The organism is Erwinia persicina NBRC 102418 (assembly GCF_001571305.1).
GTDB classification, from domain to species: domain Bacteria; phylum Pseudomonadota; class Gammaproteobacteria; order Enterobacterales; family Enterobacteriaceae; genus Erwinia; species Erwinia persicina.
In genome coordinates this window covers 1-47,540 of sequence record NZ_BCTN01000026.1, presented here as the reverse complement: position 1 = coordinate 47,540, position 47,540 = coordinate 1, and the positions used below count along the sequence as shown (strand labels likewise).

At 55.4% G+C, this 47,540-nt stretch carries 45 protein-coding genes and 2 pseudogenes; 12 read left to right on the top strand and 35 right to left on the bottom strand.

Annotated elements, in window-relative coordinates:
- Positions 1-237 precede the first annotated feature (237 nt).
- A pseudogene (locus EPE01S_RS20480) lies at positions 238-510 on the top strand (IS6 family transposase); the annotation flags it as partial.
- Positions 511-532: 22 nt separating this feature from the next.
- On the opposite strand, the pseudogene EPE01S_RS20475 reads toward EPE01S_RS20480, so the two are convergent.
- Positions 533-3,038, bottom strand: a pseudogene (locus tag EPE01S_RS20475) (Tn3 family transposase).
- A gap of 168 nt (positions 3,039-3,206) precedes the next feature.
- Here EPE01S_RS20475 and EPE01S_RS20470 point away from each other — a divergent pair.
- The gene (locus EPE01S_RS20470) at positions 3,207-3,812 is read left to right on the top strand and encodes a recombinase family protein (protein ID WP_062748872.1); all 606 of its coding nucleotides are present in this window, start codon (positions 3,207-3,209) and stop codon (positions 3,810-3,812) included.
- A 349-nt stretch (positions 3,813-4,161) separates the two neighbouring features.
- Here the strand turns inward: EPE01S_RS20470 and EPE01S_RS24240 are convergent, their stop codons facing one another.
- The 9 genes from EPE01S_RS24240 to EPE01S_RS20430 all read right to left on the bottom strand — a co-directional run bounded on the left by EPE01S_RS24240 (position 4,162) and on the right by EPE01S_RS20430 (position 12,285).
- Positions 4,162-4,857, bottom strand: coding sequence for an MrpH family fimbial adhesin (locus EPE01S_RS24240; RefSeq protein ID WP_500796412.1), 696 nt, complete (start codon positions 4,855-4,857; stop codon positions 4,162-4,164).
- 571 nt (positions 4,858-5,428) lie between these two features.
- A complete protein-coding gene (locus EPE01S_RS20465) occupies positions 5,429-5,953 on the bottom strand; it encodes a fimbrial protein (RefSeq protein WP_062748870.1) in 525 nt (174 codons plus the stop codon).
- Entirely contained in the window at positions 5,950-6,399 is a 450-nt protein-coding gene (locus EPE01S_RS20460) for a fimbrial protein (protein ID WP_240043837.1), read from the bottom strand. Before EPE01S_RS20460 ends, EPE01S_RS20465 begins: the two co-directional genes overlap by 4 nt.
- Before the next feature lie 38 nt (positions 6,400-6,437).
- Positions 6,438-6,860: a fimbrial protein gene (locus EPE01S_RS20455; protein ID WP_255210169.1), complete on the bottom strand. Its 423-nt coding sequence runs from the start codon at positions 6,858-6,860 to the stop codon at positions 6,438-6,440.
- Positions 6,861-6,957: 97 nt separating this feature from the next.
- Positions 6,958-7,584 (bottom strand): fimbrial protein, encoded by a 627-nt coding sequence (locus EPE01S_RS20450; protein ID WP_373279693.1) that lies wholly within the window; start codon positions 7,582-7,584, stop codon positions 6,958-6,960.
- 27 nt (positions 7,585-7,611) lie between these two features.
- Positions 7,612-8,355, bottom strand: coding sequence for a fimbria/pilus periplasmic chaperone (locus EPE01S_RS20445; RefSeq protein WP_162901036.1), 744 nt, complete (start codon positions 8,353-8,355; stop codon positions 7,612-7,614).
- Positions 8,356-8,479: 124 nt separating this feature from the next.
- Positions 8,480-11,014, bottom strand: coding sequence for an outer membrane usher protein (locus tag EPE01S_RS20440; RefSeq protein WP_062748863.1), 2,535 nt, complete (start codon positions 11,012-11,014; stop codon positions 8,480-8,482).
- Between the two features lie 123 nt (positions 11,015-11,137).
- A complete protein-coding gene (locus tag EPE01S_RS20435) occupies positions 11,138-11,671 on the bottom strand; it encodes a fimbrial protein (protein WP_062748861.1) in 534 nt (177 codons plus the stop codon).
- An 86-nt stretch (positions 11,672-11,757) separates the two neighbouring features.
- Positions 11,758-12,285 carry a fimbrial protein gene (locus EPE01S_RS20430; protein WP_062748859.1) on the bottom strand — a complete coding sequence of 176 codons (528 nt, stop codon included), beginning with the start codon at positions 12,283-12,285 and terminating at the stop codon, positions 11,758-11,760.
- A 453-nt stretch (positions 12,286-12,738) separates the two neighbouring features.
- Here EPE01S_RS20430 and EPE01S_RS20425 point away from each other — a divergent pair, with 453 nt between their 5' ends.
- The 3 genes from EPE01S_RS20425 (at position 12,739) to EPE01S_RS20415 (ending at position 16,472) form a co-directional block, all read left to right on the top strand.
- Positions 12,739-13,539, top strand: coding sequence for a winged helix-turn-helix domain-containing protein (locus EPE01S_RS20425; protein ID WP_062748856.1), 801 nt, complete (start codon positions 12,739-12,741; stop codon positions 13,537-13,539).
- Between the two features lie 6 nt (positions 13,540-13,545).
- On the top strand, positions 13,546-14,031 hold the full coding sequence (locus EPE01S_RS20420) for a FidL-like protein (RefSeq protein WP_084344226.1): 486 nt from the start codon (positions 13,546-13,548) through the stop codon (positions 14,029-14,031).
- Positions 14,032-14,693: 662 nt separating this feature from the next.
- Positions 14,694-16,472 carry a sensor domain-containing diguanylate cyclase gene (locus EPE01S_RS20415; protein ID WP_062748852.1) on the top strand — a complete coding sequence of 593 codons (1,779 nt, stop codon included), beginning with the start codon at positions 14,694-14,696 and terminating at the stop codon, positions 16,470-16,472.
- A 3-nt stretch (positions 16,473-16,475) separates the two neighbouring features.
- Here EPE01S_RS20415 and EPE01S_RS20410 read toward each other — a convergent pair whose 3' ends face one another.
- Positions 16,476-17,861 carry an NAD-dependent succinate-semialdehyde dehydrogenase gene (locus EPE01S_RS20410; RefSeq protein ID WP_062748850.1) on the bottom strand — a complete coding sequence of 462 codons (1,386 nt, stop codon included), beginning with the start codon at positions 17,859-17,861 and terminating at the stop codon, positions 16,476-16,478.
- Positions 17,862-17,963: 102 nt separating this feature from the next.
- Here EPE01S_RS20410 and ptrR point away from each other — a divergent pair, with 102 nt between their 5' ends.
- Positions 17,964-18,824 carry a putrescine utilization regulator PtrR gene (gene ptrR / locus EPE01S_RS20405; RefSeq protein ID WP_062748848.1) on the top strand — a complete coding sequence of 287 codons (861 nt, stop codon included), beginning with the start codon at positions 17,964-17,966 and terminating at the stop codon, positions 18,822-18,824.
- A gap of 4 nt (positions 18,825-18,828) precedes the next feature.
- On the opposite strand, the gene hpaC is transcribed toward ptrR, so the two are convergent.
- Together hpaC and hpaB are read right to left on the bottom strand one after the other, a co-directional pair.
- Positions 18,829-19,335: a 4-hydroxyphenylacetate 3-monooxygenase, reductase component gene (gene hpaC, locus EPE01S_RS20400; protein ID WP_062748845.1), complete on the bottom strand. Its 507-nt coding sequence runs from the start codon at positions 19,333-19,335 to the stop codon at positions 18,829-18,831.
- Positions 19,328-20,908, bottom strand: coding sequence for a 4-hydroxyphenylacetate 3-monooxygenase, oxygenase component (hpaB, locus tag EPE01S_RS20395; RefSeq protein ID WP_062748843.1), 1,581 nt, complete (start codon positions 20,906-20,908; stop codon positions 19,328-19,330). Before hpaB ends, hpaC begins: the two co-directional genes overlap by 8 nt.
- A gap of 222 nt (positions 20,909-21,130) precedes the next feature.
- Between hpaB and EPE01S_RS20390 the strand changes: the two genes are divergently transcribed.
- A complete protein-coding gene (locus tag EPE01S_RS20390) occupies positions 21,131-21,886 on the top strand; it encodes a hypothetical protein (protein ID WP_062748841.1) in 756 nt (251 codons plus the stop codon).
- Between the two features lie 3 nt (positions 21,887-21,889).
- On the opposite strand, the gene hpaA is transcribed toward EPE01S_RS20390, so the two are convergent.
- The 7 genes from hpaA to EPE01S_RS20355 form a co-directional block, all read right to left on the bottom strand.
- Positions 21,890-22,759 (bottom strand): 4-hydroxyphenylacetate catabolism regulatory protein HpaA, encoded by an 870-nt coding sequence (hpaA, locus tag EPE01S_RS20385; RefSeq protein ID WP_062748839.1) that lies wholly within the window; start codon positions 22,757-22,759, stop codon positions 21,890-21,892.
- Between the two features lie 78 nt (positions 22,760-22,837).
- Complete coding sequence (gene hpaI / locus EPE01S_RS20380) at positions 22,838-23,632, bottom strand: 4-hydroxy-2-oxoheptanedioate aldolase (protein WP_062748836.1); 795 nt, start codon at positions 23,630-23,632, stop codon at positions 22,838-22,840.
- A 9-nt stretch (positions 23,633-23,641) separates the two neighbouring features.
- Positions 23,642-24,445 carry a 2-oxo-hept-4-ene-1,7-dioate hydratase gene (gene hpaH, locus EPE01S_RS20375; RefSeq protein WP_062748834.1) on the bottom strand — a complete coding sequence of 268 codons (804 nt, stop codon included), beginning with the start codon at positions 24,443-24,445 and terminating at the stop codon, positions 23,642-23,644.
- Between the two features lie 13 nt (positions 24,446-24,458).
- Complete coding sequence (locus EPE01S_RS20370; protein ID WP_062748832.1) at positions 24,459-24,842, bottom strand: 5-carboxymethyl-2-hydroxymuconate Delta-isomerase; 384 nt, start codon at positions 24,840-24,842, stop codon at positions 24,459-24,461.
- A 15-nt stretch (positions 24,843-24,857) separates the two neighbouring features.
- Positions 24,858-25,709 carry a 3,4-dihydroxyphenylacetate 2,3-dioxygenase gene (gene hpaD, locus EPE01S_RS20365; RefSeq protein WP_062748830.1) on the bottom strand — a complete coding sequence of 284 codons (852 nt, stop codon included), beginning with the start codon at positions 25,707-25,709 and terminating at the stop codon, positions 24,858-24,860.
- Positions 25,710-25,718: 9 nt separating this feature from the next.
- Positions 25,719-27,173 (bottom strand): 5-carboxymethyl-2-hydroxymuconate semialdehyde dehydrogenase, encoded by a 1,455-nt coding sequence (gene hpaE / locus EPE01S_RS20360; protein ID WP_062748828.1) that lies wholly within the window; start codon positions 27,171-27,173, stop codon positions 25,719-25,721.
- Positions 27,170-28,453 carry a fumarylacetoacetate hydrolase family protein gene (locus EPE01S_RS20355; protein WP_062748878.1) on the bottom strand — a complete coding sequence of 428 codons (1,284 nt, stop codon included), beginning with the start codon at positions 28,451-28,453 and terminating at the stop codon, positions 27,170-27,172. Before EPE01S_RS20355 ends, hpaE begins: the two co-directional genes overlap by 4 nt.
- A 252-nt stretch (positions 28,454-28,705) precedes the next feature.
- Here EPE01S_RS20355 and hpaR point away from each other — a divergent pair, with 252 nt between their 5' ends.
- A complete protein-coding gene (gene hpaR / locus EPE01S_RS20350; protein ID WP_062748876.1) occupies positions 28,706-29,116 on the top strand; it encodes a homoprotocatechuate degradation operon regulator HpaR in 411 nt (136 codons plus the stop codon).
- Positions 29,117-29,121: 5 nt separating this feature from the next.
- Here the strand turns inward: hpaR and EPE01S_RS20345 are convergent, their stop codons facing one another.
- Positions 29,122-29,667, bottom strand: coding sequence for a DUF3156 family protein (locus EPE01S_RS20345; protein WP_062748826.1), 546 nt, complete (start codon positions 29,665-29,667; stop codon positions 29,122-29,124).
- Entirely contained in the window at positions 29,645-31,135 is a 1,491-nt protein-coding gene (locus tag EPE01S_RS20340) for an APC family permease (RefSeq protein WP_062748824.1), read from the bottom strand. Before EPE01S_RS20340 ends, EPE01S_RS20345 begins: the two co-directional genes overlap by 23 nt.
- A 156-nt stretch (positions 31,136-31,291) precedes the next feature.
- Between EPE01S_RS20340 and EPE01S_RS20335 the strand changes: the two genes are divergently transcribed.
- Positions 31,292-31,960, top strand: a complete 669-nt coding sequence (locus tag EPE01S_RS20335; protein WP_062748822.1) for a helix-turn-helix transcriptional regulator — start codon at positions 31,292-31,294, stop codon at positions 31,958-31,960.
- 36 nt (positions 31,961-31,996) lie between these two features.
- On the opposite strand, the gene EPE01S_RS20330 is transcribed toward EPE01S_RS20335, so the two are convergent.
- The 4 genes from EPE01S_RS20330 to bhsA form a co-directional block, all read right to left on the bottom strand.
- A complete protein-coding gene (locus tag EPE01S_RS20330; protein WP_062748819.1) occupies positions 31,997-33,484 on the bottom strand; it encodes an aldehyde dehydrogenase family protein in 1,488 nt (495 codons plus the stop codon).
- A gap of 93 nt (positions 33,485-33,577) precedes the next feature.
- On the bottom strand, positions 33,578-34,879 hold the full coding sequence (locus EPE01S_RS20325; protein WP_062748817.1) for an NAD(P)/FAD-dependent oxidoreductase: 1,302 nt from the start codon (positions 34,877-34,879) through the stop codon (positions 33,578-33,580).
- 157 nt (positions 34,880-35,036) lie between these two features.
- Complete coding sequence (locus EPE01S_RS20320; RefSeq protein WP_062748815.1) at positions 35,037-35,294, bottom strand: hypothetical protein; 258 nt, start codon at positions 35,292-35,294, stop codon at positions 35,037-35,039.
- A 34-nt stretch (positions 35,295-35,328) separates the two neighbouring features.
- Positions 35,329-35,586 (bottom strand): multiple stress resistance protein BhsA, encoded by a 258-nt coding sequence (gene bhsA / locus EPE01S_RS20315; protein ID WP_062748813.1) that lies wholly within the window; start codon positions 35,584-35,586, stop codon positions 35,329-35,331.
- Between the two features lie 282 nt (positions 35,587-35,868).
- Here bhsA and EPE01S_RS20310 point away from each other — a divergent pair, with 282 nt between their 5' ends.
- Positions 35,869-36,510 (top strand): TetR/AcrR family transcriptional regulator, encoded by a 642-nt coding sequence (locus EPE01S_RS20310; protein WP_062748811.1) that lies wholly within the window; start codon positions 35,869-35,871, stop codon positions 36,508-36,510.
- A 135-nt stretch (positions 36,511-36,645) separates the two neighbouring features.
- On the opposite strand, the gene EPE01S_RS20305 is transcribed toward EPE01S_RS20310, so the two are convergent.
- From EPE01S_RS20305 to EPE01S_RS20295, 3 genes are read right to left on the bottom strand one after another with little or no spacing between them, the layout of a single operon-like run.
- Positions 36,646-37,458 carry a MetQ/NlpA family ABC transporter substrate-binding protein gene (locus tag EPE01S_RS20305; RefSeq protein ID WP_062748809.1) on the bottom strand — a complete coding sequence of 271 codons (813 nt, stop codon included), beginning with the start codon at positions 37,456-37,458 and terminating at the stop codon, positions 36,646-36,648.
- Positions 37,459-37,474: 16 nt separating this feature from the next.
- On the bottom strand, positions 37,475-38,143 hold the full coding sequence (locus EPE01S_RS20300) for a methionine ABC transporter permease (RefSeq protein WP_062748807.1): 669 nt from the start codon (positions 38,141-38,143) through the stop codon (positions 37,475-37,477).
- Positions 38,136-39,161: a methionine ABC transporter ATP-binding protein gene (locus tag EPE01S_RS20295; protein WP_062748805.1), complete on the bottom strand. Its 1,026-nt coding sequence runs from the start codon at positions 39,159-39,161 to the stop codon at positions 38,136-38,138. Before EPE01S_RS20295 ends, EPE01S_RS20300 begins: the two co-directional genes overlap by 8 nt.
- 228 nt (positions 39,162-39,389) lie before the next feature.
- On the opposite strand from EPE01S_RS20295, the gene EPE01S_RS20290 reads away from it, so the two are divergent.
- The gene (locus EPE01S_RS20290) at positions 39,390-40,052 is read left to right on the top strand and encodes a DUF1345 domain-containing protein (RefSeq protein WP_062748803.1); all 663 of its coding nucleotides are present in this window, start codon (positions 39,390-39,392) and stop codon (positions 40,050-40,052) included.
- 57 nt (positions 40,053-40,109) lie between these two features.
- Here the strand turns inward: EPE01S_RS20290 and EPE01S_RS20285 are convergent, their stop codons facing one another.
- From EPE01S_RS20285 to EPE01S_RS20265, 5 genes are read right to left on the bottom strand one after another with little or no spacing between them, the layout of a single operon-like run.
- Positions 40,110-40,871 carry an amino acid ABC transporter ATP-binding protein gene (locus EPE01S_RS20285; RefSeq protein ID WP_062748801.1) on the bottom strand — a complete coding sequence of 254 codons (762 nt, stop codon included), beginning with the start codon at positions 40,869-40,871 and terminating at the stop codon, positions 40,110-40,112.
- Complete coding sequence (locus tag EPE01S_RS20280) at positions 40,868-41,770, bottom strand: amino acid ABC transporter permease (protein WP_062748799.1); 903 nt, start codon at positions 41,768-41,770, stop codon at positions 40,868-40,870. The genes EPE01S_RS20285 and EPE01S_RS20280 overlap by 4 nt, the downstream gene beginning before the upstream one ends.
- Positions 41,767-42,663, bottom strand: coding sequence for an ABC transporter substrate-binding protein (locus EPE01S_RS20275; protein ID WP_062748797.1), 897 nt, complete (start codon positions 42,661-42,663; stop codon positions 41,767-41,769). The genes EPE01S_RS20280 and EPE01S_RS20275 overlap by 4 nt, the downstream gene beginning before the upstream one ends.
- A 3-nt stretch (positions 42,664-42,666) precedes the next feature.
- Complete coding sequence (locus EPE01S_RS20270) at positions 42,667-44,016, bottom strand: LLM class flavin-dependent oxidoreductase (protein WP_062748795.1); 1,350 nt, start codon at positions 44,014-44,016, stop codon at positions 42,667-42,669.
- Between the two features lie 15 nt (positions 44,017-44,031).
- Complete coding sequence (locus tag EPE01S_RS20265) at positions 44,032-45,354, bottom strand: MmgE/PrpD family protein (protein ID WP_062748793.1); 1,323 nt, start codon at positions 45,352-45,354, stop codon at positions 44,032-44,034.
- Between the two features lie 283 nt (positions 45,355-45,637).
- Between EPE01S_RS20265 and msrA the strand changes: the two genes are divergently transcribed.
- On the top strand, positions 45,638-46,174 hold the full coding sequence (gene msrA / locus EPE01S_RS20260; RefSeq protein WP_062748791.1) for a peptide-methionine (S)-S-oxide reductase MsrA: 537 nt from the start codon (positions 45,638-45,640) through the stop codon (positions 46,172-46,174).
- Here the strand turns inward: msrA and EPE01S_RS20255 are convergent, their stop codons facing one another.
- Entirely contained in the window at positions 46,175-47,293 is a 1,119-nt protein-coding gene (locus tag EPE01S_RS20255) for an MFS transporter (RefSeq protein ID WP_157076039.1), read from the bottom strand.
- Between the last annotated feature and the right edge of the window lie 247 nt (positions 47,294-47,540).

Below are 47,540 nucleotides of genomic sequence, written 5' to 3'. Positions count from 1 at the left end.
AATTTCATGAAAATTTGTTTCAGATAAACTAATACATTGGCACAGTATTGTTTTCAACTTTTATTTTTATAAAAACCAGAAAATACTGGCGTTATCTGGCGCTTTTCAGCTTTCTTTATTTCTTATTATTGAAATATATGGTTTTTATTAAATCTTTTCCTGTTAATTAAAAACCGGCACTGTCGCAAAGATCTGGCGATGGTAACTGATGCCACTGTTTAGCTGAAGGAGCAGCACATGAACCCATTCAAAGGTCGGCATTTTGAGCGTCATATTATCCTGTGGGCCGTCTGCTGGTACTGCAAATATGGCATCAGTTACAGTAAGCTGCAGGAAATGCTGGCTGAGCGAGGGGTAAATGTCGACCACACCACAATTTATCGCTGGGTACAGCGTTATCCACCTGAGATGGAAAAGCGTCTGCGCTGGTACTGGCGCCAGCCTTCCGGTTTTGGCTCATGGCATCTCGATGAGACCTGCATGAAGGTCAACGGACGCCGGGCTTATCTGGGGTCAGTTTGGATATCGAAAATTATTGTACGTTAAGGTTGTTTTTTGACCTTTCTACTTTAGCGGGCCTCAGCCGACGAAATTTACCGGAAGCCGGTATCCGGTTGCTTTTCCAGATATAATCGCCTGTCAGATTGATGTGCTCCCAGCCTAACGGCGACAAATGCGACAGCAGTTGTTCGCTGATCTTTAGTCCCTTACGCTTCAGGGCATCGATCGCCCTTTCCATATACACAGTATTCCACAGCGAGATCGCAGCCGTCAGAAGCGTCAGTCCACTGGCGCGATAGCTCTGATTTTCCGGCTTCCTGTCCCTGATTTCTCCCAGCCGGTGCATAAATACCGCCCGCGCCAGTGCGTTACGTGCCTCACCTTTATTCAGCCCCGCCTGTACCCGCCGACGCAGTGCAGGATCGCGGAACCAGTCGAGCATAAACAGCGTTCGCTCAATGCGGCCAATTTCTCTCAGTGCTTTGGCAAGTCCGTTTTGCTTGGGGTAGCTGTGACGTTGTCCCGTCTCCCCAGAATGCCGCCAGTGGTCTTTTCCCCTGCGCGTTTACCAGCTCTGCGAGGGCGGCTGAATAGGTTTCGTCGCGGATGTACCATGCCTGGATATCTTCGAGTGATGATTTGGTGCTTCCGGGGCAGGCTTCCGCCATTTTGGTCAGACCAAGATTGATGCCATCCGCAAGGATGGTGGTGAGGAGCTGGCGGGTATCGGGACGGGTAATGTCATTTTTTATATGCGAAAAATGTTGGGTAAACGTCGTCCAGCTGTTTACCTCATCGAGAATTTCCGTGATTTTAGGGCGCGGTAGCATGCTGTAAACCAACTCTGCCAGCGGTGAAACCTGTACCGGGACGCAGTTATCCAGCGGAGAGACTTTTACTCCCCTGTCAGATATTTCCACATCGGGCAGCTCACCAAGGGCAGCCATGGCATTGACCTCTTCAAGTCTGGACTGAAGCAGGGTCATACGGCTGGTAATGTACTCATGATAATCAGCAGATACGGGCAGGGGCAGCGCCGGTGTGAGTTTGTCAAAGTCCTTTTCGGGAATGAGGTAATCATCAAAGTTTTTGTAGCGGCGTGAGCCTTTAACCCAGATGTCCCCGGAGCGCAATGCACCCTTAAGCTCGCTGAGCGAACAAAATTCATAGTACTACCGGTCAATACCCGCAGGTGTAATCACCACTTTGCGCCAGCTTTCAGGGACAAACTCAAGCGGCGCTGTCGCAGGAACTTTACGCGACTGCTTCCGGTACATATCCTTGATCACAACCAGCGCATCAGCCAGAGGTTGCGCTGCCGGGGTTGCGATTAACTGTAAAGCGGACAACATGCGCGGGGCATATTTCCGTAATGTGCTGTATTTCTCGGTAATAATATGTAGCGGATCAAAATTATTTTTTCTGGCGAGATGGCGTGTTTCCTCCAGACTGGCGACAAATTCAGGCCATGGGAGTATGTTTTCTATTGCGAGCCATGGATCGCCACCGGAATCACGAGCTTCAGATAGTGCCTGGCCGACATCGATGTACTGCCTCAGTTTTGACTGGATTAGCTTTCCGCTCTGCTGAAGGCGCTCAGCCTGTGTTCTTTTGGCTTTGCTGAAAAGGCTGTTCAGCATGCGTTCATGCAGCTCAATCACTTCATCTGTCAGTGTGGCTCTGGCTTCTTCCAGCACGCACACCAGTATCGCATGACGCCGGGCTGCTGAAAATCGGGTCAAATCCCGGCTACTCATCTTTCGGCCTTCCCTCGCCAGTTTCAGCAACCGGTTCTGGTGAATGGTACGATCTATACCTTCAGGTAATGCCAGCGATTCAATGCTACTGAGCCGATCAAGGTGTTGCAGCACGTTCTTACCATTGATTTTACCCGGCGGTTGCAGAAGCCATGTCAGCCTAGAAGACTGATTATCTGAGGACTCAAGTAAACGATCCAGGGCATCCCTGTGAGCCTGAGTTAACGGGGCATTCAGAGTCTGAAATACGATTTTATCGCCGCCAGCCATGGCCTCCGCACAGGTACGCTCCACGACATCAATCGCGGGGATTATCACGTTGTTCTTCCGGAGCCAGACCAGCAGTTCTTCGGCCAGGAGAATACCTTTATCGGTGCGCGTCGCCATCGGCAGCAGGTGTGTAATACAGTCCTGCTGTATTTTTCCGGTAAACGCTTTTACGCCAAGATAGCGGTACAGTTCGGTTAAATGTTCGCGTCGCGTGGTTTCCCTGCCGGAAAGGTAAGCAGGCCAGAGATCCCCGGTAAGTTTTAGCCTGCTGGCGATATGCTTCAGCAGCGCATCAGAGGGTGGGATTTTTTTATCCGGTGCAAAGCCGACATTTTTCAGATAGCAAAGAAGGACGGAAAAACCAAAACGACTGGCGGGTTTACGGTGAGCACTGATAAGCGCCAGATCATGCTCACTAAAATACGCCATTCGTGTCAGCGTTAACTCATCGTCCGGTAATGCCAGTAATGATTCTCTTTCCGACAGAGAAAGAATCTGCCTCCTTGCCATATAGTTTCCCTCATAAATTATTCGATGCGGTATTTTTAAACAAAAATGGTTATCGCATAAGGGTACACCCTGACGCCATAATCAAAACGTGACGGCACACAATGAATGACATAACCTATATGCGATAGAGTAAATGCAATAACCTAAATGCAACAATGCAGTGGAAAAATGTTCATCAGAGCTTATTTGAGGGCATCGACGGAAGATCAGTTCGCCGATCGGGCAAAAGAGATGCTGGAGCAGTTCGTTCAGGAACGAGGGCATAAAATCGCAAGCTATTACCGGGAGAATATCAGCGGGACAAAACTTGACCGCCCGGAGCTGGGACGCTTGCTGATGGATAGTCACCGTAATGATATTTTGCTGGTTGAGCAGATAGACCGCCTGACCCGCCTGAGCAACAGCGACTGGATGACGCTGAAAAAGCAGATAGAACAACACGAGCTGCGAATTGTCAGCCTGGATGTCCCCACTTCATGGCAGGCGCTGTCAGAAAAAGATACCTCGCAGGCTGATCCGATCACCCGCGCTGTGATAACCGCCATCAATAACATGCTTATCGACCTGATGGCCGCGATGTCGCTCAAAGACTGGCTGAGCCGCCGACAGAGGCAAAAACAGGGAATTGAACGAGCGCATAATTTGGGGAAATATCGGGGGAAAGAGGCGGATCAGGAGCGGCACCAGAAAGTGCTGTACTACCATCAGGTGAAAAAGCTGAGTATCCGTGAAACAGCCGATGCCACGGGCTACAGTCCCTCTCAATTATGTTAAATTGCATATCAGATCAGGTACCCGGCTGTGGGCTGTGCTCACGGGTACCTTGCCTTCCTCTCTTTGCCACCGTCCTTCAATCCCTTCTTTGCTTATAGCCATGCAGGATGTGGTGCCTGTGAACTCATCCTTAAAATAGGCCGGTCAGGCATGGGGTCGACTGCGCCTCCGGGATTGTTGGTAAAGCCGCATGCGCCGTGCACGGTGATTCTCTTACGTGCATGGCGCGATGAAGAGCCATAAGAGACTACGCACTTGCCCCCTGGAGATTAGATATATTCACTCGGTTCGGCCGGACCTGGGTTCATAATCCAGTCGAAGGTCAAACTTCCTGTAAGACCCAATCTGGTTAAGGCCATGAGACGGTTATAATGCCCGACCCCTGGTAGCTCCCGGGTTGAGCTGTGGAGGATTTGAGTTTGGACAGGATCGCCACTGGGTGAGGGTAGTTACCGGCGGTTAAGTCCAACGTCGTTACTCCCTCTGCCTCTATATATAATCCGGAATCGATTTTGTCCGACCCGGAGCGTAGTTTCACATCACTCGTTGTCGATAGAGTAACCGTCGACGTGCCAGAGCAACTCACGGTCCAGATGTCATGCACTTTACTCGATATACCGGTTGTTTTTTGGTCAGGATGAGTCAGCACTGAAGGCCCGGTTACACTGCAATGAACGGTCTGAGGAGGTGTGGTGTTGGAGCAACTCGAATCGCGATATCCCCAGCGCCCCCCGCCATTTCCTGTGATTTCTAGGGATACAAACAGATCGCAGCGGCCCGCAGCAATCTCCGGTCCGTTGTAATACAATTCCAGTCGGATCGGTGCTCGTTCGATATTAACTTTTGCCGCATTGAATATCGCGGACTCGGTGGGCGTTTCGACTTCGCCAGAGGCGTAGACCTGGCTGACAAACACACCTCCGCATGTATATTCGCGCCTGTCGATACTCCGACTGCAGGGAAAATCCAGGGTACGGTATGCGGCTTCAACTCCCGAATTGATGGCCGACGGCCGGGTAGTTGAAATTACAACCTGTATACGCATTGTGTCCGGATAGGGTTGCCACGCACTGTACCGCGTGAATTGAAAATTGGAGAGCTTGAGGGGAGGCCATTCATCAATCGGTCGTGAGAGATCGACCTGTGGCGAATAGGAGAATGCGTGGGAAGGGATGGCAGTAAGTTGGAACAATAGAATTAGTGCGATAGAGTTAACGATGCGCATAGACGCCCTCGGGTATTGGTTGTTTTTCCAGAGAAGCGAATTAGCGCCGCAGCATCCCTTTCGCCCATATGTTCCACCGTGCCTCATACGCCTGCACCCGTTCGTCGATGGCTGTCTGTGATAGCCCCCGCCTTCGGGCTTGCTCGTAAAGCCGCATGCGTTGTGCACGATGATTTTCTAACGCGCGTGGCGCGATGGAGGTCCCCGTGGGGGTGAACCACAGGCCCAGCCAGTCAAATCCATGTTCAATCCTTCCCAATTGGGTTTTATCCGGGTGCGTTGCAAAACCACTCAGATTAAAAAATTCATGCATACGCTTTACACTGTGCCGCAGTTGCCAACGCGTACGGGCAAGCAACAAAAATAAGCATTTAACCCGTCGCTTTCAGTCTTATTCATATTCCAGACTAAAGGTGGCAATGGCGCTGAACGGTCCGTGTTCAATGCTGCGTTTGGCAATCGCCTCCGGTTCACCCTGCACATAGGCCTGTACCGTCAGCGTGTTGCTGCCCCCGTCCAGCCGGTAGCCTGGCCCGATTTTATTGAGCGGCAATTTCTGCCCCGCCGGAGTTTCCATACCGATGGCAATACCGGAAGCCTGGCTGCCGCCGTCAATCGCCAGCAGCCCCTTAAGGCTCGGGTTTTCCGTGCCGCTAAAGGTCACCTTTACCGTTTTGCCCAGGCTGAGATCGCACTCCGTCAACCGGATAGCAAACGCCTGGCCACGAGTGCGTTGGTTGGCGTACAGGTATTTGTCGATCACCGTGCCAAATTCCAACTTCACACTCTCATCACCCGGCGCGATCACACAGGGTTCCGCCACCAGTGCACCATGCAGGCGGACATTGTCGGCCTGCACCGCGCCGCTAACTGCCATCAGCAAGGCGATCGGTACCGTATAAATCAGTACTTTCATTGATAGACCGCCTTTAAGGTCGCGGTGGCTTCAAACGGCCCCTCGGTTAACGTTGCCCCCGGCCGCTTTACCGGCACGGCCTCAAGCTGCGGTGGGTTGGTCAGGCTGATGGGGATCGGTTTATTCAGCTCAAAGGGCACGCCGTTTTGCTTAATCTGGATAGCCAGATCGTTAACGCCGGTCACGACTACCGCCGCCCGGTCGTAATCCGCCGGGGTGCCGACGATTTCCAGCGTCATCGCGAAAGCATTGGCGTCAGGATCGCAGCTGATCCGGTAATTCATTGGCCGCAGGTATTGCACTCCATCCACTTTTTTCACCCCCACCCGGTCACCAAAATCGACATCGACCTCGCTGCCATTGCTGCTGATGGTGCAGGCGGGCGGCTCAACCAGGGTACCGTAGAGCCACATATTTTCCGCAGCCAGCCCTGCCGGGCTCAGCATGCTGCCAATCAGCAGCACGAGAGCACGTGAATAGCGCTTCATCGATATTCCACCTTCATCGTGGCACCGGCAGAAAATGGCCCACCGGTCAGGCTGGCGCCTGGGCGTTTAACCGGCACCGCCTCAAGCTTTGGCCAATCCGGATAGGTAAAATTCAGCCAGGTGTTGATCGGCATACGGTTACCGTTATTAAGCAAGGCAATGCCAAGGTCGGTTTTTGCCGTGCCCAGGACGTCACCATCAAACGCCGCGCCATTGCCGTCTATCAACATCCTCACCGCATTTGACGTACCGCCCGGGCACTGCACCGAGTAGACGATCGGCATCTTTTTATAATCCCCCCCTACGCGGGTCGTCATCACGTCGTTACCGAACTTCACTTCGATCAGATCGTTGTGGTTGATCTCGCACGGCGTTGCCACCACCGTCACGTTGACCGTTACCGTGGAGGAATTCTCCATCGCCTGGGATCCCGTGCCCCAACAGGCCATTGCCAGGCCTAGTGCATACAGCGCCGGTCTCCGACCGCATAACATTCCCGTGTCCATGGCACCCGCCTTAGTCATAGTTAAGCCTGAAGTCTACATGGGCCGAATACGCACCCGCCTGTAGCGGTGCACGCGTGCGTTCCGGTGTCACAACGTAGTCCAGCGAGTCTTGGCCTGCGGCCAGCAGCAAAGGTGCCCCACGGCTACCCAGGCGAATATCCCGGCCGAGCGAGTCTTGCATACGTAACGCCACCCCGGAGGCCCCACGCACGCTTATTAGCTCCGGGTTGTTCGCATCCGCCGGGGCAACAAAACTGACAGACACGGCAGGCTGTTGGAGGCTCCACAACAGATTTGCGTTACGGTCATCACGGTTGTTCGCCGGGCTGCGCAGGCAGTCCCGCAGACGCAGCCTGACGGTTACCGGCGTGCCCTGTGCGCCAATTTTCGCCATGCGCCCAGTACCGGTTTCCCCCAGCCACACATCCTGGTAAGCCGAGGCCATTTCCAACCGGCAAGCGCTCTCGGTCAGCGCACCGTGCACACGCAACACGCCATTGGCACCCTCAACATTCCCGTTATCCGCAGCGCGGGCTTCCGGTAGCAGTGCTATCATGCTGCCTAATACCATCAACACCGCTGCAGCCTGCTGTGCAGGGCAAGACCAGCCACCCTTCCCTTGTCTTCGTTGTTGCATGTTCCGCTCCCTGTGTTACACCAGTCATCAGCTTTGTTTGACCGGCCTGGCCTTGCAGTCGGTCCCACCACAACTGAACTGCAACCGCGGGCGGCCGCCGTAGTCGTTAACGTAAGTCAACACCGGCGCATTACCCAAAATGGATACGCCAAGATTCAACATCGCTTTATCTTGTGGCGGCACCATCAGCGGTTCAAACCCCTTAGCGCCAGCTCCGCCTTGCTTGCTGCTGGCCTCGACAATCGTCACGTAATATGGCGTCGGGTTATTGACCTGATACTTGTCACCCTGCCTGGTCAGCGTCAGCTGTTCCTGCCACGGAGCCGCACCTTCGGTATTGCTCAGCGCTTTGGGCCGGTAAAACAGCTTGATGCGCGTTTGCAACGCCAGTTGCAGCGTGTTGGGCTTTTCGCTCTTTGGCGGGATCTCGCGCAGGTTGAAATAAAACAGCGTCTCGCGATCCTGGGCCAAAAGGTTAGCGGCAGGTAAGGCCTGCACCTTGATCTGGCTTTTTGCACCTGGCTCCAGGCGCTGCAAAGGCGGCAACACCGTCAGCGGCGTGGTAATTTTATTGCCCTGCGCATCTTCCACCCAGCCCTGAGCCAGATAGGGCAGTTGTTTGTTCTCGTTGCTGATACTCAGGCTGACCGATTTGTCAGCACCGTTAAACACTACGCGAGTGCGATCCAGCGCAATCGCCGCCTGAGCCTGCTGCATGCACAACACACTTATCAGCAGACCGCCCGTTAGGGATAAGAAAGGTTTATTCATAGAGTTCATCGTTAATTACTCGCTATCTGATTTCTTTAAATTCAGTAAAAATTGGCGGGAGAAAGATGAAGCTATTTCACCCTGCCACAGTGGCTAAAAACTCTCTTACTGTCGTATACATCACTCACTCTGCCTCTGCAGTTACCGGCAGTAGCCGACATGGCAACAGGAGGTCTGTGGTATCGGAGTGCGGTATTTGCGCCGGCAGCTTAAGCGCACATCGCGCCTGCCCGTTCCAGTGCACGGTCATTGCTTCTCCCGGATTAATCCCGCTCAGGTAAACGCTGCCGCCGTCGTTAACGATACCCACGTCCTGCTTTTTGTGGTTTTGCACTGTGGCACCAAACGGTGGCGTAGAACCATCAGCCAGGCGGAGCACCGCCATCGCTTTCTCACCGGCTATCACCTCAAACCTGCGGTAGCCAATGGCACCTTCGGTCAAGGTCGCCTGCACCACGGAGCGCGTCGCCTCAGCGTTTTCAGGCAGTTTATTCAGATCGATGCTGACCTTGTTGCGGTAGTAACTGTTCACGTCGGTGATTACCGCTTTACCGAAGCCGTTGGTACGTGTCACGGCACCATAACCGCCGATCGGAATATCCGCTACGCCGTCGGTATCCAGCAGAATGCGCGTGCCGCCAATCATCCCAGCTCTGTGCAGCGCGGCGCCTTGAAGGGTGGCCGTTGCCCCCCCCTGTAACGATAACCCCGCCGATGAGTAACGCCCTTCCTGGTAACTGGCGTTGGCGTTCACCTGCGCCATATCGCCCTGATGGGTGTAATAACCGCTCGCCGTACCGCCGCTGCGGGTGATACCGCTGGTCAGATGATAACTGTCACCATTTTCAAGTCGGTCGTAATAACCCACCTGATGAGTGTTGTCGCTGCGATCATAGCTACTGCTGTAGCTGAACGATTTGCTGCCACCCAAAGGTACCGACAGCGAGAGGTACATGCCGTCATCGTTGGTGCCGTTATACTTATTGCGGTACCCCGTCAACGACAGGCTCAGGTTTCTGTACTGACCGATGTCGAAATTGCGCGACAATGTCAGGGTATAGCGATCGTTGGCAGCACTGTTCCAGTAAGTCTGGTGGTTATAGTTCAGGTAGGCGCTTAATCCGAGATCGCGGAAGTGCTGGCTGAAACTGATGGTGTACATCTCTTTGCTGCTCTGGTTGCGGGTGCCATAGGTCAGCGCATCCAGGTACTCGCTCATCGACATGTAGTCACGTTCAGAAAAGCGGTAACCGGCAAAAGTCACCTGACTGTCATACTCGTCGAAGTTTTTCGAATAGCTCAACCGGTAAGAGCCGCCGGTCAAGGTGCTATCCTCCCACTGTGGCAAGCTGACACGCGACTGGGTCACGTCAAACGACAGTGCGCCGAACATCATCAGGTCACGCCCCACACCCACCGCCAGCGCGTTATAATCCCCGCCCGCCAAGGCGCCACCGTACAGCGACCACCCGTTGCTAACCCCCCAGGAAAACTCCCCGGTGGCAAACAGGGCTCCGTTAATGTTGTGCTTCCAGTCAGAAGGTCGACCACTCGCGATTTTGTAACGCACGGTCCCCGGCCGTGTAAGGTACGGAATGCTGGCGGTATCGATGCGGAATTCTTGTACGCTACCGTCCTGCTCTTCGATCCGCACATCCAGTTGCCCGGAGACAGCGTCATTGATGTCCTGTATGCGAAACGGGCCCGAGGCGACCTGAGTCTCATACAGCACACGCCCCTGCTGGCTGATCACTACCTTGGCATTAGTGCGCGCCACCCCGGTCACCTCTGGCGCGTAGCCACGCAGGTTCGGCGGCAGCATGCTGTCATCACTGACCAGGCTGGCACCGGTGAAGCGGAAGCTATCAAAGATGTCGGAATACAGGTAATCCTCTCCGACCGACAGCTTCGCCCCCAGACGGGAAATAGCCCGGTAAGCGTAAAAGCGGCTCCAGTCCCAGTTCTGACGCGTCCCTTCAGCGCTGCCGTTTTGATGATCCAGGCGAGTTTGCCAGTCCGCACGCAGCCGCCAGGAACTCAGATTGGCGCCAACCGTGCCGTTGCCACTGACGTTGTAGCTCTGCTGGCCACGTTGCTGCTGGCGCTGGGTCTGTGCATTCACGTAATAATCCAGCAGCAGGCCCGGCACACCCTCATCCCAGCGTGAAGGCGGATCCCAGTTGTCTGCCGCATATTCCAGATAAGCCTGCGGCAGGTTTACGGTGAGGCTGGCGCTGCCCAGATCGGCACGCGCCGACATTCCCTGCAGACTATCCAGAGTCAGGCACTCACCCTGATGCCACCAGGTCAGTTTTTCTTTCATATCCGGCTTTAAGCCGAACTGTTCGACCATTGCAGGGCTGATACAGGCTGCACTGTCTTTGGCATCGCTCTCTGCGGGATAAAAAATTACGGATTGCTCAGGCAACTCCTGCCTGTTAATTCGTACCAGCATCATGTAACTGCCCGGCATGATATAGCCGCCGCGAGAGAACTGTCCCAAATCAATATTCTCTCGATCTTTTAAATCAAGCACATCGGTATTAAACTGCACCTCTTCCGCACTGGCATCCCACACGAAGAACCCCAGTGCACAGGCAATATAAAAACCCAAAGCACGGGGGCGAAAGGGTAATAAATTCCATTTAGGCATTATCATGCTAATAAGTCCCTTTTTATTCTTATGCCAGCACTATCAATGAAAAACCCATGCACCGGAAAAATAGCAGACACACCGATTTAATCGGTCTCTGCTCTTAAACTCCGAACCAGCAAGAACCGATCAGTAATAATCCATTTTAAATCTGATCGTTGAGGTATATTCCCCACTCCGTAATGTCTGTTGATTACTGACCAATCGCAGAAAGTAATTAAGCTCTCTATCGCTCACGACAACATCAGGCAAAGGTGTTGGATTCCCAGGCATGATTATATTGCCGTGACGGTCAGTAAGTTGCAGGGCTATACCTTCAGCTTGCCCATCGACACCGAATAATCCATTATCCACCCGGCCATCAAATGTCACCTGAAAACGTTGCCATTGTGTTAAATTATTGTCAACTCTGTTCAAAACACAGTTAACTAACCGAATAGTAAATGGAAGAGTCAGCCCTTGTCCGTCACGTATTATTTTGGTTAATGGCATCACGGAAATATCAATAGTTTGATCGCGGCTGTCTGTATCAATAGCGCAGGCTGTTTCTATAACAGCGCCTTGCATGTTGACCCGCCCCCAACTCGCCACCGCCTGGCTAGTTGGCAAAGGTAAAAGTATCAACAGGCAAAGCGTCGAATAAGGAATCATTAGATGTTTCATTGCTGACAAACCTTCCGTAGACAATACTCAAAAGAATGCATGCGGGATACACCCGCATGCATAATTAATTATGTCATTGGGACGGATTATTTGTAGTTCAGAATGAAATTGGCCACGCTCTGGAATTTACCAGGAATGATAGTCTCAGCCTCGCCACCGTCACCTTTCAGATAAGCACTGAAGGAAAGTGTGGTTTCAGTAGAGCCGGCACTAATAGTATTTTCAGTCGTTGGCTGGCCCAGCTTTATCACATTGTTGCTGCCGTCGGTAATAGCAATACTGGCACCTTTAGCGTCGCCGGTCATACCCAGCAAGCCATCTTTACCTGGGGCACCATCAAAGGTCGTTGTTACCAACTTGGCCGTTTCCAGGCTGCATTTTTCCAGGTGGATGTCAAAAGGTTTAGGCTCGGAATTACCACCTTTAAGCAGCGAAACGTTAGAAACTGCACCAAGATCTACCGTCTGGTCCACAGAATTTGGATCAATTGAACAAGGAGCATCGATAATAGAACCAGTAAATGTTACTTTACCGTGGCCCTGATCGGCAGCCTGTGCGCCAGAAATGGTACCGAACGCTAATACTGCTGCCATCATAATTTTATTCAATTTCATTTTTTGCTTCGTCCTTAATAAAAAAGTTTATCCTATTTTCTTTTCGTCGCGGCAGTTTAATGCGATATCACACCCTGAGAGGCATAGCGGGTCGTCACCTATTTGCAACGTACCCACTGCCTGACTCCATGAACAGGGCTTCGGCGACTGAATAAATGCTACACAAAAAAATAAAAAAAAGATAAATAATCCAATTAATCGCTCAAAATTAGCATTTAAAACCAAATTAACAAAAATCATGGCAAATGCAGAGCATTAAAACCCAGGTTTTTCTAAAGCATCAACAAGTTATATAGCGATAATTTTTATAAGTTTTTTGCTTAAAAATAATTACTAACTTTAAGGTTGACGAGGAGCGTCTAAAACCTCTAAATTCCGGGCACCAAAAAAAACAAGACTATTCTTATTGTGCAGTAAACAAAAAATTCGAGCTAAGGGACAAGTGAGACACCCATGAAATACATTATAAATTTAACAATAATTTTCGATCCCAAAGGCAGAGAGTTGGTACTGAAAAACGACAGTCAGTTATCATTGGGTTTATCGAAGCCCGCAACTCGCCTGTTAAATGAACTGGTTAACAACAGCAACATTGATTTATCCCGCGACCAGTTGATCAAGCGTGTATGGGAGGATTACGGGTTTTCGCCCTCTAATGCCACTCTGAATAATCACATTAGTGAATTAAGAAAAGCCTTCGAGAGTTTAGGGGCCAACAAGGACATTATCATCACCCTGCCGCGTCTTGGGTTCAGGCTGCAAGCGGAAATCTATCCTATTGTTTTAACAGCATCTAACGTTAACAATCCGGTCGTGCAGACAGAAAATACTCCCCTGTTAAAAGAAGATGCAGCCATGGTGATAGACGCCAGTACTGTAGAATCGTCAACAGATAACGGAAAGAAAATCAGGGGAAAAAACGCACTTTTGATAATCGGTTTGATAGCTGTCGTTACCGTTGCAGGCCTGACACTAGCTAACTTTTTCAAGAAGGAGGCAAGACCATCCAGCGCCATACAGAACAAATGCAACATTTATAATGTTGATGGTAGTCTTCCATCTTCCGGGTTGGCCCTAAAAGCAAGGAAAATGATAATTGCTGAAGGTATAGATTGCTCCCAGGAGGAGACTGATGTTTACTATGCGGAGACTCGCCCTGACAATGAATTCCTTAGGGTTTTCTTTATGGCAGTTTGTGTTAAAAGTGACGATGACAGCTATAATAATTGCATCAACTATAAAATAATTAAGTGATACTTCATGAAAAGAACAATTTTTATAATGTCATTTTCCATTGTGATTATCACTTTAATAATCCTGACATTCCATAGCTATCTAACCAGGGGGAACTTTCGTTGTGATACTCAAGTGAAATCCAGGATCGCTATCGAGGGTCAAGAAGAATTATACCTCAACCTGCATATAGACATCGTTTTTGCCACGCCTGAAAAAGGCGCAATTAAGTTAATAGGGACACTTAAAGGAACGAATCTTGATTATAAAATATCCAGAAACTTGTCACTTAAAGTGAATGAGTCTAAATTAAGCTTTATGAAGAGGGTGACTATAGTAAAACAAACCATTCACCCCATAGATAACGTCCCTGAGGAATTCTGGCAGCGTTACATTACACCAGAAAGAAACGGTGTCGAATTTTATGTTGAAATAAAGGAACCTAAAACAAACACATTTATTTTTAAAGGATTATCCAACCCCTATTTTGTTTGTAACCGATACGGTGATTAGCAATAAAAACCCGCTAAAGAAAAAACAACAGCCTGGCAAAAAAAAGCAAATGTAAATAAATGCAATTATTTTGATTTATTTTTAATCAATCAAATAATATCAGTCGGGATATTTACTCTGCTTAAGACCGGATTTTATGTATCAGAGTGCGGTGCCAGAATCATATCAAACAGAAGAAGGCGCGTTCAGCCATCCACTGACCTCCGGCTTCAGCAGAACAGACGAAATTCATCCCTCACACTGATATTGAACGCAAATAAAAAACGCCTACCGAGATCACCATTCTCAACAAATACCATGATATCCCTGATCAATGATTACAATCCTTGCATATAAGGTTTAATTTTCATCTTAACTACTTTTTCGTCTGGCATGGAATATTATTCTTAACCACAAAAGTCCCCTGCCTGTCATAAAGATAAACAATCATCAGCTGGCACCTCAACTACTCACTCTCCATAAACATGAAGTGTTGGTTTACCTCCTATACGATAAGTGCGCTCAGGCGTTCCGTGATGAGAAAGTTAAATTACACACGTATTAGTGAATTGTTCTGCTGGATGTTGCAAGGTTGTTTATCTAAAGTTTGGCCGTGCGCGGCCGATACCGATCCTAGCCTGGCCCCGCTTTACGGCCGTTGAATCTGGAATGTGAAACTGAATATGAGCGGGACTTTCTGTAGCGACGAAGCAAAACGCCTGGCGGCGCTTGAGATGCTCAAGGCCGATGATGCGGATCGCGATGACATTCTTCAAAAATTTACCCTGCTGGCCAGCGAACTGCTGGGCATTCCCGGCAGCTTTGTCTCGGTTCTTGATGATGAGAACCAGTTTATTAAAGCATCCTGTAATTTTGACCTGAAACAAACGTCGCTGCAGCATGCTTTTTGCCGTCATACGCTGGCGCTGGGCAAAGTGCTGGTGTGCCACGACACCCATCTTGATAGCCGTTTCAGCCAGCATCCGCTGACCCTGGGTGAACCCTTTATCCGCTTTTACGTGGGGGCCCCGTTGCGCAACCGCGACGGCATCACCATCGGCACCCTGTGCGTCACCGATATTAAGCCGCAGGCGTTTTCTGCAGAACAGATCCGCCTGCTGGAGCTGCTGGCCAGCCTGGTCATTGGTTATCTGGATGCCTGGTATATTGCCGGCTATCAGGATGTGGTAACCCGTCTGCCAAACCGTCAGCGCCTGATGAAAGATATTGAACTGCTGCAGCAGGCCGGCAATAACGAACCTCATCATCTGACGCTGATCGACTGCATTGATATGCCGCGCGCCTATGAGATTGCCCGATCGGTTGGTATGAACGCCGTGGAAACACTGCTGAGGGAGCTGACCGCTATTCTGCGCACCCGCCTCAGGCTGCAGAGTGATGACGTTCTGTATACCGTTGCGGTCGGTCGCTTTGCCCTCCTGAGCAACAGCCAGCAACGGGCGGGCGGGCGCGAACTGAGTCAGCAACTGGGAGAGATACGCGCCCATCTGTTCGACAACATTACCATTGATGCGAAACCGCATGTTGGTGAGGTGAACTTTGTACCCACCGACTTGGAGGTACCTGAGGTACTGCGCCGTGCGGTCAGCGCGCTGCACGAAGCCATCAGCCTGAAGCAGAGTTATATGGCTTATAATGCCGACAGCGATGGCCGCAGAAGTCAGCATTTCCGGCTGCTGCACGACCTGGCCGCGGCGGTTCGCGGCGCACCGGGCCTGTATCTGGTTTATCAGCCGCAGATGTCTCTGCGCCTGGGCAAGCCGGTCGGGCTGGAAACACTGCTGCGCTGGGATCATCCCGTGTACGGTAACATTCCCCCCGATGAATTTATCCCGCTGGCGGCACAAACCAGCCTGATGGAGGAACTGACGGAATGGGTGATTGACCATACCATCGCGCAGCTCAGCCTGTGGCGCAGCAAGGGGCTGAATCTGCCGGTCTCAGTCAATATGTGCGTCAGTGATTTTTCGCGTGTGGATTTTGCCGATAAGCTGGAAGCCAGAATACGCAGTGCCGGACTAAAACCGGACGATCTGTGCATAGAGTGTCTGGAGAACGAGCAGGTACTGGAAAATGCCGATGCCCGGCGCGGACTGAGTAAACTGAAGCTGCGTGGATTCCGCATTGCGCTGGATGATTTTGGCTCCGGTTACAGCAATATTAATACCCTGTGCCGCATTCCGGTGGATGTGATCAAGCTTGACCGCTCACTGATCCAGCCGCTCTCCCACGACCCGGCCAGCGAAGTGATCGCCCGCCATATCATCACCATGCTGAAAGAACTGCATTACGTGGTGCTGGCCGAAGGGGTGGAAGATCAAAAAACCCTGGCCTCACTACAGCGTCTGGGCTGTGATGAAATCCAGGGTTTTTATTATTCACGACCACTTATTCCGGAAAGTGTGGAGCGCTGGCTCCGTTCACACTATCCCCTGGCCTGAGGGTCAGGACTCCACCCATACCGTCTGCGCATTGGTGAACTCGCGCAGGCCGAAGTGTGACAGTTCGCGGCCAAAGCCACTTTTTTTCACACCACCAATCGGCACGCGCGGATCGGAGAAACTCGGGGAGTTAATAAACACGCCGCCAGTTTCAATCTGTGACGCCAGACGCTGCGCCCTGTCCAGATCGCGGCTCCACAGGCTGCCGCCGAGGCCAAACTCGGAGTCATTGGCCATTGCCACCGCGTGAGCGGCATCGTCCGCCACAATCAGTGAGGCCACCGGGCCGAACAGCTCCTGGTCGAAGCTGGTCATACCGGGCTTAACGTCGCTCAGCACCGTAGGCGCATAGTAATTACCCTCACCCGGCAGAGCATGGCCGCCCACCAGCAGCGTGGCCCCCTCTTTCAGGGTGGCCTGCACCTGCGCGTCCAGTTCGTCACGCAGATCGTAGCGGGCCATCGGACCAATCCAGGTCCCCGGTTCGCGTGGATCGCCGATTTTCATCGCTTTCACCGCGCTGACAAATTTCTCGCTGAACTGTTCAAAGACGGCGGCCTCCACAATGATACGTTTGGCAGAAATGCAGAGCTGACCGTTATTCATAAACCGTCCGGCGATCGCCCCCTTCACGGCGGCATCAATATCCGCATCGGCCAGGACGATAAAGGCATCCGAACCGCCCAACTCCAGCACGCATTTCTTAATGGCGGCACCGGCCAGGGCAGCAATGGCTCCACCGGCACGCACGCTGCCGGTCACGGTTACAGCCGCAATACGTTTATCATTAATCGCCTGCGCCACACCGTCATTATCAGCATTAACCACCGCAAACAGGCCCTCAGGCACGCCCGCCGCCGTCAGGATCTGCTGCAATAACAGCGCGCAGCCCATCACGTTCGGCGCAGGCTTCAGCAGATAGCTGTTCCCCGCCAGTATGATGGGAACGGCACCGCGCAGCACCTGCCACACCGGAAAATTCCACGGCATCACCGACAGCACCGGCCCCAGCGGCAGGTAATCGACAAAGGCCTTATCGCCCTCCACCCGCGTCGGTTCACGCTTGAGGAAAGCCGGGCCGTGCTCGCCGTACCACTCGCACAATCTGGCGCTTTTCTCGACTTCCGCCAGCCCCTGATCCACGGGTTTTCCCATCTCGCGGGTCATCATCTCCGCCAGGGGCTGCGCCTGCTGACGCAAGCCACCGGCGATGTTTTGCAGCAACCTGACACGATCAGTGATGGCGCTGTGCCGCCATGTCCGGAAGGCCGTGTAGGTTAAGGCCAGCGCCTCATCCACCTCTGTTCCGCTGGCGAAAGGATAGCGGGCAACGACCTCACCTGTGGTGGGGTTACGTGAAATGGCTACCGCTGAAGAAATATGAGTCATGATGGCTCCCTTAAGTGATTCACAATGGGTCCATCCTAGTCTTGTAGTGCATTCTTTAAAAATGAATAATAAAGAAAATAATTTACTCAATAAGAGAATGCTATGGATCTGACCCAGCTGGAAGTTTTTCGCGCCGTCGCAGAAGAAGGCAGCGTGACGGCAGCGGCGGACAAATTACATCGCGTACCGTCCAATATCTCTACCCGGCTGAAACAGCTGGAGGAAGAGCTGGGCTGCGTGCTGTTTCGTCGCGAGAAACTGCGACTGCACATGACCGACAGCGGCAGAACGTTTCTCGATTACACCCGGCGCATTCTGGCGCTCACCGCCGAGGCGAAACAGAGCGTTTCCGGGCAGCAGCCGGGCGGAATTTTCACCTTAGGGGCGATTGAGAGTTTTGCGGCCGTGCGTCTGCCGCCGCTGATTGCACGCTACCACCAGAGCTGGCCACAGGTGGAACTCGATCTGACCACCGGCCCCTCCGGGGATATGATCGACGGTGTTCTCGGCGGGCACTACAGCGCCGCGTTTATCGACGGCCCGCCAAAGCATCCGCAGCTGGAGGGTGTCCCGGTCGTTGACGAAGAGATGGTGCTGATCTCGGCACTCAACCATCCCCCGGTTCCCGACGCCACCAGCATCTCCGGCGCGACCATCTATGCATTTCGCGCTAACTGCTCCTATCGCCGGCTGTTTGAAAACTGGTTCTCACGCGAGAATGCGGCCCCGGGCAAAATTTTTGAGATGGAGTCGTATCACGGCATCCTGGCCTGCGTCAGCGCCGGTGCCGGGTTAGCGCTGATCCCCCGCAGCATGCTGGACAATATGCCGGGACGCGACAACGTTCACGCCTGGCCACTGAGTGAAGGTATGGGGCAGATTGCTATCTGGCTGGTGTGGCGCAAAGGGATGCGTTCGAATAATTTGCAGGCGATGGCTCGCCTGCTGCAGGAGGCGGGCTGAGGTCTCAGTTCCCGGAGCGAGGCAGAGAATGAAAACGCCGTTTAAAATAGATCAGCCCGCCCCCCTCTTCTTCCAGCCAGATTGCCCGCACCGACACCAGGTAGATTTGATGTGTTCCCAGACTCTGCACCTGGCTGATTTCACCCTCCAGGCTGGCCAGCGCGTCGCCCAGCAGCGGCTGACCATATTCCCCCTGCCGCCAGCCGTCCAGCAAAAAGCGATCCGCCATGGCCAGCCCGGTCATGCCGGCAAAGTGGCGCGCCATCACCTCCTGGTGGTGATTGAGCACATTGATACACATCCGTCCGTTGTGCTGAAACACCGCATTCATGGCACTGCTGCGGTTAATGCAAACCAGCAAGGTCGGCGGCGTATCGGTCACCGGACACACGGCGGTAGCGGTAAGACCACAGCGCCCGGCCTCCCCCTGCGTGGTCACGATACAGACCGCGGCCGGAAGACGGGCCATGGCATCGCGAAACGGTAAACGCTGTAAGCTGTCATCAGACATCACTGACGCCCCCGTTCATCAGACGATCCAGCTGGCAGATATCGTCATTATTATGCAGATGCGGTTTTTTCCAGCCGTGGCGGTCATAATCTGCCAGACAGCGGTCAACCATCTCCATCATGCCGTCCATCGCACCGGAGTGACGCGCATCACGCAGGCACTGCATACGCACTTCGTCCTGGCTGCCCGCATAATTGATTTCATAAAGCTCATGGCGCCCCCCGAACTCGCTGCCGCTGGCATCCCACATCAGTTTCATAATTTTGATGCGCTGCTCGTGATCCATTCCGTTAGACCCCCTCACGAAGCGGGCAAGGTAGCGGTCGATTTCCGGGTTCTGCAGATCGCGTACGCTGGAAGGCAGATAAATCAGCCCGCTGGCCACGTTGCACTCGATAATATGCTTGATCTTTGCCCAGGCCATCGGAGCCATGACCCGGTAGGTATTCATCGCCTGTGCATCCGGCAGATATGCCCCGTTAACCCAGGGTCTGGCCTCCGCTGACATCGCATCGCTCAGCGACCAGAACAGATTGCGCCAGGCCACCACTTCCCCCAGCGCCGCCTGTACGCCGCGAAATTCTATGGTGCCGGTGCATTCCAGGCTTTTGTGCAGCAGCGCAGTCATAAAATCCAGCTTCACCGCCAGCCTGACGCAGGCCTGCATCGGGTAAAGTCTGACAAAACCGCCCTCTGCATACCAGCGTCGGCAGCGGTCGAAATCGCGATAGATCAACACGTTTTCCCAGGGGATCAACACCTTGTCCATCACCAGTATGGCGTCATTTTCGTCAAAACGGCTGGAGAGAGGGTAATCGAACGCGGATCCCACCGCCCCCGCCGCCAGCTCATAGGAGGCACGGGAAATCAGCTTCACCCCGCTCGCGTCCATCGGGGCAATAAACATCAGCGCAAAGTCCGGGTCGCTGCCCATGACCTGCGCGGAACCAAACCCGATAAAATTGAAGTGCGTCAGCGCCGAGTTAGTCGCCACGACTTTGGCCCCGCTGACGATAATCCCGGCGTCCGTCTCCTTTTCCACCCGGATATAGACATCCTTCACCGCATCAACGGCCTTGTGACGGTCAATGGGTGGATTGACGATGGCGTGGTTAAGATAGAGCCCCGCCTCCTGAATCCGGGTGTACCAGTGGCGCGCATTATCCGCATAAGGCCCGTAAAAATCCGGGTTCGCCCCCAGCGCGCTGGCAAAGGCCGCTTTATAATCCGGCGTACGGCCCATCCAGCCGTAACTGAGGCGTGACCAGGCGGCAATCGCGTCCCGCTGCTGGCGGATCGCCTGCGCGCTGCGCGCATAGCGGAAAAAACGGTGCGTATAACCGCCGCTACCGGTATCCGTCTCCTGGCACAGCGTGTTGTGCTGTTGCGGATCGTGCAGGGCATCGTACAGCGCGGCAACACTACCGGCTGCATTGCGGAAGGCCGGATGGCGGGTGATATCTTCCACCCGCTGGCCATAGATATAGATTTCACGCCCGTCGCGCAGGCTTTCCAGATATTCACTGCCGGTAAACGGGCGCGTGAGTGAGGCTCGGTGATCGTCAGGTTTCATCGTGTTTTCTCGGGTTCAGAGTAGAAGATGACGCCGCTGAGGCGCATAGATTGTTATAATTTTGTTGCTATTTAAGCGTGGGACATCCGGCGCAGGAAGAGACGTTTCTGGCTATCTCAGGCACTTTTCAGTAGCCTGCCCATTATCGTCAACAGAGGCATAAAAAAGCCGCTGTAAGGACACCACTGGCCGCACTGCACTCTCCGGGAAACCCTTGAAGTCATGAAAAGAAAAACGCTTCTGACGCTGACTGCGTTATTGTCTGCCCCCGGCGCACACGCCGGATGGTATAAAGTGGATAACTATGCGGGGACTATCGGGGCCTGGCCGGTGCATATTTCTCTGCAGCAGTACGACAGCTATGGCAGCGGGCTCAATATTAAGGGCAGCTACTACTACGATAAGCATCGCGCCCCTATCCCGCTCTATGGCAGACAAACCGCCACCACGTACGCGCTGTGCGAAATCCACAGCGCTGCGGAATTTGACCGGGTGATGAATCAGGGAACAACGGAGGCGATGGACACCCGCGCCTGTCCTTTCCGCCTTGCGCGCGAGGGCGATCGCCTGCAGGGTGAATGGCAGCAGGGCAAGAAGCGCTACGCGGTGTCACTGCAGCACACCGCGTCGCTGGATAACACCGCAGAAGGCAGCATCACGGGTGACACCGTCGATATCCCGTTCTGGGGGCAAACCGCCACCCACAGTTTTGTCGGCCACTATCAGGCCAGCGCCGACGGTATTGCCATCCGCCGCGTCAGCGTGGTGAATAAAAGCACCGGGAAAGTGGATCAGATCCTCGACCCGCAGCAACACCAGTGTGAATTCGGTTTTTATATGACGGCGATCTATCAGAATATTGAACCCCTTGATCAGGGGAAAGGCATTACGCTCAACTGCTACAGCCAGAAAGCCGATGTCGTGGTGGATTATCGTTTTGATGCCGGGCAGAAGCGCTATCGCGCCTCTGCGCCATAACCCTCACCGGCGGCGGAATTCGCTGGGCGAACATCCGGTCAGACGGTGAAAAAAACGGGCGAAATAGGCCGGATCTTTGTATCCCAGCTGCCAGGCGATCTGGTGAACGCTGCCCGCGCTGAACAACAGCAGCCGCTTTGCTTCACGCAGCGTCCGTTCAAAGACCAGGCGTTTGGGGGGCTGGTTGGCCAGCCGGCGGCACAACTCATTAAGACGCGACTCGCTGATCCCCAGCTCACGGGCATATTCCGGTACCGTCAGATGCTCACGGTATTTTTCATCCACCATTTTTGTGAAGCGCTGAAACATCGTCATCTCGCCACGTACACTGATGTGCCCCGCCCCCCCTTCTCCCGATGACACCTCACGCAGCAGCAGCAGAAATAACGCCTGAGACAACAGTCTGAGCTGGGTATCACGCCCCTTGCACTGATGAGAAAACTCCTGTGCAACCAACGTCCAGAGATGAGCCAGCGCACTGCGCGTCAGTGGACTTTCCACCAGCGACAGGCAGAACCCGGGGATCATCAGCGCATCGCGACTGCCTGGCCACAGCGCCTGCAGCAGCGGCCAGATCAGTTCCTGCCTGACCGTTAATACATGCCCGTCGCTGTCCTCTTCGGTGATAAAGGCATGAGGCACGGAAGGGGGGATCAGAACGAACAGCGGGGCCCGTACGGCATAATGATGATCGTCCAGCTGGAGCTCAATTTTACCGCTGGTCAGGCAGTGAAGTTGAAAATAACGGTCATGCCAGTGTGGGCGCATATCGCGACCAAAAAAGGCGGCCATCTGTGAAAAGACGGCATAATGCACATCATCGCTGCCGTCGTTTCCATCCCCGAACTGCTGGCTGATATTAATATTTTCCATTGCCCTCTCCCGTCCATCCTGTTCAGGGTTGCCGGCCGATCTTATGGAAGATGATGGCATCGCTCTCTCCCCGAACCGTCACCGTGACGACACGTCAATAACCGGCGTCGGTCGGGTGGTAAAGCGTGCCGCCAGCGATTCGGCCGATCTCGCCAGCAGGGTGGTATCGACGCCGGGTGCGACAAACAGCGCCCCCAGTTCCAGATAGCGCTGCGCCAGCCCTTCATCGGCAGTCAGGATCCCCGGTGCCTTACCGGAAGAACGGATGCGGGCGATAGCCTTCTCGATAACGGCCTGTACCTCAGGGTGGCCGGGGCGGCCTGGAAAACCCATATCGGCACTCAGATCCGCCGGGCCAATAAATACGCCGTCAACCCCGTCGACGGCGAGGATTTCTGCCAGATTCTCCACGGCCTGCCGGGTTTCGATTTGCACCAGAATACAGAGCTGTTCCCCGGCCCGTTGCAGATAATCAGCAATACGGTTCCAGCGGGAAGCACGGGCCAGGGCGCTGCCCACCCCGCGAATACCCTGCGGGGGATAATAACAGGCCCTGACCGCGGCCCGGGCTTCGTCACCATTCTGCACCATCGGGATCAGCAGGGTCTGCGCCCCGATATCGAGCAGCTGTTTGATCAGCACCGGATCATTCCAGCTCGGACGTACCACCGGGTGACAGCAGTAAGGGGCTATCGCCTGCAGCTGTGCCAGCACCGAACGCACGTCGTTAGGGGCGTGCTCACCGTCAATCAGCAGCCAGTCAAATCCCGCCCCGGCCAGCAGCTCGGCGCTGTAAGGATCGGCCAGCCCCAGCCACAGGCCAATCTGCGGATCTTTCTGTAATAAGGCTTGCTTGAATTCGTTGATAAACATAATCACTCCTCAGATAAAGCGACAACCAATCGCGCCCATCGTGCCGTAGTCCACGTGGAACGTGTCCCCTTTCCGTGCTGCCACCGGGCGGGTAAAGGAACCGCTCAGGATCACCTGTCCCCCCTCCAGCTGAACATCATGTCGCGCGAGCTTATTCGCCAGCCAGGCCACGCCATTTGCCGGGTGATTCAGTACCGCTGCCGCCACACCGGACTCTTCGATCACCCCATTACGGTACATCAGGGCGCTGATATGACGCAGGTCGAGTGCATCGGGTCTGACCGGCCGGCCTCCCATCACGACCCCGGCGCTGGCGGCGTTATCGGCAATGGTGTCGAAGACTTTTCGCGGCCGCTGCGTCTTAGGGTCAATGCCGTGGCAACGGGCATCGATGATCTCCAGTGCCGGGATCACGTAGTCCGTGGCATTCAGCACGTCAAAGAGCGTGCACTGCGGACCGCGCAGCGAGGTGCCCAGCACAAAAGCCAGCTCCACCTCGACTCGCGGCACGATAAAACGTGCCACAGGGATATCGCTCCCTTCGACGAAAAACATATCGTCCAGCAGTGCGCCGTAGTCGGGTTCGTTAATCTGCGAGGTCGCCTGCATGGCTTTGGAGGTCAGGCCGATTTTGTGACCTTTCAGCAGACGGCCTGCGGCGATTTTTCTGGCAATACCGCGTCGCTGTATGGCATACGCATCGTCCAGGGTGATCTCCGGATGCCTGAGTGAGAGCTGGCGGATCTGTTCGCGGTTTTTTTCAGCCTGATTCAGCTCGGCCGCCAGCCGGTCCAGCGTAAGATCGTCTAACATAGGGTTCATTCCTTCATGCCTGAAACAGCGCGTGAACATTATTTTGTTTAAAGTTGAACTGCGGATGCAGCTCCTCAAGCACCAGCGACAGCGCCAGATAACGCCGGGCCATTAAGGCCGCAAAGTGGCTTTTAATCAGTTCAAACAGCCCCGACAGCACCGGACGGAGCTGTTCCGCGCGACGTCCGTGCCCGATTTTCAGCGTCATATGCACAAAGGCATAATCCTGCTGACCGTCCGCCATCTGCCAGGTTTCCACCCAGTGAACGCGGCTACGGATGCCTGCCAGAGGGAAAAGCCCGCTGTCGGCAAGAAAGGCATTAACCCGGGAAAAAAGCGCCGGAAATTGCGCCTGCTCACGGATATTGTCACTGCACTCGACGATAAAGTGCGGCATGGTCGACCTCCTTATTTACGCCATCTGGGGAAAGATAACGTTCACCTGCCCGGTACCGGAGCTGGGAAACAGGTCGGTGATCACTTCGGCTTTCTGGTGATAGCGATCCCAGCCCAGCAGGCCCATCAGCATCACGGTGTCATGCATATTGCCCTCGCCGTAACAGTAATCGGCGTACTCCGGCAACATGCGACAGAACTCGGTGAAGCGCCCCTCCCGCCAGAGTTTCATCACCCGCCTGTCCATCTGTTCGTCAAACTCACGGGTCCAGGCGTTCATCCCCTCTTCCGCCCGCTGGTCATCAATAAAACGGTGAGAGAGAGAGCCGCTGGCGAGCACCGCCACGGTGCCAGGATATTTTTCTACCGCCCGCCGCACCGCCTCACCGAGGCGTCGGCTGTCGGCAAAATCATGGACGGTACAGAAAGCGGAGATCGACACCACTCTGAAACGGCGGTCGCTGTTCATATAACGCATCGGCACCAGCGTGCCGTACTCCAGCGTCAGGCTTTCAATGGCATGCGCCTGGGCGCGAACGCCCTGTGCTCTTGCCTCCTCAGCGATCAGGTAACCCAGTGCCGGGTTACCTTCATAGTCATAGGCCATATCACGGATAAAATGTGGCAGTTCGTGGCTGGTGTAGATGCCGCTGAAGTGCGCATTGCAGTTGATGTGGTAGGCGCTGTTCACCAGCCAGTGGGTATCAAAAACCACCAGCGTATCCACGCCCCGCTCACGGCATCGGCGACTGATTTCATGATGCCCTTCAATCGCCGCCTGGCGGCAGCCGTGATGTTTACCCGGCATTTCAGAGAGATACATTGACGGTACGTGGGTGATTTTGGCCGCCAGCGCTAAGGTTCCCATGCTTCCTCCTTACAGACCCCATTGGGGGATCGGATGATCGCCAAATGAGATGCAAACGTTTTTCATCTCAGCGAAGACTTCAAAGCTGTATTCGCCCCCTTCGCGGCCCGTCCCTGACGCCTTTACGCCGCCAAAAGGTTGACGCAGATCGCGAACATTTTGCGTATTGACGAACACCATTCCCGCCTCAATATGCCGTGCCAGCCGCATCACCTTGCTGACATCCTGCGTCCAGAGATAAGAGGCCAGACCGTATTCCACGTCGTTGGCCAGCCTCAGCCCCTCCGCCTCATCCTTAAAGGGCAGCAGGCAGGCGACGGGGCCGAAGATCTCCTCCTGCGCCACCCGCATGCGGTTATCCACGTCAGCCAGCACCGTCGGCCGCAGAAAATGGCCGTGATCCAGTCCCTCAGGTTTTTCCGGCCCGCCAGCCCGCAGCGTGGCCCCCTCTTCCATACCCAGACGGATATAAGCTGACACTTTGTCCCAGTGCTGACGGCTAATCAGCGCCCCTATCTGTGTGGCGGGGTCGGTCGGATCGCCGACGCGCAGGCGGTTTGCCCGTTCGGCAAACCGCTGCACAAACGCGGGATAAATACTCTGCTGAATAAAAATGCGGGATCCGGCGGTGCAGCGTTCCCCATTAATGGAAAAGATGGTGAAGAGCGCCGCATCCATTGCGCGGTCGATATCAGCATCCTCAAAGATCAGCACCGGGGATTTCCCACCCAGCTCCATCGAGTATTTTTTCAGACCGGCATTTTTCATAATGGTACGCCCGGTGGTGGTACCGCCGGTAAACGACACGGCACGCACGTCGTGATGCCGTACCAGCGCGTCACCCGCCGTGGCTCCGTAGCCCTGTACCACATTCAGCACGCCGGCGGGGATACCAGCCTCACGGGCCAGCGCGCCCAGCCGGTCGGCCGTCAGCGGCGAAAGCTCAGACATTTTCAGGATGGCGGTGTTGCCCAGTGCCAGGCAGGGTGCCACCTTCCACGTGGCGGTCATAAACGGCACATTCCACGGCGACACCAGCGCGCAGACGCCGACCGGCTGGATCAACGTGTAGTTCAGCATCCGGTCATCAACCGGATAGGTGCGCCCGTTCATCTGCTGGCAGATCTCAGCAAAGAATTCAAAGTTGTGGGAGGCCCGGGGGATCAGCACATTTTTGGTCTGATGGATCGGCAACCCGGTATCGGCCGTTTCCAGCGCGGCAATATGCGGTACGTCACGGTCAATCAGCTCACCCAGGCGGCGCATCAGCCGCGCACGCTCTTTCATCGGGGTGTTAGCCCATTTAGGAAAGGCGGTACGCGCCGCGTCGACCGCCAGGGCCACCTCGCGTTCGCCGCCCGAGGCGACCTCGGCCAGCACCTCGCCGGTGGCCGGGTTGCTGGTGGTAAAATAGTCGCTGCTGCTGATATTTTTGCCGTTGATCCAGTGGTTGATCTTTTTCATCGTGCACCGTCCTCATACTGTTGTTCACTGACGATCCGGTTGGTTAAGCGGCCGACGCCCTCCACCTCCACGACCACTTCATCGCCGGGGCGCACGTCAGACAGCCCTTTCGGGGTGCCGGTAGCAATCATGTCCCCCGGCTGTAAGGTGATAAATTCGCTCAGCCAGGCAATAAGAAACGGAATATCAAACACCATGTCACGCGTGCTGCCGCTCTGTCGCAGCTCACCGTTGACGAAGGTTTTCACCTGCAGGTGATGGGGGTCCGGCAGCGCGGCGGGATCGACAATGGCCGCACGCAGGGGCGTCAGGGTGTCGCGACTTTTTACCCGCAGGTTAGGCCGGTAATAGTTTTCCAGATAGTCGCGTACCGCGTAGTCATTACACAGGGTATATCCGCCGACATACTCCATGGCCCGATCGCGGCTGACGTGGCGCGCCGTTTTGCCGATCACCACCACCAGCTCTGCCTCATAGTGCATATAGTCGACCTGGTCAGGCCGTACCGATACACTGCCGTCTCCGGTCAGGCTGTTTGCCGCCTTAATAAATACCAGCGGCGTGTCCGGCGCGTTAAAATTCAGCTCGCTGGCGTGGTCGGCATAATTCAGACCCAGCGCAAACAGCGTGGGGGTGGCTTCGGGCTGCTCGCACAGCGGTGCCTGCTGGCTGAAGCGGTTATTCAGCGAGGGTAATCCGGCAGCTTTCACCGTGACACTGTCACCGTCCTGCAGTGCCACCCGCTGCTGCGGCGTTCCCAGCAGGATCATGTCGCCGGGTTGCAGGGTCACAAACTCACTCAGTGCCGCAATCAGTTCAGCCGCATGACGGTGCAGACCACCGGTATCCCATACGTCCCTGACTTCGCCGTTGATCTCGGTAATAATTTGCAGCGCGCTGACATCACGCAGCGCTACGACTTCACCCACCGGACAGAAACCATCGCGGCACTTGGCCCTGATCGCCGGACGATAAAAATCCTCCTCTGCCAGGCTGACCTCATTGGCCAGCGCATAACCCGCTATATGGTCTTTCGCCTGCGCCGGCGCCACCTTATGCGTTGTTTTTGCGATAACCACCGCCAGTGTCGCCCCGCTGAACACGGTGACGCCGGCCGGCAAACCGATGGTGTCACCGTGATGTCGCCAGGTATTACGTGGCTTGATAAACCAGACGGGCGTCTCAGGCGGCGTGTTATAGGGCGGTTGGTGGAACTTTTCAGCCCAGGCCTCAGTCTGTGACTGATGATTCAGCGCCACGCCAAAAATGGTTCTTTTCATCATTACCCTCAACTCTGTTATTTCATTAATATATTAATGAAATTAGAATTACGCGCGAAAAGGGCAGGGATCAACTCCGTTTTCACGGGTTGTGATCTCAATTACAAAAAATTAACAATTACAAAAAAGCGATATTTTTCATATGATTGATTAGTGCAAAGAAAGCAATGAAAAGTACCTGAGGCGGTGGGTCATGCCGGGCGCTGGCCTTTTTATGTTAGTATTAATAAAACCCCTCATTACAGTAAAATAATGCACGAATCTCTGACTATTGCTCTCTTACAGGCCCGCGAAACGGCCATGGGCTATTTTCGCCCGATCCTGAATCGTTACGGACTGACCGAACAACAGTGGCGCATCGTGCGGATACTCGCAGACGTAAACATGCTGGACTTCCATCAACTGGCGCAGCAGGCCTGTATTCTTCGCCCCAGTCTGACCGGGATCCTGACACGACTGGAACGTGACGGGCTGGTATCACGCCTTAAACCTGTCAGTGACCAGCGTAAGCTGGTGGCCGCACTGACGCCCGCCGGTCAGGCGCTGTACCAGCAGGCCAGACGTGAAGTGGATGCAGGTTACCTGGAAATTGAGCGCCATTACGGTGAAGAGAAACTGCGACAGCTAACGCGGCTATTAGAAGAATTCAATCAGCGGGCGTAAACCGGCTAATCCGCCAGTCTTGCCATCATCTGCCCCAGCAGTTGAAACAGGCTTAACAGCAGCATCCTCTGCCGGGTGTTAAGCCGCAGATAGCGTCGCATGGGCGGTATGCTTAGCCGTACCTCACTGGCAGCAAAGGGTTCAACCTCGCACCGCCAGTGGCCATGCGCCAGGGTAAATCGAAAACGCCGGTAGTCCAGCTCACCCAGCGTCCGGGCGATGATCGGATAGCGTTTCACCATCTGCAACAGTCGCCCGGCATCATGGCCTGCCTCACGCGTCTCGAAAACGACGGGCTGACGTTTCAGCCAGCCGGGTTGGCGGGCCAGCAGGATGACTCTTTCCTGCAGTGCACAAACGCCCTCCAGACGAAATAGCGTGTGCGTAATCTGGCCCATAAACAGCCGCTTCCTGCGGCTGGTGACGGTAACCGTCCGCCGTTCGTCGAGTTCAATGGCCATCGTTCCGGGTACGGGCTGGCTTAAGGCCCAGCCAGCAAGGTCATGGCTGAGACGCGCCAGCAGCGGATCATTCCAGAGAACGCAGGACATCACGACGCCCCGATGATAATGCGCGATCGCTAAAAGCACGTTCCAGCACAACTTCAACCGCTTCGGGTTTAAAAGGATTAATCCGCATCACGAAAAGTGACCACAACAGGGCATAACAGGAAGTCAATGCAAGCATCGTGCAGAAGGGAACCAGGATAGCGTGAGGATTCATTCCCGGCGGGGTGATGTTCACTATCGCCATGAGTATCCCTGCACTGGAGAGAACCTGCGGGAGCGGAAAAAAGGGAGAACGGTAAGCCCGCGGCAGATCGGGCCGACGAAGCCGGAGTAGCACCACTGACAACGTCACCAGCAGATAGGAAACACCCCAGGCACACACTGCCGCCAGCACCATCGGCAGGATGTGGCCCAGATCGCCCCGCAGGAGAACAGCATGGGAGCAGGGAATGACCACCGCCACGGCAATGGCCACCACAGGCGTTTTAAAGCGCGGGTGCAGCCAGGTGAAGCATTTGGGCAAGGCCCCGTCCAGCGCCATGCCATAGAGAATACGCGGTACCGCAGCCATCAGGGTATTGATGGTCGCCGCGCCCGCCAGCAGCATTCCAGCACCCAGCCACAGCTTTCCTGTCTCCCCCATTATCCGTCCGGCAAACGCCGGGATCACCAGCGGCGTATCAAAGAGATGTACCCCCTTTGCCGCGTCCAGCAGCACGTTCGGCACCTGCCGGTTAAGTGCCGCGCCGAAAAGCAGCATGCAGCCAGCCACACCGCACAGGCCCAGCGCCATGGCGCGGGGGATGGTTTTATCCGCGCGGCGGATCTCCGGTGCCATCGGCGTCACCAGTTCACAGCCGACAAACATAAACATCGCCATTCCCGTCATGCTGATCAGCCTCTGAGGATGGCGGAAGTCTGGCGGCAGGCCGAACCAGCCCGCGTGAGCGGGAACGGGTGCCGCCAGCAGCCCGCAGAGGCTAAAGATCAGCAGCGTACTCCACATGATGAAGGTCAGTACCACCTCCACCTTGCCAAAAATTTCGATGCCGGTGGCGTTCAGCAAGCCAAACAGCAGCACCATGCCTACCCCCACCAGCCAGCTGTCAGAATGCGCGCCAGGATGCAAAGTGCCGTCGCCAAAGTTGACCATCGCTATCACGCCCGACAGGATGGTTTCTGCCGTCCCCGCAAACACATGCACCACCAGATAGGCGCACAGCGCACCAGTAATAGCAAAAAAACGCCCCATCCCGCAGGAGATATAATCGTAGACCGAGCCGGTCGTCGGGATGAGGATGGCGGCCTCTGAAAAGCTCATCAGCTGGGCCTGCATCATAATAAAACCGATCAGTATCGCCACGGCGAAGGTATCTCCCCCGCGGCCAAATCCGCTGGTCACCGTCAGGATCACCGGACTGGCCATAATCAGTCCCACCGAACTGGCCAGCGTGGTAGGAAAACCGACCGCCCCCTGTTTAAGATGCGCCGCAAGCCTGTTTTTTAACATTTTACTCTCCCCGGATAGGACGAATAAAAGGAGTGTAAACAGGCATTGAGAGCGCTCAGTATCGCCCGAAGGAACGATACTGAGCGTTTCCTGCCGCAGCTCACGTTATTAAAATGTTTATGGTGTGTTAATTAAAAAAACTGACAAGGAGAAGGCATGGGCATCCTCACACCATCCGTTCAGCCGGAAGCGTTTATTCATGAATGTCTGTACACCGTGACACATCTGATCCCCGGGGCATCGGCGGTATTTTACCTGGTAGACAGTAATCTGGTACCCGGTCAGCACCTGCTGTCCGGCATCCCGGCCGACGTCCATCAGGCCTATTTACAGGACTTTCTGGTACTGGATCCCCTGCATCCACGGCTGTTCAATCACCAGCCGGTCACCCTAGCCGGACTGCATGAGGCGATACACAGCACCCCTTATTACCGGCAGTTTATGGTGCCCAATCACATGGAGGATATGACGGAGATTTTTGTCCGCCGGCGTAAACGTATCGTGGCGGGCCTGTCGATTATCCGTGACTGTGCTTTCACCGCCGCCGAGCGACTCCGCCTGCGCGCATCGCTGCCGCTGATTGAACTGGCAACGGAAGAACTGATCCCCGGCGCGGCACACTGTCATTTAACGCCCAAAGAGCTGCAAATTGTCGGCATGGTGCGGGAAGGGGCCTGTAATAAACGCATTGCCCGCCAGCTTGACGTCTCTCTGTCGACCGTCAAAACCCACCTGCGCAATATTTTCGCGAAAACTCAGGTTAACAGTCGTACCGAACTGGCCGCCGGATCGGGGCTGACGTATCACAGAGAGACCCGGTACTGAACCGGGCAGTGCTCTTGTAACGGCATCGTCTGCCAGTCAGTAACGCATCATAACGGACTTTAACTGCGTGTAATCCGCCACAAAGGCGCTGCCAAATTCGCGCCCGTTGCCGGAACTTTTTACCCCGCCAAAAGGCAGTGCCGGATCGAGGAAGGTATGCATATTCACCCAGACCGTTCCTGCCCTGATACGCTCACTGTAGCGTAGCGCCTTGCTGAAATCATGAGTCCAGACGCTGGCAGCCAGCCCGTAGGGTGAGGCATTCACCCACTCCAGCGCCTGCTCCTCATCGTGATAAGCCATAAACGCGCCTACCGGACCAAATGTCTCCTGCTGCATTAGCGTGGCCTCGGCGCGATTCACTTTCAGCACCGTGGGTAAAAAGTAGTAGCCCGGCAGGTCCGGTGAACGTCCACCGCAGAGCAGTTCATCTCCCTCTTTTTGCGCCTGAGCCACCAGCGTCTGCACTTTTTTAAGATGTGCGCTGTTCGCCAGCGGGCCCAGCTGACATGCCTCGTCCAGCGGCGATCCCGCCGTCAACTGAGCCAGCCGCCGGCAGAGCGCCTCCAGCACATTGTCGCACTTCTCCGCCGGCAGATAAAAACGCTCGGCAGCCGCACAAATCTGCCCCTGATTGATATAACCCGCCTCGATAATGCCGTCGACCATCTCCTCCTCGGACATATCGTCAAGGAACAGTGCTGCATTCTTCCCACCCAGTTCCAGCGTGAACGGTATCGCGCGTGCACAGGCCGCACTGCCCACTGCCCTGCCGGTTAATCCAGAGCCGGTAAAGGTGACTTTTGCACAGTCAGGATGGTCGGTAAGTAGCGGGCCGAGCAGCCTGCCATCACCGTTAATGATGTTGATCACCCCACGCGGAAAGCCCACCTCCCCTGCCAGCTGCGCCACCCGCAGCATCGTCAGCGGCGTAAACTCACTCGGCTTAAGCACCACAGTACAGCCGCAGATCAGTGCCGCGGCCATTTTCCAGACGGCAATCATGATGGAAAAATTCCACGGGAGGATCCCGACAACCACGCCCAGCGGCTCGCGCGTGGTAAAACCCCGGTATTTTTCACCCTGAAAGGAAGGTAATGACAGCTCAGGCGTTTCACCGGCAATTTTTCCTGCCCATCCGGCAAAGTAGCGCAAAAAAGCCACCGACTGATCCAACTCCAGCCCGCGTGACAGCGTAATCAGCTTGCCGGAGCACAGCGTTTCCAGTTGAGCCAGCTCCTCACGGTGTCGCTCCAGTGCGTCGGCAAGCTTCAGCAACAGCGATCCTCTTGCCAGCGCGGGCATGGCGGCCCATTCCCCCTGAAACGCCTGCTGCGCCGCTGACATAGCGGCCTGCACATCACTGGCTCCGCCATCCCGTACCTGGGCAACTTCCTGCGCCGTCGCCGGGTTGATAACCGGACGCAACGGGCCCTGACCGGGCAGGCTGTTGCCATTAATATAGTGGCCGTGTTCACGCTGTAAAAATGCGCTCACGGCCGGAAGCACTGCGACTTCACTCATAATCCCTCCTGGTAATAAACGATGGTTGTCTGTTCCGCCACGCTGACAATCTGCATTAACGCTACAAAGGCCGGTTTACGTTTTAATGCGTTTTTATGAACGACCATTAAAGAAGCCCGCCGCCTGATGGAAAAGTTTTCCGGCCGTCATCAGCGCCAGACGAAACGCATCACGACCATAAATAGTGGCGTGAGGAATACGGCTCATCAGGTCATAACGCGCTGAGCCCTCCGTCATGCCTTCGGCTAACACTTTGCAAATGATGTGCGAGGGTGTGACACCAAAACCTGAGTACCCCTGTACATAGAAGACATTGCGATGCTCACGCAGGGTGCCAATTTGCGGAAAGAGATTGGCGCTACAGGCCATCGGCCCGCCCCAGACAAAGTCTGTTCTGACGTTGTTGAGATAGGGGAAAATCTGCAACAGCAGCGTGCGATTCCAGGCGGCAAAGTCATGGGGGGTATATTCGATAAAACGCGTGGCGCTGCCGAACAGCAGACGGTTTTCTGCTGTGACCCGGTAGTAATTGATCACCGGACGAATATCACTAAAAGCACCGCGTATCGGACTGATCCGTTCAATCAGTGCCTCAGAAAGGGGCGCGGTGGCCATCTGATAGGAGTAGGTGACCAGCGTTTTGCGGTCTAGCTCAGGCTCAAGATGATTGAGAAAACTGTCGCATGCCCACAGGAGTTTCTGCGCGCTTATTGTCCCCGTGGCGGTGCGGACCCTGACGCGCGGACCATAGGTGACCTCGACGACGGGGGAGTTTTCGTAAATCTGCACGCCAAGCCCGGCGGCGGCGGCGGCCGACCCCAGCAGCATATTCAGGGAATGGATCTGACCTCCTCCCATATGCTTCAGCGCGCAGGTGTAGCACGAGGAACCTACGACATTCTGCACGCCAGCCCCGGTAAAGAGCTCAATCTCAACGTCCGGTGTCGCGGCTTTAAACGCTTTTTGCCACAGGCGAAGTGTCTTTTCCTGACGGGCGTTATACGCCAGATAGGCGTAGCCAGGAATAAAGTCGGCCTTTATCTGATAACGGGCGATGCGTTCACGAATTATCCCTGCGCCCAGATTCGCCATGCTGAACAGCGTAGCCATGCCTTCCCGGCCCACGTATTTTTGCACCACGCCAATGTCATGCCCTATCCCGGCCATTACCTGGCCACCGTTGCGGCCAGACCCTCCATAGCCGAGATGACGGGCTTCCAGTACCGCCACACGTGTAACCCCTTTTTCAGCCAGCTCCAGCGCCGTATTAATCCCTGAAAAGCCCCCGCCGATAATCACCACGTCAACGTCGAGATCCTCTCTGAGCGGCGCAAAGTGCAGGTCATACTTTTTTGTCGCGGTGTAATAGTTCAGCGCATCAATTCTGATATCCATCCACGCTCCTGCTGCCATGCCTGTCGTTTGGTGACATAACATCATCTGGCGGCAGGCGGGAGTATCGTTCGAAAGGACGATCGGTGTGAGGAACGCCCGGGGGATAACAGGCAAAAAAAAACCGCCGGGTCAGCGGCGGTTGTTCAGAATAAAGCAATCAGTGATAGCTGATGGTCGTGCCATACAGGCTGCCAGGCCCTGACATCCGGGCCAGGGCGACCGGTCTGGACGCCGTTGCGGCAGAGGTTCCCGAGAGCTGGACATCCAGAGAAACCAGCGTGGTGCTGCCGGTGACATAGCTGGTTGCCACTGACGGTTGAACCGTATTCGAATGCCCTTCGGGAAGTGCTGCCAGGCTGGCACCAGACATCGTGCTCAGGATGACGGCAACAAGGGCTGTGTGGATCACGTTCATTATTCCCCCTTGATGCTCAAGTCAGTCATCGTTATTACTGATAAATCACTGCGGTACCGTTCAGTTTATTGTCACCTACTGCTGAGGTGATGCGGAAAGATTTAGCACCCGCCTGATCGGCTTTAGCAGACAGTTTGGATTCCAGTGCAGAAAGGTTCGAAGCCCCACTGACTGAAATTACACCCACCTGCTGCTGTTGCGCAGGCTCTGCGCTGACCAGGTCAGCCGCAAAACCGGCGAAAGAAACAGAAGTCAGAGCGATAGCGGCCAGGGTCATTTTGATGGTTTTCATAATGTTTACTCTCAGTTGAATTCGGTGATTTGATGTTGCCGTCGTTATTAATTAACGATCGATAGGTAAATGTTAAGCCTGTTATTGATTCGCGTCAACAATGTTTTATTAATGATCGATAATTTAATAAATAACCCATTGAATTTATTTCAAATAAAGTTATATTTTTTTCTTCACAGCCCTGGTTCACAACGCCTCAAATCGCCGCTCGACAGCGCGGATTATTGTTTTTATACTGATTGATAATTTAATAACCGGGCGGGATTGCGTAAGTGAGGAAAGATGAATACTGAGCAGGACGCAGGTACACGTAAAGGCCGGGGCCGGCCTAAAACTTTTGACCGGGATGCGGCGCTGGATAAAGCGCTGGAGCTGTTCTGGCGTCATGGCTATGAAGGCACTTCACTGTCGGATCTGGTGGAAGCGACCGGGGCCAAAGCACCGACGCTATATGCAGAATTTACCAATAAAGAAGGAATGTTCCGCGCGGCTGTCGATCGCTACACGGAAAAATTTGCCAGCCAGAGTGAAGCCGCGCTGGTGTGTCCGGAAACCAGCGTGGCGGGCGGTATAGAGAAGTACTTCCGCTCAACCGCAGCCTGTTTCACCGACGGCAAAAAACCGGGGGGGTGCTTCTTTATCTGCACTTCCAGCACGCTGTCCGCCGACTCTGCGGAAGTCGCCGAAATGCTGCGCAATCGTCACAGCAATCAGGAACAGCATCTGCTGACGTTTCTGCAGACCCGACAGGCCGCCGGAGAACTTGACGCCAAGACTGACGTTGCAGCCCTGGCGGCCTATCTCTGCTGCCTGCTGCAGGGCATGTCGGTGCGCGCCCGGGAAGGGGCCACACATGCCGAGCTGGATGCACTGATTGATACGCTGATGTTGCAGTGGCCCGTGCTCAGCACGCTGGGCATCTGAACAGCGGAAGGAATATTCGTGGGTAACGCTGACGGGCGAGCACCGGCCTGCCCGTCAGGCGCAGGGGAGCCTGTATCGGCCAGCAGCGCGTCGGATGCACAGGTAAAAAAGGCCGGTTTCCCGGCCTGCAGTGGATCAGTTATTGACCGGGATCACCGCGCCTTTGTATTTGGTGCGGATCCAGTCCTGAATCGCTTTGGAATGCAGCACGGTCACCAGCGCTTTCACATCCGGCTTATTTTCGTCACCGCGGTGAACGGTGATGATATTGGCATACGGGTTATTCTCACCGCTTTCGACGGCAATCGGACCTTTTACCGGATCAAGACCTGCATCAATCGCGTAGTTGGCGTTGATCACCACGGCATCCCCTTCGTCATTGTTGTACATCTGCGGCAGCAGTGCGCCTTCAACGTTGGCGAGGAATTTCAGATGCTTCGGGTTCTCCACGATGTCGCTGATACGCGCATCTACTTTGCTGACGCCCGGCTTCAGTGTGATCACGCCCTCTTTTTCAAAGATAGACAGGATACGCCCCTCTTCGGCCACCGCGTCACGCATGATCACCTTGCCGTTCTGCGGCAGATCTTTCAGGGATTTATACTTCTTCGAATAAATACCAATCGGCTCAATATGGATCGCCCCTGCGCTGACGAAATCGTAGGTTTTATCCCCGGCGTGATCTTTCAGCACGCTGTTAAGGTAAGGGATATGCTGGAAATAGTTGGCATCGATATCCCGACTGGCCAGCGCAGTATTGGGCAGGATATAGTCCTGGAACGGTTTGATTTCCAGATCGATGCCCTGCTTCGCCAGGATGGGCTTCGCCTGTTCCAGAATTTCAGCATGCGGGACGTTGGACGCGCCCACCGTTAGTGTATCCGCCCATGCGCTCAGACTCAGCGCACCCAGAGTAGCCGCCGCCAGCAGCGTCAGTGTTTTTTTCATTTTACTTTCCTAAGAATTAACGTTTGTCGAGCCGTGTCGTGAGCACATCACCTAAGAACTGGATGATAAAAACAATCACCAGAATCATAACCGTCGCCACCAGCGTTACATCACCGTGGTTACGTTGAAAACCTTCCAGATAGGCCAGATTGCCGAGCCCGCCGGCACCGATCACGCCAGCCATCGCGCTGTAGCTGACCAGCGCAATCAGCGTCACCGTGATCCCGGATACCAGCGCCGGAGAGGACTCCGGCAGCAGCACGCGAAAAATCAGCGTGCTGAGGCGGGCCCCCATGGAGCGGGAGGCCTCTATTACCCCTTTATCCACTTCACGAAGACCTATTTCCACCAGCCGGGCGTAGAACGGCGCAGCGCCAACGATCAGTGCAGGCAGGGCCGCATCCGCCCCGAGGATGGTACCGATCAGCGTTTTGGTGAACGGGATCAGAAGCACGATTAAAATGATGAACGGAATGGAGCGAAACACGTTCACCAGTACGGAAATTACCGAATAAATGACACGGTTCTGGAACAGCCCGCCGCGGGCAGTCAGGAACAGCGCCAGCCCGAGCACGATGCCGAGCACAAAGGTTGCCACGCCCGACAGCGCGGTCATATACAGCGTTTCACCGGTGGCAGCCCAGAGCTGATCGAGTTTCAGGTGAGGGAACAGGTTCTCAAGCATGGCTGGCAACCTCGGTGGTAATAGAGTGAGCATGTAAATCTTGCAGAATACTGTCCAGCTGATCCGGCGTGGCCGGCACCTGCAGCCACAGCTCACCAAAAGTGCCGTGAGGGGTCTGGTTCATTTTTCCATGCAGAATATTGAACGGTAAGGCGTATTTCAGCGTCAGCTCACCGACGACCGGTTGCTGTGTGCTTTTTCCAATAAAGGTCAGCTTCAGCACGATGCCGTCATCCGCGTTGATGAGCGCCATGTTAAACGGCGTCTCTGCGTGACGGTATTCAGCGGTTTGTTTAACAAACGTGCGGGTGATGGCCTGCTGCGGATGGGTGAAGACCGACAACACGTCGCCCTGCTCCACAATTTTACCCTCCTCCATCACCGCCACGTGATGGCAGATTTTACGCACCACATGCATTTCGTGGGTGATCAGCACAATCGTCAGCCCGAGCTGGCGGTTAATATCTAACAGCAGATCAAGGATGGCATCGGTGGTCTGCGGGTCGAGGGCTGACGTGGCTTCATCACAGAGCAGCACATCCGGGCTGTTGGCCAGGGCACGCGCAATGCCGACACGCTGTTTCTGGCCGCCACTCAGCTGGGAAGGATAAACCTGCTCCTTTCCGGTCAGTCCCACCAGCGCGATCAGCTCCCCGACCCGCTGCTGGATCGCCGCTTTCGGGGCACCGGCAATCTGCAGAGAAAAAGCGATATTCTCACTGACGGTGCGCGACCACAGCAGGTTGAAATGCTGGAAAACCATACTGATTTTCAGGCGCGCCTGGCGCAGGGCTTCCCCGCTGGCCCGGGAGATGTCCTGCCCGGCAACCACCACGCTACCTGAGGTAGGTTTTTCCAGCCCGTTCAGCAGGCGGATCAGCGTGCTTTTTCCCGCCCCGCTGTAACCGATAATGCCGTAAATCTGTCCCTGTTCAACCCGGAGGCTGACGTTATCCACGGCGGTCACCGGGCCTGATTTGGCGTTAAAAATTTTAGAAACGTTGTGCAAAACTATCATCTGATGCCTGTTTTCTGCCGGTTTATCAGCCAATGCCGCTAATTAATTAAACTGATTATTTTTCAGAGATTATTGGTAGCACTAATTGTCAAACGATAGTAATCAGACCGGGAATTATTGGAAACGACTGAAATGCGATGGGTTATAACCAAATGGAATATCGCGTGTTTTCTGCCATCAGCGTCTACAGTTAAGCTATCGGAACTTCTTTCTATAAGCCCTGCCATCATGCGTCTTTTGCACAACGTACACCTTCGTTCCCGCCTGCGCCTGCTGATGTCGGTGTTCGCCGGCATGGTCTGCTTCTTCGCCCTGCCCGCAACGCTGGGTCTGCTGCAACGGATGCTGATCGGCTGGAACGTGCTGGCCATGCTGTATCTGTTTTTCCTGTGGTTTCTGATGCTGCGCACGGTACCGAAAGATATCCCTCACCTTGCCCGCTCACAGGACGAGAGCGCTTCGCTGGTACTGAGCATGGTCTCCCTCGGCTGTCTGGTCAGCGTTATGGCCATCCTGCTGGAGCTCGGCACGTTGAAGCATCTGAGCGGAACCCCGCGTACACTGCATATGCTGCTCACCGCCAGCACGCTGATGGTGTCATGGGCGCTGCTGCCCACCTCATTTGCCATGCATTATGCGCACCACCACTATCTTCACCGTACCCGGGAGGTGACGCCGATGATGTTTCCGGAAAAACCCGACGAACCGGGATACTGGGATTTTCTCTATTTCTCCTTCACTATCGCCGTTGCATCACAAACTGCAGATGTCGCAACCGGCACCACCGACATGCGCCAGATTGCTCTGCTGCAGTCGGTGATTTCCTTTGTGTTTAATCTGGCGATTCTGGGGCTGTCGGTTAACGTTGGGGCGGGGTTATTGAGTGGATGAGAAAGAATGTCGACGTGTGATATTACTGAGCCTGCCCCGGAGGCAGGCTCAGTTGCCTTAAAGCACGCTGGCCAGGAATTCGCGCAGGCGTGGATGCTGCGGATTGTCCAGCAGCGTACGGGCATCTCCGCTCTCCACCACCTGCCCGTTATCCATAAATACGATGTTGTCGGCCACTTCGCGCGCAAAGCCAATTTCATGCGTCACCACCACCATGGTGATGCCCGAATGCGCCAGCTGCTTCATCACCTGTAACACCTCTCCCACCAGTTCCGGATCCAGCGCGGAGGTGGGTTCATCAAACAGCATCACTTCCGGCTCCATTGCCAGCGCGCGGGCTATCGCCACCCGCTGCTGCTGTCCGCCAGATAACTCACGCGGCCAGGCCTGTGCACGATGCGCCAGCCCGACCTGCTCCAGAAGTTTCAGCGCACGCGCCTCCACGACTGCGCGTTTTTCCCGGCGAATACGCAGCGGAGCATCGGTGATATTTTGCAGCACCGTCCGGTGTGGAAACAGGTTGAACTGCTGGAAGACCATGCCAATCCGCTGACGCTGTTCGGCGACGCTCTTTTCCGGTAGCTCAACCAGATGCTGCCCTTTACGCCGGTAGCCCACCAGCGACTTGCCGACGTGAATGGTTCCGGCATCCAGTTTTTCCAGATGGTTAATGCAGCGCAGCAGCGTGGATTTTCCCGATCCGGAAGGACCGAGGATCACCGTCACAGATCCGGCGGCAATATCCATATTGATATCCTGCAACACCGTGCGGCCAGAGAACTGCTTGTGAATACCGCGCAGGCTGATCGCCTCACTCATGACTGATGCTCCTGTTGTTCAACTGCCCGGCGGAACCAGCGTTTTTTTACCGGCGTATTGCCGCGGCTGAACCACACTTCCACATAGTGCTGACCCACTGACAGTACGGAAGTCATCAGCAGATACCAGGCCGTGGCCACCAGCAGCAGCGGGATCACCTCATAGGTACGCTGATAAATAATCTGTGCGGAATAAAGCACATCCTGCAGGGCGATCACCGAGACAACGGCGGTGGTTTTCAACTGACCGATCACCTCATTCCCGGCGGGCGGCAAGATGGTTCGCATTGCCTGTGGCAGCACAGTCTGGCGGAAAATCTGGCCTGGACGATAGCCCAGTGCTTTGGCCGCTTCCAGCTGACCCGGATTCACACTCTGGATCCCGGCGCGGATGATTTCGGCCGCATAGGCGGACTGATGCATGACCAGCGCAATTACCGCCGCGCTGAACGGGCTGATGATTTCATTGGTGCTGGCGCTCCAGATTTCGCCCAGATACGGCAGGGAAAACGATAGCTTAGGATACAGCGCCGCAATGTTGTACCAGAGGAACAGCTGCACCAGCATCGGCACCGCGCGGAAAAACCACGTATAAGCCCAGCTCACCCCCACCAGTACCGGGTTCGCGGACAGGCGCATCAGCGCCAGCAGCGTGCCACCGGCAAAACCGAACAGTACAGAAATGACCGTCAGCTTAAGAGTCATCATCACGCCATTCAGGATCGAGGTTTCCGTCAGGTTCTGCGCCACCACGTCCCACTCAAAGCGCGGGTTGCTGACAACAGATGACCCCATCAGTGCCATCAGTAGCAGCACAATCAGGGCACTGAACCAGCGACCGTAGTGACGGTGTCCGACGATACGCAGCCCGGCGTTGGGGTCGTCAGGCCTGACACTCATTTCGCGATCTCTTCATTCAGGCCAGCGCTTTTCACCGCGCCAAAACCGATCTCCCATTTGTCGAGGATCTGCTGGTACGTCCCGTCCTTGATCAGCGAGTTCAGAGCGGCCTGCACCGGTTTTTCCAGTGGAGAATCTTTCGGTAGCGCGAGAGAAACGATGGTGTCTTCAATGGTGATTTCGCCTGCAAGCGATAACGCTTTGACCTGGCTGGCCTGATAGCGCAGGCCTTCATACGGACCAAAGAACATCGGCACGCGGCCGCTCATAACCGCCTGAACGCCCGCAGGACGATCCGGGAAGACCGGGATAGTAATCGCGGGCTTATTGCCGGCGACGCAGGCATCACTGGCGGTTTGCAGACGGGTGATCTGCGAAGTACCTGCCCCGGCCCCTACCGTTTTGCCGCAGAGTTCTGTAAAGGTGTTAAATGGCCCCAGCGCGGCGTCTTTACGGGAAATCAGCGCCAGCTTTGACGCATTGTAATAGCCGACGAAATCCACCTGCTGCAGGCGTTTCTTATTGGCATCAATATTCGACGCGGCCAGATCATACCGGCCGGATTTCAGGCCAGGAATGATGTTGTCAAAGCCACCGGTATCCCGCCAGTGCACCGCAATACCCAGACGGTCGGCGACCGCGCTGACAATATCAATTTCACGTCCGGCGAGGGTCTTATTATCCGCCTGATAGAAAGTGGTCGGTGGCGTGTTCGGGTTAGTTCCCGCCACGATATAACCTTTTTTCAGGATGTCAGCGGGCAGCGTGGCGTGCAGGGCCGCATCCGCCTTCGCTTTAATGCTGGGGGTAAACGCCACATTCTGATCGGCGGCCAGGGCTGACGACAGCGGTACCAGAGCAAGAAGAACAGCGGTCAGGGCAGAGGATTTCATCGGTTATTCCTTCTCAGTCGCCAGTGCAGGGACGGCGGCAAAATTTTCATCAAACGGCGGCAGGCCAAGGTTTTCACGCAGGGTTGGGTACTGGTATTCCGTGCGGAACAGGCCGCGGCGCTGTAACTCAGGCACCACCAGCTCAACAAACAGTTCCAGCTGATTAGGCAGGACGGCAGGCATGATGTTAAAACCATCCGCCCCGCCCTGCTCCAGCCACTGCTGGAAGTCATCGGCAATATCTTCGGCCGTACCGACGATAACGCGATGACCGCGGGAACCGGCAGCCACGGCGGCCAGCTGGCGCAGGGTGAGGTTCTCACGTGCCGCCAGCTCGGTCAGCAGCTTCACGCGGCTCTGGCCACCTTCGGTTCCGCCAATTTCCGGCACCGGGCCATCCAGCGGATACGCGGTCATGTCCACGCCGAAGCGCGCTGACAGCTGCTCAATGCCGTTATCGATATCCACCAGCTCATTCAGCTGATCCCAGGTTTCCTGAGCTTCGGCGCGACTGCGACCCACGATCGGCATGACTCCGGGCAGGATCAGCAGATGATCGGGATGACGCCCGGCATCGCGTACAAACTGTTTCTGGCTGCGGTAAAACGCCTGGCCCTCTTCCAGCGACGCCGCCGCAGTAAACACCACCTCCGCCGTTTCCGCCGCCAGCTTCTGGCCCGCCGGAGAAGACCCGGCTTCAATAATCACCGGACGCCCCTGCGGGGAGCGGGCAATATTGAGCGGGCCCTGGACCTGGAAGTATTTTCCTTTGTGGTTCGCGGCGTGGATTTTCGCTTCATCAGAGTACCGGCCCGTCTCTTTTTCACGCACGATGGCACCGTCTTCCCAACCGTTCCACAGCTTGAAGGTCACATCGAGGAATTCTCTCGCCACATCATAACGTTCCGCATGAGACGGCAAATCTTCACGACTGAAGTTGCGGGCCGCATCGGCAGAGAACGAGGTCACCACGTTCCATGCGCCACGTCCGCGGCTGATGTGATCGACGGACGACAGCGCGCGCGCCAGATGGAACGGCTGGTCAAAGGTGGTCGATGCCGTCGCAGCCAGACCGATGTGCTGCGTCTGCACGGCCAGCGCCGACAGCAGCGTCAGCGGCTCCAGACGGGACATGGTGGAGGGCAAACGGTGCACGCTGGTCGCCAGCGCATCGCCCACAAAGAACATATCGAACTTTCCCTCTTCGCCTTTTTTAGCGATCCAGGTAAACCAGTCAACGTCGGTCGGCGACCCCTTGGCACCTTCCGCGCGCCAGCCGCCAACGTGGTGGCCCAGCGCCTGAACAAACAGACCGAGGCGCAGCTGACGTGACGACGTTTTTTGCACAGACATAAGAGATCCTTTTCGTTATTGGCTAATCAGAAAAATAAGATGATGCAGTGCGTCTGCGTCGGGCAGACGGGCCTCCCTGAGGAGGGTTTGCGCCTGCGCATCAGGCAGCGCCGCAAGGCTGCGTTGTAATTTGGCCTGCACATCGGTGAAAGCGGCCGCGGTTTCGCGGCGGGTGACACAGTGGCTCAGGGTGCGTCCATCACTCAGCCACAGCGTGACACAGTGAAAACGACGATCCGGGTCAAGTTCGTCGGCCGGTGCGGTGGGATCCGGCCGACGGGTGACACGTGACGCCAGCGCCGCAATAGCAGGTTTCACCGGAGATTCACTGTAATTTTCCAGGGCCACGCCCCCATGTATCAGCGCATCTGCAATGACGTATTCCAGGCTGAAGCGCGCTTCCACCCCATTCTGCGGGGCGACAATATTTGCAGCGGTATCCGCACCCGGCGGGAAACTGACCTCAATACGTTCGATCACGTCCAGGGTGGTTTCTACCCCGGCGGCCAGCAGCTGTTCACGCAGCACAAATGCCGCTTCTGCCGCGCTGTGCGTACCGCCGCAGGTTGGATAGCGTTTAAACTCCAGGCCCGGCTCCTCAATGCGCCACGGCTGACCCCAGCCGCTCAGTAGCGCCTGCGGCTGCCCGGCGCCAAAACCCAGCGTCTGCAGAAAGCTGTCCAGTACACCGCTGCGCTGACCACCAAACCCTGCCTGCGCCAGCTGTACGCTGCTGACTGCACTGCGTGCCGCCAGGCCGGCGTGCAACGGTTTTGCCGCTGAACCAAACTGGCTGCGCAGCCCGGAGGCCTGGGTCGCCGCCAGACCAATGGCTACTTCGGTTTCCGCGGTGCTGAGTGCCAGCAGACGACAGGCAGCGCCCGCCGCCGCAACGGTGCCCAGCGTGGCGGTGCTGTGGAAACCGGCAGAATAGTGTCGGGTGCCGATGGCTTTCCCCAGCCGGCCTGCCAGCTCCACACCCACGATATAGGCATCAAGAAACTGTTCCGCCGTGACTGAGCGATCGTCTTTACTTAGCGCCAGCAGCGCGGAGAGCACCACCGTTGTCGGGTGACCGCGAAAAGCGGTATGGTAATCATCGAAATCCAGCGAGTGGCTCATATAACCAAGCTGTAAGGCGAGATTTTCCAGGGAGTGTTCGGCCGGATAGACACGAAACACCGCATCCAGACCGCTATCGATGACACTGCCGTGCAGTACAGGAAACAGACAGGCAAAATAATCCGTTACGCCGTCACGGGCGTAACGCCGCTGTTCCTCGCCGGGATGATGGCTGGAAATATGCTGAGCCAGCTGGGCGGTAAGTGAAATGTTCAAAAGACACCTTTTTTAATAAGGTATTGACATAAATCAATACGTTATAAATTACTGCTATTTTCTTCCCTTAGCACGCCGCCAGCCAATAACCAACGGTTATAGTTCATACCGAAATAAACTAAGAAAAAGGGTAGACGCCAATCTCTTTAATCAGCATACGATTCCGCACAGACAGGATGGCGCGAGGGTGCCGATGAAAAACGCATTGACCTCAGAACGTAACGCGCTAAGGTTAATCTCACATCCCAGGCCAAACAGCAGACATCTCTTTAAGGAGTGACAAATGGCGACAGAATACGCAACCCTCGCCGGAGGCTGCTTCTGGTGTACTGAAGCTGTGTTCAAACAAATCAACGGCGTGCAGTCACTGGAAAGTGGTTATATTGGCGGTCATACGGAGAATCCGACCTATAAGCAGGTGTGCAACGGGGACACCGGGCACGCAGAAGCGATCCGTATCGGCTTTGATCCTGACGTTATCAGCTACGGCGATCTGCTGGATATCAGTTTCGCCACGCACGATCCCACCCAGCTTAACCGCCAGGGGAATGATATAGGCACGCAGTACCGTTCCGCTATTTTCCCTGCCAGCCCGGAGCAGGAAGCTGAAGCACAGGCGGCCATTGCACGTGCGCAGGCAGAACATACCGATCCGGTGGTAACCACCATCGAAGCCGATGCCACCTGGTATCCGGCGGAAGATTATCATCAGGACTACTGGGCCGGAGAAGGACAGGAAAACCGTTACTGCCTGGCCGTGATCCCCCCCAAGCTGCAGAAGCTGCGTAAGCGCTTTGCCGCGAAGACCGTCACGGGCTAGTTACCCTCCAGCGCCAGCCGCCGTTCGGCTGGCGCTGTGCACCGAATAGAGCGCCACTCCCCCTCCCATACACGACAGCAGCACCAGCAGCCACATCACCCACTGATAACCATAAACGGCTCCGCCGGACTGATACATACGGGTCGCCACCCCCAACCCCAGTGCGCCCCCCAGGTTGTGCAGCGTCCAGGCTATTCCTATACCTTGCCCGTGCTGTGGCGGCGGTAAGGCGTTCAACGCTGCCGTCACCGAAAGCCCGAGGATCGCCCCCATCATGACCCCGGCCAGCGCGATCCGACTGAGCGAGAGCGTGCTGGCGGACGCGCTCTGTAACAGCGCGGAGCAGGTCAGCAGAAAAAATCCGGCCGTCATCACTCGCCACGGCCCGTACCTGTCACCCAGCCGCCCCGCCACGGGTGAAATCAGCGCCATCACCAGCGTCACCGGCAGCAGCATCAGACCCAGCTGCGCATCGCTGAGGCCGAATCGTTCAACCAGCCGGAACGGCATCAGCATAAAGGCAACACAGTAAAAGATGGCCAGAAGCACCGACAAGACACAGGCACGGCAAAAGGCACCACAACCCAGAACGCTGAAATCAATCAGCGGTTGTACCGTCTGCCGCTCTACGCGCACGAAAACCAGCAGGAACAGTATGGCCGTCCCCAGCGTTGCCAGAGAAACGAAAGCCGACCAGCCCCAGTGTGTTACATAACCCGACCAGACCAGCAGCGGCACCAGGCCTGCCACCATCAATATCCAGCCGCGGTAGTCCACGCGCGGACGGGGGGATGGGGGCGCGGACGGTATCTGTCCCAGACAGAGCATAAAACTGAGCAGGATCAGCGGCACATTAAGCAGGAAAACAGATTGCCAGCCAAACATGCTGACCAGCCATCCTCCGGCGACCGGACCAACCGCCAGGCCCAGCCCATTGGCGGCAAAGAGCAGGCCAAGCGCCCTCCCCCGCCGCTCCTCTGGTACCGCGTTAACCAGAATAGCGGCGGTCACGGTGTAGAGTACGGCACACCCTGCGCCCTGCAGCAGACGGAAGAGGTTTAACATCATCAGTCCCGATGACAGCCCGGCACCCAGCGAGGCCAGGCCAAATACCAGCATGCCGGCAAACACCGACGACTGCGCTGCGCTATTGACGCACTGCTTGCCGCCTTCCCACGCTAAAACATGCCCAGGGGTGATACCTGCGTTCTCTCTCCCCTGCCAGCAAGCTCTCTTATCTCTTTCCTCAAACGGCCGCACTATAATTACGGGATTCAGGGATTCAGGGATTCAGGGATTCAGGGATTCAGGGATTCAGGGATTCAGGCAGAGCAGTCTTCGCTTATGACAGGCAAATGCAATAGCG

Bases quoted from the DNA above. Each gene is read 5' to 3' on its own strand.
- EPE01S_RS20470 (WP_062748872.1), top strand. From the start codon at position 3,207: ATGTTCATCAGAGCTTATTTGAGGGCATCGACGGAAGATCAGTTCGCC.
- EPE01S_RS24240 (WP_500796412.1), bottom strand. From the start codon at position 4,857: ATGCGTATACAGGTTGTAATTTCAACTACCCGGCCGTCGGCCATCAAT.
- EPE01S_RS20465 (WP_062748870.1), bottom strand. From the start codon at position 5,953: ATGAAAGTACTGATTTATACGGTACCGATCGCCTTGCTGATGGCAGTT.
- EPE01S_RS20460 (WP_240043837.1), bottom strand. From the start codon at position 6,399: ATGCTGAGCCCGGCAGGGCTGGCTGCGGAAAATATGTGGCTCTACGGT.
- EPE01S_RS20455 (WP_255210169.1), bottom strand. From the start codon at position 6,860: ATGGAGAATTCCTCCACGGTAACGGTCAACGTGACGGTGGTGGCAACG.
- EPE01S_RS20450 (WP_373279693.1), bottom strand. From the start codon at position 7,584: ATGCAACAACGAAGACAAGGGAAGGGTGGCTGGTCTTGCCCTGCACAG.
- EPE01S_RS20445 (WP_162901036.1), bottom strand. From the start codon at position 8,355: ATGAATAAACCTTTCTTATCCCTAACGGGCGGTCTGCTGATAAGTGTG.
- EPE01S_RS20440 (WP_062748863.1), bottom strand. From the start codon at position 11,014: ATGATAATGCCTAAATGGAATTTATTACCCTTTCGCCCCCGTGCTTTG.
- EPE01S_RS20435 (WP_062748861.1), bottom strand. From the start codon at position 11,671: ATGAAACATCTAATGATTCCTTATTCGACGCTTTGCCTGTTGATACTT.
- EPE01S_RS20430 (WP_062748859.1), bottom strand. From the start codon at position 12,285: ATGAAATTGAATAAAATTATGATGGCAGCAGTATTAGCGTTCGGTACC.
- EPE01S_RS20425 (WP_062748856.1), top strand. From the start codon at position 12,739: ATGAAATACATTATAAATTTAACAATAATTTTCGATCCCAAAGGCAGA.
- EPE01S_RS20420 (WP_084344226.1), top strand. From the start codon at position 13,546: ATGAAAAGAACAATTTTTATAATGTCATTTTCCATTGTGATTATCACT.
- EPE01S_RS20415 (WP_062748852.1), top strand. From the start codon at position 14,694: ATGAGCGGGACTTTCTGTAGCGACGAAGCAAAACGCCTGGCGGCGCTT.
- EPE01S_RS20410 (WP_062748850.1), bottom strand. From the start codon at position 17,861: ATGACTCATATTTCTTCAGCGGTAGCCATTTCACGTAACCCCACCACA.
- ptrR (WP_062748848.1), top strand. From the start codon at position 17,964: ATGGATCTGACCCAGCTGGAAGTTTTTCGCGCCGTCGCAGAAGAAGGC.
- hpaC (WP_062748845.1), bottom strand. From the start codon at position 19,335: ATGTCTGATGACAGCTTACAGCGTTTACCGTTTCGCGATGCCATGGCC.
- hpaB (WP_062748843.1), bottom strand. From the start codon at position 20,908: ATGAAACCTGACGATCACCGAGCCTCACTCACGCGCCCGTTTACCGGC.
- EPE01S_RS20390 (WP_062748841.1), top strand. From the start codon at position 21,131: ATGAAAAGAAAAACGCTTCTGACGCTGACTGCGTTATTGTCTGCCCCC.
- hpaA (WP_062748839.1), bottom strand. From the start codon at position 22,759: ATGGAAAATATTAATATCAGCCAGCAGTTCGGGGATGGAAACGACGGC.
- hpaI (WP_062748836.1), bottom strand. From the start codon at position 23,632: ATGTTTATCAACGAATTCAAGCAAGCCTTATTACAGAAAGATCCGCAG.
- hpaH (WP_062748834.1), bottom strand. From the start codon at position 24,445: ATGTTAGACGATCTTACGCTGGACCGGCTGGCGGCCGAGCTGAATCAG.
- EPE01S_RS20370 (WP_062748832.1), bottom strand. From the start codon at position 24,842: ATGCCGCACTTTATCGTCGAGTGCAGTGACAATATCCGTGAGCAGGCG.
- hpaD (WP_062748830.1), bottom strand. From the start codon at position 25,709: ATGGGAACCTTAGCGCTGGCGGCCAAAATCACCCACGTACCGTCAATG.
- hpaE (WP_062748828.1), bottom strand. From the start codon at position 27,173: ATGAAAAAGATCAACCACTGGATCAACGGCAAAAATATCAGCAGCAGC.
- EPE01S_RS20355 (WP_062748878.1), bottom strand. From the start codon at position 28,453: ATGAAAAGAACCATTTTTGGCGTGGCGCTGAATCATCAGTCACAGACT.
- hpaR (WP_062748876.1), top strand. From the start codon at position 28,706: ATGCACGAATCTCTGACTATTGCTCTCTTACAGGCCCGCGAAACGGCC.
- EPE01S_RS20345 (WP_062748826.1), bottom strand. From the start codon at position 29,667: ATGTCCTGCGTTCTCTGGAATGATCCGCTGCTGGCGCGTCTCAGCCAT.
- EPE01S_RS20340 (WP_062748824.1), bottom strand. From the start codon at position 31,135: ATGTTAAAAAACAGGCTTGCGGCGCATCTTAAACAGGGGGCGGTCGGT.
- EPE01S_RS20335 (WP_062748822.1), top strand. From the start codon at position 31,292: ATGGGCATCCTCACACCATCCGTTCAGCCGGAAGCGTTTATTCATGAA.
- EPE01S_RS20330 (WP_062748819.1), bottom strand. From the start codon at position 33,484: ATGAGTGAAGTCGCAGTGCTTCCGGCCGTGAGCGCATTTTTACAGCGT.
- EPE01S_RS20325 (WP_062748817.1), bottom strand. From the start codon at position 34,879: ATGGATATCAGAATTGATGCGCTGAACTATTACACCGCGACAAAAAAG.
- EPE01S_RS20320 (WP_062748815.1), bottom strand. From the start codon at position 35,294: ATGAACGTGATCCACACAGCCCTTGTTGCCGTCATCCTGAGCACGATG.
- bhsA (WP_062748813.1), bottom strand. From the start codon at position 35,586: ATGAAAACCATCAAAATGACCCTGGCCGCTATCGCTCTGACTTCTGTT.
- EPE01S_RS20310 (WP_062748811.1), top strand. From the start codon at position 35,869: ATGAATACTGAGCAGGACGCAGGTACACGTAAAGGCCGGGGCCGGCCT.
- EPE01S_RS20305 (WP_062748809.1), bottom strand. From the start codon at position 37,458: ATGAAAAAAACACTGACGCTGCTGGCGGCGGCTACTCTGGGTGCGCTG.
- EPE01S_RS20300 (WP_062748807.1), bottom strand. From the start codon at position 38,143: ATGCTTGAGAACCTGTTCCCTCACCTGAAACTCGATCAGCTCTGGGCT.
- EPE01S_RS20295 (WP_062748805.1), bottom strand. From the start codon at position 39,161: ATGATAGTTTTGCACAACGTTTCTAAAATTTTTAACGCCAAATCAGGC.
- EPE01S_RS20290 (WP_062748803.1), top strand. From the start codon at position 39,390: ATGCGTCTTTTGCACAACGTACACCTTCGTTCCCGCCTGCGCCTGCTG.
- EPE01S_RS20285 (WP_062748801.1), bottom strand. From the start codon at position 40,871: ATGAGTGAGGCGATCAGCCTGCGCGGTATTCACAAGCAGTTCTCTGGC.
- EPE01S_RS20280 (WP_062748799.1), bottom strand. From the start codon at position 41,770: ATGAGTGTCAGGCCTGACGACCCCAACGCCGGGCTGCGTATCGTCGGA.
- EPE01S_RS20275 (WP_062748797.1), bottom strand. From the start codon at position 42,663: ATGAAATCCTCTGCCCTGACCGCTGTTCTTCTTGCTCTGGTACCGCTG.
- EPE01S_RS20270 (WP_062748795.1), bottom strand. From the start codon at position 44,016: ATGTCTGTGCAAAAAACGTCGTCACGTCAGCTGCGCCTCGGTCTGTTT.
- msrA (WP_062748791.1), top strand. From the start codon at position 45,638: ATGGCGACAGAATACGCAACCCTCGCCGGAGGCTGCTTCTGGTGTACT.
- EPE01S_RS20255 (WP_157076039.1), bottom strand. From the start codon at position 47,293: ATGCTGGTATTTGGCCTGGCCTCGCTGGGTGCCGGGCTGTCATCGGGA.